Origin of the sequence: Streptomyces sp. HD (assembly GCF_028369295.1) — a bacterium.
Classification (GTDB): domain Bacteria; phylum Actinomycetota; class Actinomycetes; order Streptomycetales; family Streptomycetaceae; genus Streptomyces.
In genome coordinates, this window is record NZ_JAQMYP010000016.1 from 115,343 (window position 1) to 170,242 (window position 54,900).

Genomic DNA, 54,900 nt, shown 5'->3' on the forward strand with positions numbered 1-54,900 from the left:
CACGAGGAGTCTGTTGTGTTGCGTCTGCAGGGCGAGATGATCCGCGGAGGTACCAGCAAGTGCTGGATCTTCGACCACCACGACGTGGTGGCGACCGGCGTGGACACCGACACCCTGCTGCTCGCCGCCTACAACGCCGCAGACCCCCGCCAGATCGACGGCGTCGGCGGTGCCTCCTCCACCACCTCGAAGGCGGCGATCGTGCGGACCTCGACGAAGCCGGGTGTCGACGTCGAGTACGCCTTCGCGCAGGTCGGCATCGGTGACGAGCGGGTGGAGTGGACCAGCAACTGTGGCAACTGCGCCACCGCTGTCGCCCTGTACGCCGTCCACAACGGCCTGGTGCCGGTCACGTCGGACTCCACTACGGTGCGGATGGTCAACGTCAACACCGGCGCCAGGCTCAGCGGCACCATCCCCACGCCGGGGTGTGCCGCCCCCGACGCGGGGACGGCCCGGGTGCCGGGCACCGCCGCGCCGGGCGTGCCGGTGCTGCTCGGCTTCGAGGACCCGGCTGGTACGTCGACGGGCCGTGCCCTGCCGACCGGTCACGCCCTGGACACCCTGACCGGGCCCGCCGGCACCGTCGAGGCATCCCTGGTCGACGCCGGCGCCCCGGCGGCCCTGTTCGAGGCCAAGGCGTTCGGACTCGACGGCACCGAGTCCCTCGCCGAGTTCGCCGCGGCGGTGCCCGCCCTGACCGTGCTGCGCCGACAGGCGGCCCTGGCCATGGGGCTGGCCCAGGAGAGCGACCCCGTCAGCCACGCCGTCCCGAAGGTCGGAGTGGTCGCCCGTCCTGTCGCCTACCGCACCACCGATGCCACCCTCGTCCAACAGGACGAGTACGACCTGGCCGTCCGCATGGTCTCCATGCACGCGCCCCACCCGGCGATCGGTCTCACCTCGGCTGTCGCCCTGGCCACCGCAGCCGCCATCCCCGGCACCCTCGCCCACCGCGTCGCCCGGCAGACCGCCGAAGGGACGCTGCGCCTGGGCACCCCGGCCGGTGTCATCACCGCCCGAGCCGTCCCCGCGGCGGAGGGCACGTCCCCCACGGTGCTGCTGCACCGCGCCGCCCGCCGCATCGCCCGAGCCGAACTCCTCGTTCCCGTCCTGGAAGGACGCCCCGCATGAGCCGCAACGACGCTGCCCCGGGTACCGTCAAATCTCCCCCGAGCCGCCTGCGCAGGCTGCTGTCCCTGCTCTACGTCCAGTGCCTGATCGGCGTCCTGGCCGGGGCCGCAGTCGGCTGGCTGTGGCCGTCGTTCGGAGCCGATCTCAAACCCCTGGGCGACGGGTTCATCTCGCTGGTCCGCATGATGATCGCGCCCGTCATCTTCTGTACCGTCGTCCACGGCATCGCCTCCATGGGCAACGCCCGCGCCGTCGGCCGGGTCAGTCTCAAGGCGCTGGTCTACTTCGAGGTCCTGACGACCGTCGCCATGGTGATCGGGCTGGTCGTCGTGAACGTCGTCCAGCCCGGCAGCGGGCTGCACGTCGATCCCTCGACCCTGTCGACCAAGGGGCTGCCGCCGGAGGCGACCGCGAGCCACGAGAGCCTCTCCGCGTTCCTGCTCGCCATAGTCCCGGACACCCTGCTCAGCGCGCTGACCGGCCACGAGATCCTGCCCGTGCTGCTGATCTCGGTGCTGTTCGGCTTCGGCCTGAACGCCGCCGGCGAGGCGGGGGCGGGGATTACCCAGGGCATCGAGAGGCTCTCCAAAGTCCTGTTCACGCTCATCCGCTGGATCATGCGGCTGGCCCCGATCGGTGCCTTCGGATCCATGGCCTTCACCATCGGCAACTACGGCCTGGACACCCTGCGCCACCTCTTCCTGCTGGTCGGCTCCTTCTGGCTCACCGCCCTGTTCTTCGTCCTGGTCGTCCTCGGCACGGTCATGCGCATCAACGGCCTGCGTCTGCTTCCCTTCCTCCGCTACATCAAGGAAGAGCTGCTGATCGTCCTGGGCACCTCGTCCAGCGAGCCGGTGCTGCCGCGCATGATGGCCAAGCTCCAGCACGCGGGCGCCTCGAAGCCGGTCGTCGGGATCACGCTGCCCGCCGGCTACTCGTTCAACCTCGACGGCACCGCCATCTACCTGACCATGGGCTCGGTATTCCTCGCTCAGGCCCTCGGCATCGACCTCAGTCTCACCCAGCAGCTGTCCATGCTCGCCGTCATGCTGCTCACCTCCAAGGGCGCGGCCGGTGTCACCGGCTCCGGCTTCATCGCCCTGGCGGCCACCCTCAGCGCCGTACCGCACGTGCCCGTCGCCGCCCTGGCCCTGATCTTCGGCATCGACCGCTTCATGTCCGAGGCCCGCGCCCTGACCAGCGTGGTCGGCAACGGCGTCGCCACACTCGCGGTGGCCAAGTGGGAGGGACAGCTGGACGAGGAGCGCGCCAAGGCCGTCCTCCGTGGCGAACTCCCGTACACCTCCGCTCCCGAGATCGACCACACCCCCGAGCCGCAGGGGGAACCGACGCCCGACGCGAAACCCGAGGCGGTCGAGGACGCCGACCTGAAGGCGGCGACCGGGGCGGACCGTGAGCCGGTGCCCGCCGCCGGCTGACATGCCCCTCACCGCCGGTCCGGAGCGTCGGCTCCGGACCGGCCCTTCTCAGGTTTCCTCTCGCCTGAGCGTTCAGGTCAACGGCGAGAACGTCGGTCAGGAGGGTCGATGCCGGAGTAGAGATGCCGCACAGGGTGCCGTAACGAACGCGATGTCCACCGCTGCCCCTTGCCGGTCGCAGGCAGGTGCAGGGACGCGATGCTGGTGGAAAGTTGATCGACCTGGTAGGGCGCGCGCATGCGCAGTCCGTATGTGTGGAGCAGGGCCTGGTACGCCTCGCAGGCCACCTTCGTGAACGAGTCGCCGTAGTGCCCGAGAGCCTCACGCACACGGGGGTTCACGGCGCTGGCGTAGAGACCGAGCATCACCCGGGAGCCAAATTCCGCGCCACGTACGGGAGTTCCCGGACGACCGCCTCCTCGCGGACTCCTGGGCTCACGCGCACCCAAGAGCCGCACTTCGAAGCGCCGATCTGGAGCGCTCAAGGGGAACCTGTGTAGTCGATTCGCTCGATTCCATCGCCTTCACACTTGAATCGAGCGCGACGACCAGGCATCGTGCTTGAAACGAGCGCAATGCTTGGCGTTCCAGTAGGAGAGGGAGGTGCCGCATGGACGACATCGACCGGGCCATCCTGCGGGAGCTGCAGGTCGACGGCCGGATCCCATACGCCGATCTGGGGCCGAAGGTGGGGTTGTCACCCTCGGCCGCGAGGCTCCGGCTGCAGCGGCTGATCGACACCAAGGCGGTCCAGGTCGTCGGAGTGACCGACCCGATGACCATGGGCCGGCAGACGATGGCACTCCTGGGCTTGCGCGTCGACGGCGATCCCCGGGCGGTCGCCGATGAGCTGTCCCGCCACGACGAAGTCGTGTACACGGTCCTGACGGCCGGCGGCTTCGACCTGTTCGCGGAGGTGGTGTGCCCTCAGCCGCCGGATCTTCTGGACTTCATCAACGACGTCGTGCGGCCCGTCGAGGGTGTCGCATCCGTGGAGAACTTCCCCTACTTCGCGATTCACACGCACCGCTTCCTGTGGCACGTCGACTGAGGCACCCGAGCGTCCGAGCCCTGTTCGCCCGCACCAGCAGAGGAACCCTGCATGCTGCCCGACGAGTACCGCACGATCGACTTCTTCACCAAGGACGCCCTTCCAGCACCCCGCACGGCGCCGGCCGAGGCCGAGCTCATCGCTGCCGAACACCTCGGCATCACTGCTCGCGCGCAGGCGCTGGGCAGCCAGCAGGACGCCAACTTCCTGCTGCACGCCGACGACGGGACGCCCGCGGCGATCCTGAAGATCGCCAACCCCGCCTTCGGCACGGTGGAGATCGAAGCCCAGGACGCGGCAGCCGACCTGATCGCCTCGGCCTGCCCGGAACTGCGCATCGCCACGGTCCTGCGCCGCCCTGACGGCTCCCCGCGACGCACGACGGTGGACACCGAGAACGGTCCGGCCGTCGCGCGCCTGCTGCGCCACCTGCCCGGCGGCACGCTCTCGGGACCACGGCACCTGTCACCCGGCACCGTGGCGGGCATGGGCACGATCGCCGGAAAGGTCAGCACCGCCCTGCGCGACTTCCGGCACCCGGGCCTCGACCGCGTGCTCCAGTGGGACCCGCAGTACGCCGATCGCGTCGTCGCCAAGCTCGCCGGGCACATCGACGAACCCGACCGGCGCACCGCCGTCCGGACCGCGACCGCCGAGGCCTGGGCGCATGTTCAGAAGCTCGCCGCCGCGCTGCCGTCGCAGGCCGTGCACCTGGACCTCACCGACGACAATCTGATCCGCCGTCCCGACAGCCGTCCGCCCGTGCCGGACGGGGTCATCGACTTCGGTGACGTGACCAAGAGCTGGGCGGTCGGCGAACTCGCCGTGTCACTGTCCTCGATGCTCCACCACGACGGTATCGAGCCTCACCACGTGCTGCCGGCCGTCCGCGCCTTCCACGCCGTTCGGCCGCTCTCCGCCGAGGAGGCCGAGGCGGTGTGGCCGCTCGTGGTGCTGCGCGCCGCCGTCCTGGTGGCCAGCGGGCGGCACCAGGCCGCCGTCGACGAGGACAACGTCTACGCCAAGGCCGCGCTCGACCGCGAATGGCGCATATTCGAACAGGCCACCTCGCTGCCCCTGCCGGTGATGATCCGCCTCATCAGGGACGCGACCGGCACGGCCGACGCGCCTGCCCGGACCGCGCAGGCCGACCCGCCGGTGCGGCCTCTCCTGCGGGACCTCGCCGCCGACCACATCACCCTCCTCGACCTGTCCACCGACGCCGATTCCATGGACCAAGGAGCCTGGACGGACGCCGCCACCGAGGCCCGGCTGGTGACCTTCGCGCTCGCGGACGGAGCGGCCGCCGTCGCCACCCGGTACGCCCGTGCGCGCCTGACCCGGACACCGGCGCTGTCGGCGGTGTCCACCGCCACCGTGCCCACCGGAGTCGACCTCTGGCTCGGCCGGGATGCCGTGGTGCAGGCGCCCGCCGCGGGGAAGGTCCTCGCTGCGGCGCCGGGCCATGTGGAACTCACCTACGGCACGCAGACGCTGTCGCTGTCCTTCCCCCGCGCTGTCCGGCCCGTGGTCACCACCGGTGCGACGGTGCAGGCGGGCGAGGACATCACCCACCTCGGCTCCGGTGCCTCGGTCAACGTCGCGCTGCGTGACGCCGACGGCCCCGCCGCCCCGCGCCTGGTCCGTCCCGAGTACGCCGCCGGCTGGCTCGCGCTCACCGCCGACCCCGCCCCGCTCCTCGGCCTGGCGGCCGGCTCCGACCGTACGCCCGAGAGGGACCTGCTCGACCGGCGGGACGCCGTGTTCGCCACCGTGCAGGAGCACTACTACGCCAACCCTCCGCGCATCGAACGTGGTTGGCGCCACCATCTGCTGTCCACCGACGGACGGTCGTACCTCGACATCGTCAACAACGTCACCCCACTGGGCCACGCCCACCCCCGCGTCGAGCAGGCGGTCTCCCGGCAGTTGCGGCGGCTCAACACCAACTCGCGCTTCCACTACGCCTCCGTGGTGGAGTTCACCGAGCGCCTCGCCGGCCTTCTCCCCGACCCTCTGGACACGGTGTTCCTCGTCAACTCCGGTTCGGAAGCGGTGGACCTGGGCCTGCGCCTGGCCATCGGGGCCTCCGGCCGGCCCGAGGTCGTCGCGCTGCGCGAGGCGTACCACGGCTGGACGTACGCCTCCGACGCGGTCTCCACCTCACTCCAGGACAACCCGAACGCCCTGGCCACCCGCCCGAGCTGGGTGCACACCGTGGACTCGCCCAACTCCTACCGCGGCCGCCACCGCGGGCCGGATGCCGTGCGCTACGCACCCGAGGCCGTCGCGGTGATCGACGAACTGGCCGCTGCCGGCCGCCCGGCGGGAGCGTTCATCGGCGAGACCTTCTACGGCAACGCCGGAGGAGTCGCCCTTCCCGACGGCTATCTCGCCCAGGTGTACGCGGCGGTACGGCGGCACGGCGGCCTGGCCGTCGCCGACGAGGTCCAGGTCGGATACGGCCGCCTGGGACACTGGTTCTGGGGCTTCGAGCAGCAGCAGGTCGTCCCCGACATCGTCTGTGTCGCCAAGGCCATGGGCAACGGACACCCCCTCGGCGCCGTCATCACGTCCAGGGCGGTCGCGGACCGGTACCGCGACCAGGGCTACTTCTTCTCCTCCACCGGCGGCAGCCCCGTCTCCAGCATCGTGGGCCTCACCGTCCTGGACACCCTGCGCGACGAAGACCTCCAGGGCAACGCCGCGCGCGTCGGCGGCCATCTGAAGAGCCGGCTGGAGGCACTGGCCGACCGCTACGGCATCATCGGCGCCGTCCACGGCTCGGGCCTCTACCTCGGCCTCGAACTCGTCCGGGACCGCGCCGGCCTGGAACCCGCCACCGAAGAGACCGCCGAACTCTGCGACCGCATGCTCGACCTCGGCGTGATCGTCCAGCCCACCGGGGACCACCTCAACATCCTCAAGATCAAGCCACCGCTGTGCATCGACACCACCGCAGCCGACTTCTTCGCCGACACGCTCGACCTGGCCCTCACCCAACTCGGCCACTCCCGATGACGCCACACATCCGGAAGGCTCGGGGGCCCGGCGGCTTGTACTTGGCTTGGCGTCTGACGTCGTAGGTCACTCGGCCTGCTGAGATCCCCGGTTGGCGGGGGTACGTGGCGCGGCAGTTCTTCAGCTTCGAGATGTCGCGTAACGCTTCGGTGGCACGGGTGGACCGTGACGCGTAGTCCTGCGGGCCCCGGCCAGGGCGTTCGAAGAGGGCGACGGACAGCTCTGGCCCGATCGTCAGGCGCGGGGCGCGTGGGCCAAGCCGACGGCGACGGCGCTGTCGCTGATCGGTCCGGAGTGCGTGCTTCCCGGGCGGACAGTCCGAAATCGACGGGCGGCTTTTCGCCGACCGCGCTGCGGCGCCGTTCGGTGTCGTGAAAGGCCGTGATCCAAGTGGTGGTGTCCGGACGGGCGTGGGGGTCATGGCCGCCCCGGTGACCGGTCCCAGGACGATCCGCTCAGCAGCAGTCGCTTAGGCTGGTTTCCTTGCCGCCGGTAAGGAGGCGCAGGCTGCGGCAGCATGTGCTCGCCGTCCGTCCGAGGGAGGCGTTCGCGTGGCAGTTGCCGGAGGGCGGTCGACGAAGCGGCTCCAGCGGGGAACCCTTTCCCAGGGGCTCATCGTGGCGACTGCGCTGCGGATCCTCGACGAGGACGGGCCGGACGCGCTGACCTTCCAGCGCCTCGGCAAGGAACTGTCCTCCTCCGCGACCGCGGTCTACCGGCACTTCGCGAGTCGCGACCACATCATGGTCGCCGTCGCGGAGGAGCTCGACAGGATCTCCCTCGACGGGTACGAGCCGCACGAGTCGTGGACCGAGTCGCTGCGGGACCTGGCGATCCGGGCCTGGAACACCGCCCTGGACCACCCTGCGGCCGCCGCGCTCTGCATGGGGAGAGTCACCCGAGGCGTGCACGAGTTGCGCGCCGTCGACGCCGTCCTGGAAGCGTTCCACCGCGGCGGCTGGCGCGGCCGGGAGGCCGTCCTGCATTACCAGGTGTTCTCGAACTTCATCCTCTCCATGGCGAGCAACAACGCCTGGCGACTCGTCAACCAGCGGTTCGGCGCCGAGGTGAACTGGGTGCAGGAATACCAGCCGGCGGATCCTGACGCGTACCCCTACGCCGAGGCGGCGAAGGAGCACCTGCGCAGCATCGACATGACCGACGTCTTCCACCGGCAGACGGACATCCTCCTCGCGGCCCTCGACGCGGAGGCGGCGACGCTCCCGCGCGACTGACACGCGTCAGTCTTCGCGGTCACCGTCCAGCGGCGTTCTCGCGGCCGAAATCGGCGGCAGGGCTGGCGCGCACAAAGATAGTTAACGCTATTGACTACGTCGTTCACTTGGCTGCATCCTCTCCACCAAGTGCTCCACGGCTCGCCGCCAAGCGACGTCCACCGAGCGCCGCGCGCACCGCCTCCACCCCCGAACTGCTCGCGCTCGTCCCGCCCGGTTCCCTGAGACCTGCGCAGAGCGCGACATCCCTCTCCAGGAGCACCCATGCGCCAGACCCGTACCCGCGCGGTCCCTGTGACCGCTGCCGTCGCCCTGACGGCCGTACTCGCCGGCTGTACCACCACGGGATCGACGGCCGGAGATCCGAGCGGCGGCGATGCCGCCACGGTGACGAAGATCCGGACGACGATCGACGTGCCGGCCGGCTTCGACCCGGCCAAGGCTCTGTCGCTGCCGGACTACCAGCTCGCCCGGAACAGTTACGACACCCTCGTGCGCAAGGACGACGGCGGGCTCGTCGGCGGGCTCGCCACCAAGTGGAAGAACACGCCGACCTCGGCCACGTTCACCCTGCGCCCCGACGCGACCTGCGCCGACGGAACGCCGATCACGCCGACGGTCGTCAAGGGCTCCCTCGACCGCTACATCGACCCGAAGACGGCGGCGCCCGATCTGCCCACGGTCTTCGGCCCCGGCAACAAGGCGAAGGTGACCGCCGACGACGCGGCGCGGACGGTGAAGATCACTCTCGCCAGGCCGTGGGGCGACATGGTCACCGGCCTGTCGGTCGCGAGCACGGGCATCGTCTGCCCGGCGGGACTCAAGGACCTCAAGGCCCTTGCCGCCGGTAAGGCCAAGGGCTCCCAGTCCGGCCCGTACCTTCTTGAGAAGTCCCAGTCCGGTGTCTCGTACTCCTACAGGCTTCGCCCGGAGTACAAGGCATGGCCGGCCTGGCGCACGAAGATTTCCGGCAAGGTCGCCACGACGCTGGAGTACCTGGTCTCGCCCGACCCGACGGCGACCGGCAACCTCGTGACCAGCGGCCAGCTCGACATCGGCAAGATCGACGCCTCCGGCATCCCGCGCTTCGACGGCGTGGGCGGCACCAGCGTGAGCATCAGCCGGTTCTCCGACTTCTACCTGCTCTTCAACGAACGTCCCGGCACGGTCTTCGCGGACGCCGCCACCCGCCGGGCAGTCGCCCAGGCCGTCGACCGCGCCGCTTTCACCAAGGTCGTCTCGAAGGACACGGGTGAGCCGTCGACGATGTTCGTGCAGAAGGGCATCCCCTGCAACGACCCTGGCACCTCCTTCCTCGTACCGACGGACAAGGCCGCGGCGGCCTCCGTGCTCAAGGGCAAGAAGATCCGCCTCGTCGGCCCCCAGGTCGTCGGACCGGCCGGCGCCGGAAACCAGTACATCCAGGAGGCGCTGCGGGCCGCGGGCGCGGACGTCACCCTCGCCAACGTCGACGTCGGGGCCTGGGTCGGGACCGTGTTCGGCAAGCCCGACGCCTGGGACCTCACGGTCTTCGCCGACCTCAACTTCCTCGGCAGCCTTGCCAACCCGCTCGCCCACTTCGTGGGCCCGACCGTCCCCGAAGGCGGCGGCAACCTCGGCGCGGTGAAGAACCCCGCGTTGAACAAGGCCTTCGCCCAGGGCGCCGAGGCGACGACCGACAAGGCCCGCTGCGCCGCCTACCAGAAGGCCGCCAAGGCCCTGATCTCGCAGGTGGACGGGGTGCCGCTGGTCAACGACCCGTTCATCTACGCACTGCGCAGGGGGTTCAGCGCACAGATGCTGGGCGGCTCGCTCGACGACCCGATCCTGCGCATCACCGGCTGACGGACGGGCCGCCCGCACGCGCGGCGCAGACCCACGCGGCCGGGGCCCGACCGTCCGGCAGGGAGACCCCCGCGCTCGCACGGCACGGAGATCCCCCCGCGCTCGTACGGCACAGAGAATCCCCGCCCTGCTCCGGCGCCCCGCACCGAGACCCTCGCACCTTTCCGACAGGAGTCCCCTGGTGATCGACCCATTCAGCACCGCCCAGCAGATCGCCGACCTCGTGCGAACGAAAGAGGTCAGCCCGGTGGAGGTGGCCGAGACCTACCTCGACCGCATCGAGCGGATCAATCCCGCCGTCAACGCCGTCGTCTGGCTCGACGCCGACGCCGTGCGCGCGGCGGCCGTCCGGGCCGAGCGGGCGGTGCTGCGCGGCGACCCGCTCGGCCCGCTGCACGGCGTCCCCGTCCCCATCAAGGACCTCAACTCCGTCGCGGGACAACCCAACACGATGTCCTCACTGGCGATCCGGGACACCCCGCGGACGGTCACGGACCCCGACGTCCAGCTCCTCCTCGACGCCGGCGCGATCCCCCTCGGCCGGACGAACTCACCGGAGTTCGGCGCCCTGACCGTCTCCGAGAACGCCCGGCACGGAAAGACGCGCAACCCGTGGAACCCGGCGCACACCTCCGGCGGGTCGAGCGGCGGCGCGTCGGCGGCCGTCGCGGCCGGGCTCGCCCCGGTGGCACACGCCTCCGACGGCGGCGGATCGATCCGGGTCCCGGCGTCCGTCACCGGCCTCGTGGGCCTCAAACCGAGCCGGGGACGCGTGCCCGCGCTCGTCCGGGGCTGGGAACACTCGACGACCGAAGGCGCGATCACCCGCACCGTGCGCGACGCGGCCCTCATGCTCGACGTCATGGGCCGAGCCGACCGGCTCGCCTGGTACAGCGCGCCCGAACCGTCCCGCCCGTACATCGAGGAGGCCGGTGCCGATCCCGGGCGGCTGCGGATCGGCCTGCTCCTCGACGCGCCGACCGGGCTGCCGGTCGACAAGGAGTGCCGCACGGCGGCGCTGACGGCCGCGCAGGCATTGCGCGACCTGGGGCACGAGGTCGTCGAGGTCAGTCCGAGGATGTTCTCGTACGAGGCGATCATGGGCTTCACCTGGACGATCATCAGTGCGTCCACCTACGCCATAGAGGTCGACGATCCCGACGCGGTGGACCCCTACATCCGGCGCCGCCGAGAGACCGCCCTGGAGGTCACCGCGGGCGACTACGCCCGTACGGCGGCGCGCCTGCAGGCCGAGTCGCGCGAGGTGGTCGCCCAGTGGGGCCGGGACTTCGACGTCCTCCTCACCCCGACCACCGCGGTCGTGGCGCCACCGGTCGGCCCCGTGTACGACGAGGCGAACTCCGACCCGGACGGCCCGCGGGACACCGAGACCCGGATGGTCTCGTTCACCGCGTTCGTCAACATCGCCGGGCTGCCCGCCATCTCGCTGCCCGTCCACACGACCGCGGACGGACTGCCGGTCGGTGCGCAACTCGTCGGCGCACCCTACGACGAGGCGACGCTGCTGCGACTGTCGGCCCAGCTCGAACCGCGGTTCCGCTGGTACGAGCGGCACCCCGACGACGCGGCGCTCGCGGCGGCGGCGCTGTGAGCGCCGGGTCCGCGGTCCCGACCGGGCCGCTGCCGACCGCATCCGTCCGGCGCCTCCCGCGGCTGCGGCTGGGCGGTGGCTGGGCCGGGTTCGCCGTCCGCCGGGCGGGCGGCCTGCTGATGTCCATGCTGCTGCTCGTCCTCGTGACGTTCCTCATCGTGCCCCTGCTGCCCGGGGACCCGGCCCGCGCGATCGCGGGCACCAACTCGTCCCCGGCCACGCTCGCGGCGATACGCGAACGATTGGGCCTCGACGAGCCGATCGCGACGCGGTTCGTCCACTACCTCGGCGACATCGCGTCCGGACGGCTCGGCACCTCGTTCCGGTTCGACACCCCGGTCTCAGACATCGTCGCGACCCGGCTGCCGTACACCGTCCAGCTCGTCATCCCGGCCGTCCTGCTCTCCCTGGTCATCGCCGTCCCGCTGGGCATGACCGTCGGCGTCCTCACCCGTGACGGACGCCGCCGCCGGCTCGGTGTCGGCTTCGGCACGGTCGCCGGGCTCCTCGCGTCGGCGCCGGTCTACGTCGTCGCGACCCTCCTCATCGTCCTGTTCTCGATCAGCCTCGGGCTGCTGCCGTCCGGCGGCGCCGCGACACCGAGCGCGCTCGTCATGCCGATCGCCGCGCTCTGCATCGGCCCGGCCTTCGCGATCGCCCGGGTCGTCCGGCAGGAGACGGCCTCGGTGCTCGCCCAGGACTACATGAGGACCGCTCGCGGCCACCGCCTGGGACCCGTGCGTCTCCACCTCCGCCACGCGCTGCCCAACCTGGTGACGAGTGTCCTCACATTGAGCGGTCTCGTCCTCACCTCCCTGCTCGGCGGGACGATCATCCTGGAGAACGTCTTCACCTATCCCGGGCTCGGCACCGAGGTCGTCCAGGCGATCATCTACAAGGACTATCCGGTGATCCAGGGCATCATCCTCGTCGTCGGCATGCTCGCCCTGCTCGTCAATCTCCTCGTCGACGTCGTCCTCGGGATCGTCGACCCCCGCACTCTTGAGGGAGGTCGTCGTGGCCACTGATACGACCGTCCGCCGATGGCTCCGCAACCCGTCGCTGCTGGCCGGCGCCGTGATCCTCGGACTGCTCCTCGTCGTGGCCCTCGTGGCCCCGCCGCTGCTGAGCGGTTCCGCCGAGACCCTCACCGGCAACGCCCGGCTGGGGCCTGGTGCCGGGCATCTCCTCGGCACCGACGCCTTCGGCCGTGACGTCCTGGCCCGGGCTCTCGTCGCGACCCGGCTCACCCTGCTCATGGCCGCCGCCGCCACCGCTGCCTCGTTCGTGGCCGGCGTCGCGATCGGCGCGCTGGTCCATCTGGCCCCCGGGTGGCTGCGCGAGACCTGTCTGCGGCTCATCGACTCGGCGGTGGCCTTCCCCTCGCTCGTGCTCGCCCTCGTCATCGCGGCGGTGCTCGGACCGGGCACGGTGTCCGCGATCGTCGCGATCGCCGTCGCCGGCGTCCCCGGGTTCGCACGGCTGACGGCGAATCTCGCCGCGACCGTCGCGGACAAGGACTACGTGCTCACCGCGCGCCTGCTCGGCGTTCCCGGCCTGCGCATCCTGGGCCGGCACGTCCTGCCGAACATCAGCGGGCCGTTGCTGGTGCTCCTCAGTTCGAGCTTCACCCTGTCCCTGCTCGACATCAGCAGTCTGTCGTTCGTCGGCCTCGGTGTGCAGAACCCGCAGTACGACTGGGGCCGGCTGCTCAACGAGGCGCTGCCGTCGATCTTCGCCCAGCCGTCGGTCGTCCTCGCTCCGTCGATCATGCTCATCGTCACCGGTGTGGGCGCCATGCTCCTCGGAGACGGCGTGGCCTCGCTCGTCGACCCGCGGACCCGCGGCACAGCGCCCGCACCGACCGGGACGGCGGACGCGGCGGGACCGGCCGACCGGGCGCAGGCGCCTCGGGCGCCTCAGGCATCGGGCGATGCAGGGGCAGCGGTCGGCACGGAGCCGGACGGCCTGCTGAGCGTCGCCGGGCTGACCGTGCGGGCCGGTGACCGGACACTCGTCGACGACGTGTCGTTCACCATCGGGGCCGGCCAGATCGTCGGCCTCGTCGGGGAGTCGGGCTCGGGCAAGTCCACCATCGCCATGGCGGTCGCGGGTCTGCTCCCCGAGGGCGTGCGGGCGAACGCGTCGCGCCTTGCCCTCGGCGACCTCGATCTGCTCGGAACACCGCCGCAGCGACGCCTCGCGACCGAGATCGGCATCGTCTACCAGGACCCGATCGGCACTTTCAACCCGGCGCTGAGGCTCGGCACCCAGCTCACCGAGGTGGCCCGGGTACATCTGCGGACGCCCCGACGTCGAGCCGCGCAGGACATGGTCCGCGCCCTGGCCGACATCCACGTCACCGAGCCGGACCGGCGGCTGCGCCAGCACCCGCACGAGCTGAGCGGCGGCATGCTCCAGCGCGCCTCGATCGCCTCCGCGATGACGACGAACCCGCGGCTGCTCATCGCCGACGAACCAACGACGGCCCTCGACGTCACCGTCCAGGCGGAGGTGCTGCGGCAGTTCCGGCGCATCAACCGCGAGCACGGCACGGCGATGCTGTTCATCTCGCACGACATCGGCGTGGTCGGCGTGCTCTGTGACACCGTCCTGGTGCTCCACGGCGGCCGGGTCGTCGACCGGACGACGGGCGCCGACCTGCGCCGGGGGACGGTCACCCACCCGTACACCCGCGCGTTGCTCGCGGCGACGCCCGCCGCGGTCGAGGCCGGTGGAACCCTCAGCGCGGTCCGGTGGACGGCCGACGCGCATGCGGCGCAGCCGAACGGGGCGCCGCCGGACGACCTTTCCGACAAGGCCGCGGACCGCCCCCCGGCCGCTGAAAGGAGCCGCTGATGTCTGCCACCGAAACCACACCGGACCCGCAGGCGGCCACCCCGCTGCTGCGCGTGGAGGATCTCACCGTCGAGCTAGGCCACGGCGTCGCGGCCCGCAGGGTGCTCAAGGGAGTCTCGTTCGACATTCCCCGGGGCAGCACCCTCGCACTCGTCGGAGAGTCCGGGTCGGGCAAGACGACGCTGGCACGGACACTCGTCGGCGTCCACAGGCCGTCGAGCGGCCGGATCCTCGTGGACGGCGCCCCGCTGCGCACCTCGCGCGGACGGGCGGGAGCCGCGACGGTCCAGATGATTCCGCAGGACCCGTACTCCTCGTTCGACCCACGGCGCACCGTCGCCCAGTCGCTCGCCGAGGCACTCGATCCGATCCGGGCCAGGGCCAGACCGGTCCGGACCCGGATCGCCGAGCTGCTCAGCCAGGTGAGCCTCGACCCGGACACCATGGACCGCTACCCGCACGAGTTCTCCGGCGGCCAACGGCAGCGGCTGGCGATCGCACGAGCCCTCGCACCACGTCCCCGGTTCGTCATCGCCGACGAGATCACCTCGGCCCTCGACCTGACGACCCAGGCCGAGATCCTCAACCTGCTCGCCGATCTGCGCCGCCGGCTCTCGCTGACGATGCTGTTCATCTCGCACGACCTGGCCGTCGTCCGGCACGTCAGCGACTCGGTCGCGGTCCTGCTGCACGGGGACCTCGTCGAACTCGGCCCGACCCGAGCCACCTTCGCCGAGCCGAACCACCCGTACACCGCTCAACTCCTCGCGTCCGTCCCGGGCGACCCGAGGTTCCGCCTCGACGACGAGCCCGCCACGGCGTGAACCCCGCTGACCGGGCCCTCGTGCGGACGAACTCCCGCACGACATGGGGCTACCGTCCCGCGCCGCGCCGACAACCTGCTGGGAGGGATACCTCCTTCCCGACGGACTCGCACACCGCTATGTGGGCCTGACTCGATCGAGTGCGGCGACCCGGCTCGATCGAGTGCGGCGAAATGAATGCGGGGAAGTCACGCTCCTTTGACGCTCTGAGGGCTCCCGGCACACGCCCGAAGGACCGTGAAACGCCCACTGACCTGGCGTTTCCCTCGCTCCCGCTTCATGCGACGTGATTCCGATGGCGTATCCAGTGGAGATTCCGCGCTCGGGTACCTCGGCGGTTTTCTTGGCGGAGTTCGGCGGACACGGACAGGGGTAATCCCGATCGAAAGGTTCGACTTACTTTCCTTGCGGACTCCTGATCTGCGGGTGACCAGGGGGCGGCCTCGGCCATTTCACACAAGGGCGTCATACCGATCGACACGCCGGGATCCGCGACGATAGCCTCGACGCCGTGGTCAACGCAGAGGAGCGGCCTGACCACGGGGCGTCCCCACATCCTGTGCCCTTGCGGCGCAACCGGGACTACACCTTGTGGTGGAGTGGTACGGCGCTGTCCAACCTCGGCACCAGTGTCTCCACGCTTGCCTTCCCGCTGCTGATCCTCGCCACCGCCGGTTCGGCCGCGGCCGCCGGGATCGTGGGGACGTGCGCCGGCGCCGGGGTGCTGGTGGGCCTGCTGCCCGCCGGCGTCCTCGCCGACCGCCGGTCACGCAGAGCCATGCTGATCGGGGCCTCCCTCGTCCAAGTCGCCACCATGGGAACGGTCTTCTGGCTGGTGGCAGCCGGACATCCCTGGCTGCCCGCCATCGCGGCCCTCGCCCTGGTGCAGGGGCTCGCCTCGGCCGCCTTCCGGGGGGCGGCTGCCCCAGTGGTGCGGCGGGTCGTCCCGGTCTCGCAACTCAAAGCGGCTTACGCCGGCGCCGAAGCGCGCGACTACGGCGCCCAGTTGGCCGGTGCGCCCCTGGGCGGGCTGCTGTTCTCGCTGGCCCGCTGGGCGCCGTTCCTCACGGACGCCCTCTCCTTTGCCGCCGTGACCATCGCCTCCGCCCTGCTGCGCACCGAGCTGGGCCCCGATCGCGGCTCCGGGCTCCCCGCAGCCGGCCGATCGGGGGCGCGCTCCTCAGCCCTGCACGACCTGGGAGTCGGGCTGGCGCACATCCGGGACCGCGCCTTCCTCCGGTATGCCCTGCTGTGGCTGGCGCTGATGAATCTGATGCTGGGGGGCGTCGGATTCATGTTCGTCGTCACGCTGCGGCAGCACGGTGCGTCGTCGACGCAGATCGGCGCCGCCGAGGCGCTCGCCACGGCCTGTGCTCTGGGTGGGGCGTTGGCCGCCGGCCGGGTGGTCCAACGAGTCCCGGGCCGTCGGCTCGTACTCGGTGTCTCGTGGATGATGCCGATCGGGGTCGCAGCGCTCGTGCCGCTGGCCGGGCGTCCCTGGCTCGCGGGGCTCTGCCTGGGGGCGAGCACGGTGCTCGTCACACCGCTGAACGTGGTGCTCACCAGCCACGTCATGGCAACGACCGAGGACGCGTTGACCGCACGTGTCGCCTCCGCGATGGGTCTGGCCTCGATGGGTCTGGGCTGGCTCGCCCCCGTGTTGTGCGGGGCAATGGCCGACGCGTTCGGTGTCGACGTCCCGCTGATCGCCGTCGCCGTGGGGCTGGCGGCGATGGCGGGCGCCAACCACTTTCTGCCGGCCGTACGCGAGCTGGGCGCGGATCCCGGCGACGACGAGGACGGCGGCGGTTCGCCCCGGACGTCCGGCCCACCGCACGACGCCGTTCCGGAGTGACGGTCGCCCGGTGCCGGGCTGCCGGTCACTCTCCGGCGGATGCCCCCAGGGCGACACAGCGGTAGGTGATGAGCACGCGGCCGCCGTGCTCGGCGTCGAGACAGTGGGCCACCTCGTGCAACAACCGTCGGCGGGAGGCCTTCGGCAGGGCCAGATGCCGGCTGTCGGTGGCCAGTAGCCGGCACCACTGCCGGGAGGTCAGCGTGGCCCGGCAGGGAACCACGGCCCTGCGCACCTGTGGGAAGCCGTGCGCGGCCAGTTCGCGGATGTACTCGTCGAGGTCGGACTCCGCGAGGTTCTGCCGGCCGCCCTCGCCGGTCGGCAGGCCCTGCGGCAGGACTGAGGTGTAGACGCCGACCAGGTCCTCCGTGACGGCCGGGGACAGGGCGCTGAAGTTCCAGGCGAGCAGGATCCGCCCGCCCGGCCGCAGACACCGCGCGGCCCGGTCCACCCGGTCGCCCGGCCGCAGCCAGTGCCACGCCTGGCCACACGCCACCACGTCGAACCGCCGGTCCGCCGGGTCCCAGTCCTCGAAGGTGGCCACGTCGACGGCCAGCCCCTTCGCCGTGGCCACGGCCGCCATGCGCGGATCGGGTTCCAGACCGGTGACCCGGTGGCCGAGCGCGTCGAGTGCGCTCGCGAGCTTTCCGGTGCCGCAGCCGACGTCGAGCGCCGTGTCCCGCGGGCCGTTGGCCCTCCCCCCGAGCGCTTGGCTCAGCGCTTCGAGGGGATAGCCGGGCCGCATCCGGTCGTAGTCGTGGGCGCGGGTTCCGAAGGAGGTGGGGGCCCACGGCATGGAGTGCGTCATGTCAGTGCCTCGATCAGGGTCACGAACGTGTGCGGGGGCAGGAACAGCGTGTATGTGCCCACCGCGGCCAGGCCGAAGGGCACCAGGCGCTTGGGCAGGATCGTGGTGAACGCGGCGTGCAGGAGCACGCCCGCCAGGGCGCCGGCCGGCCAGGTGACGGGAAAGACCAGCAGGAGGGGCAGTGCCGCCTCCACACCGATGACCGCCAGCGAGGGAAGCCGCCAGCGGCGGGCCACGACGGCGGGGTCCGCGGTGGCCAGGCGGCGGGTGAACCAGCCGGGGAAGTAGTAGTCGCGCGGCGCGTCGGGTGCCTCGGCCCGCACCACGGCCAGCTGCTCGAACGTCTTCTGCAGGGCGTCCCCGCTGGTGAACTGGCGGGAGACCGCTTTGAGCCAGGCACTGCTCCAGTACACCTGGAACATCAACACCACCACGGCCGCCTGCGGCCAGGACGGCGAGGTGCCGTGCGGCGTCGGCGGCGGCCGGACGAACGCGCCCGGTGAGGACGCGTCCAGCAGTGACTGGAGGCTCAGATAGGCATCGGCCCCGCTCGCCACGACGAACGGCAGGCACAGCATCCCGAGGAACAGGGTGTTGAACTTGCGGTCGAAGGTGAACTCGAACATGCACCATGCCGCCACCACCCCCGCGGCCAAGGGGACGAGGATGCCCGACAGCAGGCACAGCACCGCCACCGCGCGGGCGCCGTAGAAGATCCTGAACGCAGCCGGGCTCAGCAGCAGCCTCACCGCCATCTCGTCGTGCTCGTAACGCCAGCGCAGCAGGGACTTGGGGCGCAGATCGAAGAAGCGCGCCATGCCGAACACGTGGTCGGCGGTGATCTTCCACAGCAGGGCGGTCCCGAGGACCACGCGGAAGGCGCACAGGGGCGGGCCGGCCGTGGTGCCGTGCACCGGCAGCGCCGCCGCCAGCAGGTCATGCACGAAGCACCCGGCCGCTTCGGACCGCGATCCTGACGGACGTGAACGGCAGCAGCGCGACCCCCTCGCCCACCACCCGCCGCCCGTGCTCCTCCTCCAGGTAGCGCACCAGGTCGTCGAGCCCCTCGACGCTGTTGAGGAAGCCGTGCCGTGGTTCGTACGTCCACGGGCAGACCGGCTCCCCGTCGGCCGCGTCGTACAGGCGGACCCGATAGGCGTTGGTGTGGGAGAACATCGCCCACGAGCCGAACGAGCCCGGCGGCGTGCAGAAACCACGCCACACCAGCCAGACCAGGGCCCCGGCACCGAGCACCGCGGCAGCGATCGTGTCGACCATGTCTCCTCCGTATGAGGTCAGGCGGCCCAAGGTGCCGGGGATCACAGGAGCATGGACGGTGCCGGCCACCGGTCGATCAGGGACGGCGCCCACCAGTCGAGTTCGCCGAACCTGAGCACGAGCTGCTCGGCGCGCAGCGCACCGAGTACCTCGGGATCGGCCTCCTGCGGCCGCTGCTCCTCCAGGAGTGCCACCGCCTCCACGTACGCGGGCTCGGTCAGGTCGAACAGCTGGAGGACCCCGGTCCGGCGGTCGCGGATCTGGATGAAGCCGGGACCGCGTCGCCAGGCGCAGCGGCCGACGTAGAAACGTTCCCGCCACTGGGCCAGCCGCTCCACCGGTCCGCTGCCGTCCAGGGAGACGGGTGGCTGAAGGTGTGTCAGATGCCGTTCGGTGAGCGCCGGATCGGATCGCCGCCCTGTGCGCAGATGCCAGCGCACCAGCAGCCCGCGCGCGGTGGCGATCCGTACGAAGTCCAGCGCGCGCAGGTCCCGCGGCGCGGGGGAGCGCAGCCGGACCGGCTCGTCGAGGGTCACGCAGCGCACCCCGCGCTCGTAGAGGTCATGGACCTGCCCGCCGACCGGCGAGGTCAGGAGATCGTCAGGCATGTGGGCTCCTCGGCTTGTTCCAGTGCCAGCTCGTATCCGTACTCCTGCGACGAGGCGCGCCGGATGCGGCACAGCAACTGGTTCTCGTCCGTGGTCGCGAGCTGGACCGCCCGGTCCGCGTCGACGAAGACCAGCCCTTGACGCCGCCAGTCGGCGAGCAACTCCTCGACGCGGTCCTCGTCCCAGCCGTCGTCCACTTGCAAGGCCCGGCGGGCCAGCTCCCGTACGGACCGCGGATCGTGCAGCGCTCGGAAGATCTCCATCTCGGCCGGACGGGACAGGGTCAGGGACCGCCAGGCGAAGCCCGGCCGGGAGTTGGTCAGGCGGATGCGGTCACCGGAGTCGATGAAGGTCAGCCGCGAGCGGGGGTAGTTGTCCGTCCATTCGTCGAGGGCCGTCTGCAGGTGGTCGCCGAGCTTGTCGTCGATGCCCTGCACGGTGGTGCTGAACAAGTAGGCCAGTTCGGCCAGTTCGGACTCCGGCAGGTCGAAGGTGAGGAAATAGTGAGTCTGCGGATGCCGTTCGGAAAAGCCCAGTTCGGGACGGTTGAAGTAGGGACTGAACCGCTCCAGCGCTATGCGGTTGGCTCCGGTGGGGTGATGCAGGTGGTGCAGGGCCGGGAGCTGTTCGATCACCGGGAGATAGTCCTCGGGGGTCTCGCCCGGGAACCCGTACAGGTAGTTCCACGCCACGGACAGGCCGTTGCTCTCGGCGTCGCGCAGGAAGCGGACGTTGAGGGTGCCGCTCACCCCTTTGTCCATGATCTTCAGGACCCGGGAGCTGAGGCTCTCGATGCCCGGCTGAACACTGACCACACCTGCCTCGCGCAGCCGCACGATCTGCCGCATGTTCATGTTCGACTTGATCTCGTACTGGATGCGCAGGTCGTACGGCGCCTCGGCCAGCTTCGCCAGCACGGAGTCGAGGTAGGACATCTCCAGGATGTTGTCGACGGCGTAGAAGTCGAGGACGTGGTGGCGTTCGGCGAGGGTGAGGATCTCGGTCAGGTACGTCTGCGGGCTCTTGCTGCGGAAGGCCATCGCCGAGCCGTTCAGCCCGCAGAAGGTGCAGTGGTGTTTCTCGCCCCACCAGCAGCCGCGGGCTCCTTCGACCACCAGCACCGGCTCGTACCAGGACTGCACGCGCGAGCGCCGCAGCCGTTCGAAGTAGGCGTCGAAGTCCGGCATGGGGATCTCGGCCGGCGCGAGCAGTTGCGCGGTCTGCGGGGTGCTCACGCTCGCGCCGTCCCGGCGCAGGCACAGCCCCGGGATGTGCGGGATCTCCTCCGGCCGGTCGTCCCGCAGGGCTGCGAGCAGCCCGGGGAAGGACCGTTCGGCCTCGCCGCGTACGACGTAGTCCAAGTACGGGAAGTTGCGGTGCAGCGCCTCGCCCTGCGGGCCGTCGCAGTTGGCCCCGCCCATCACGGTGACCGTGTCCGGGGCGAGTTCCTTGATGCGGCGCAGGAGGGCGAGCGAGGCCACGTTCTGCTGGAACGTCGAGGTCGCCCCCACGACGTCCGCGCCGTCGGCGACGATCCGTCGGGCCAAGGCGTCGACGAACTCGGGAACCGTCCGGTGCAGCCGCAGGCAGACATCCATTCGGGTTTTGTCGACCCGTTCCCCCATCGTCCGCGTGAACTCGGCCACGCGCCACGAGGGGTCGTCATAGAGAGCCGAGGAGAACACCCAGTCCCCGCAGCCCAGGAAGTAACTCTGCAGGGAGAAGTAGTCGTAGTCCGAGGCGCCGTAACCGCCTTGCTGGTCCATCCAGTCGGCGAAGTCGATGTTGGCGTAACGCGTATTTGTCTCGACATCCGGAAGGGCGTCCCGGATCCGCTGCGAGAGAATTCCGAGAGCGAGGGACGGGGTGGCCAGTGTGGCCCATGGCATGGTGACCAGGGTGACCTTCATGCGTCCAGTCCATTTCTGCTTTCCGGCGGTTATGGCTGTGTTGCGGGTCGACCCCCGGTGCGACGGGAAAAGCGGCCGCACCGGGGGAGTGGTAATCTTCGGCATTCTTCCGGTGGCGGCTCAGAAGCCGATACCGACGGTGACGACGATCTGCGAGTGATTGTTCGCCTGCGGGTCGTTGACGACTACGGTCTTCTGCATGGTTTCCCCTCCCTTCTGAGATCTGTGGGTTCGGCGGGCGGATTCTTCCGAATCTCCGCCGGGCTCGCGGAACTGCTGTCCGGGACGAAAGAAGAGGGGATGTGTTACCGAAGAGCCAGTCGCCCGCGGAAGTTCTCCGGGACCGGCGCGAACCGCAGGGCCATCGTGATCTTCTCCGGCCGTTCCGCATCCAGCCGGTAGCGGGTGCACAGCAGGTGGCACAGGGCCATCAACTGAACCGTGCCGAGGTTCGCGCCGATGCATTTCTTCGGCGCCCAGCCGAACGGCACGTAACAGGTGCGGTCCGTCGGACCGTGCGGCGCGCCCGGGAGGAAGCGGTCCGGGTCGAACACGTCGGGCTGCTTCCAGACCCGCTCGTCGCGATGGATCAGGTGCGGGCTCAGCAGATACCACTGTCCCGGCTCCAACCGGGTCCCGCCAAGGTCGAACGCGTACTTGGAGCGTCGCACCAGCAGTAACGGCGGGCTCCACATCCGCAGCACCTCTTTCACGAACCGGTGGGTCACCGGGGCCGCACTGGTGGGGGCCGTGCGAAACGCCACCGGATCCACGGCGCACAGTTCGTCCGCGAGCCGACGCTGCCATTCGCTGTACCGGACGAACGCGTACAGCAGACTCGCGGCGGCGGTGCCGGGCGGGCCCCCGATGGCGGTGAGGACGGTGGTCACCACGTCCAGCGCGCGGTCCATGCCGAGTTCCGGCAGCAGGTCCACGAAGGGGTCGGCGAGGTCCTGCTCGCGCCCGCGCCGACCGCTGGCGCGCTGGCGCAGGACCCGGCGCACCACCAGCCCCGAACGCACCTGGGCGGAGACGGAGCGCAGGCGGTGCCAGACGCTGCCCGCCTCGGGCGAGACCAGTCGCAACAGCTTCATCTCAAGGTCCCGGCGCACCAGATCCGCTTCGGCACACGTGAGGCCGTCGAGAGCGACGGGCAGCAGCGACCGCAGCGTCACGTCCTGCATCAGCATGGTCAGGTCGACGTCCTCACCCACCCGCGCGTCCATGACCCGTTCCATGCGCTCGATCAGCCGGCCGTGGTGCTCGGCCGTCGCGAGGGCGTGCAACTGGGTCATCCACGCGGAACGGATCCGGCTCCACCGCATCTCGGGGCTGGGACGCCGGCGCACCATGTCGACGAGGCGGTCGTGCATGACGAACCGGTGCCAGTTCGTGGCGCTGACCCGGCGCGCCGCCTCCGGCTCGAACACACCGAGCCGTTGGTCGTCGACCCAGAAGATCCCGTTCTCCCGCGCGCTGCGCGTCCGTATGGAACTCAGGAAGTCCTCGGGGTGTTGGGGCGTGGTCATCGTGAACGTTCCCCTCGTGGGGCGCGGGGAGCCGACCGCTTGGCGCCTCCCCGCGCAGGGCCGGTCAGATGTGGTGGTACACGTACCAGAAGTGCCCGTACGAACGTCGGACGTTGAGGACCGACTTCGTCTTGAGGTACAGCGCGCGCATGCGGATTCACCTCCCTTCGGGGCCGTCGAGAAGGCTCAGCGTCGCGGTGAACCGCGGCGGAGCCAGCGCCGGACCCACCTGGGGCCCGCCGCCGTCGTGGGTGACCGACACGCGCCAGTCACGGGTCAGGAGACCGACGAGGTCCTCCAGCAGCCGTACGGTGACGGTCGCGCCCGCGCAGGTATGCGGTCCGTGCCCGAACGGCAGGTAGGCCGCGTCGGGCACACTCCCCGCCCAGCGCTCCGGGACGAACTCGTCGGGCCGCTCCCAGTACCCGGGGTGCCGGTGCACCAGATAGCTGCACACCACGAGCCGGTCCCGGGGCGTCACCCGCGTCCCGCCCAGCTCCTGCACCCGGCTCGGCGTGCGGGCGAACAGCCAGGCCACCGGCCACAGCCGCAGTGCCTCGCGCACGATCCAGCTCGGCTCCGCCGCGGCCTGCTCCGGGTGCGTGCCCAGCAGGTGGACCGACCAGCCCAGCGCGAATCCGATCGATCCGACCACGGCGAACAGAAAGGACAGGTAGACCTCGACGAGATCCCCCGGATCCGCCGCCGGCCCGCCCCCGTCGACGACGACGTCGACGAGGTCACGCGGCCCGGCGGGGCCGCCGAGCTGCCGCAGTCGCTTCTGCCGCGCGCACACTTCCGTGTGCAGTGCCCGCAGCGCACGACGGCGGAAGAGCAGCCGGGACGGGGCCGAGTGGTGCCGCCGCGCACCCGCCAGCACCGCGCGGGCGACGATCGCCTCCACGGTCGTGTGCAGGTGGGCCGGCGCGTCCGGATGCAGCAGCACCTCGCGCAGATGCAGCAGCACGAGCAGGTTCCCGGCGTCCGGCCACTCGCTGCGCGGTGCGAGCTGCTCGGCTACCAGCCCCGGCAATTCCTCCCGCCGCGCGTCAAGGTGACGACGCATCAGGTCCCGGGCCGCACGGCCGATGGCGACCTGCGCGGAACGCGGACCGAAGACGCCGTTCCGGTTGTGATAGAAGTCGGACGTCTCCGCCACGGCGGCGTGCCGGTTGCCCATCACCGCCCGGACCGCGTCTGGATCGGCCACGCACACCGAGCCTGTGGCCGTGCGCCACACGTCGCGTACGCCGTCGAACTCCGCTTTCAGCAGCGTCAACGGGTCACTGCGGCGGTTGCGCGAGACCCCGGCGCCAGGAGTGCGGGCGCCGGCTTCGCCGTTCACGGGATGTGTCGGCGACGACTCCATGGTGCCCTCCGTAAGTGGTGGTACGGCACAGCCTGCTGAGCGGGTAACGCCCTGTCGCCCGCCGTGCCGCTGAGCGGAACAGCGTGGTGCGGCCGGCGGGCGCCCTGGTGGACGTCTGTGTCTGGCGCAGCGGCCCGCATCCCGTCAGCCGTCACGGCGGCCGAGCTCCGCCGTGATGGCCGATGCCGCGCGGCGGGCCGTGTCGGCGAGGCGCTCCAGACGGTGGTCCGGGTCGGTCAGCACGCTCAGCGCGGCCACCGGGACGCCGTCCGCCGCGTACACGGGTACGGCGGCGCAGCACACTCCCTCCAGCACCTCCTCCCGGTCGTAGGCGGCTCCGCACTCCCGGATGAGCCCGGCTTCGGCCGGCCAGTTCCGAGGCAATGGACCAAGAGGCAGGCCGGGTTGGGCCCAGGCGACCAGGACCTTGCCGGCCGCCGTGTACCACGGCCAGGTCTGCCGGTCATCGGGCGGCCGCAGGCTGTCCGCGACGGTCGTCCGGTCCAGGACCAGCGTCTGCCCCTGGTGCAGTACGGCGAGGGCGACCGTCATACCGGTGGCGGCCGCCAGCCGCCGCAGCGGCCGCTGAGCGACCGATCGCAGCCCCGGGTACGGCTGCCAGCCGTGGCCCAGCCGGAACATGCCCGGTCCGATGCGGTAGCGGCCCGCACTGCGTTCGACGGCTCCCAGCTCCACGAGTTGGTCGAGCAGCCGATATGCGGTCGTCTTGGGCAGACCGCACGCGGAGGCCAGCGTGGTCACGCCCGCACCCCCGTCCTGCTGTACGGCGTTCAGCAATGCGAAGGCGCCTTCCAGGACGCTGCGTCCGCCCGTCGCGGACAGCGGTCCGGCCAGGCCGGGCAATGGGACGGTGTTCAGCGGTCCGGTCCGTGGAAGTGGCGAGGCCGTCGCAGTCGCCGTGTTCGATCGATGCACGTGTCAACCCCCGTGTTTCACGTGTGAACCCGGTGTAGTGATCTGTGTCGCTCGTGGTCGTGCGTGCGCCGCGCCGCCATACCGGTGCGTGCGCCGCCCGAGTCAGGGTGGGGGGCGTCGTGGGGCCGAGATTTTGCCGAAAGGTTGTCGCCCTGCCCACAGATGTGAGGAGATTGTGGAGGCGACCTGAACGGGGGGGCTGCCATGACCCTGCGGCTGTGTCTGTCGGGACCGGTGGAAGTGCTGGTGCGGGATGCACCGGTGGACCTGGGGCCACCCCAACGCCGGGCGGTACTGGCCGCGTTGGCCGTGGATGCGGGCCGGCCCGTACCGCTCGCCGTGCTCATCGACCGGACCTGGGGCGCCGACCCGCCGGAAGGTGCGCGCCGCGCTCTGTATGCGCATATCGCCCGCATCCGGCGGCTGGCGGAACGCCTGGACGACGACGGCGAGGGACGATTACCGGTGCTTCGCCGCTCCGGCGGCTACCAGCTGGACCTTGACCCCGACAGGGTCGATCTGCACCGCTTCCATCGCTTGGCCGCGCTGGCTCGCGACAGCGCACAGCCCGACCCGATGCGCGCCACGCTGCTGCGCGAGGCGCTTGCCCTGTGGCGTGGCGAGCCCCTCGCCGGGCTGCCCGGGACATGGCCCGTCCGGATGCGCGAGGCATGGCGACGGCAGCGCGTGGACGCCGCCGTACGGCTGGCAGGCATCGAGATCCACAGCGGCGACCCGGCAGCCGTCGTGGACCAGTTGGCCGACCTGCTGGGGGAGTACCCGCTGACGGAACCCCTCGCGGAGGCCCTCATGCGGGCCCTGCACGCAGCGGGCGACAGCGGCGAGGCGCTGCGCTGCTACGCGCAGACCAGGCAGCGGCTGGTGGAGGAGCTGGGCACCGAACCCGGCCGCCGCCTGTGGGACTTGCACCAGGAGATCCTCCGGGAGAGCCCCCTCCGGCACGTGCACAACCACGAGGCGGTTCCCGCCCCCGCGGCCGCACCGCCGAACCCGTCGGCGACACGATCGACGCGGACCGACCCGACCCCACATCGCGCGGGGCGGGAAGCACCGGTGTCCCTTGCCGCCGTGCCGGCCCCCTCACGCGACCGTGCTCCCGATACCGCACCTGCTCAACTCCCGTTGGGAGTACCGGGCTTCACCGGTCGTACCGACGAACTCGCCCGTCTGGACGCGTTACTGGCGGACGCCGGCCGCCATCCGGCGGCGGTCGTCGTGTCCGCGATATCCGGTATGGGTGGAGTGGGTAAGACCGCACTGGCGGTGCACTGGGCGCGACAGGTGCGATCGGCGTTTCCCGACGGACAGCTGTATGTGAACCTGCGCGGCTTCGACCCCGGAGGTGCGCCCCTTGCCCCGGACCGGGCCGTGCGCGGATTCCTCGACGCGCTGGGGGTGCTCGTCGCCCGGGTGCCGGAGTCACTGGAGGCGCAGGTGGGTCTGTATCGCAGCCTGCTGTGCGGCCGGCGGGTCCTGGTGGTTCTCGACAACGCCCGCGACGCCGATCAGGTGCGGCCGCTGTTGCCCGGCGCGCCCGGATGTCTGGCACTGGTGACCAGCCGCAGCCCACTGACGGGACTTGCCGTCGGTGAGGGAGCGCACCTGCTCGCGCTCGACCTGCTCACCGCCGAGGAGTGCCGCGATCTGCTCGCCGCCCGCCTGGGCGCCGCGCGGGTGGCGGCCGAGGCCGCCGCGGTCGACGAGATCGTCGTGCGCTGTGCCGGGTTGCCACTCGCGCTCGCGGTCGCCGCCGCCCGCGCTGCCGCCCGTCCCGCTGTGCCGCTGGCCGGCTTCGCGGACGAACTGCGAACCGCCGAACGGATCCTGGATCCGCTGGACACCGGTGATCCGGTCACTGCCGTACGGACCGTCTTCCACTGGTCGTATCGGACACTCAGCCCGCAAGCGGCGCGCCTGTTCCGGTTCCTGGGCCTGCACCCCGGGCCCGACGCCGACCTGACGGCCCTGGCCGCACTCGCCGGCGTGGGGGTGGGGCAGGTACGGGAGACCGCCGGCGAACTGACCGCGGCTCACCTGCTGAACGAGCACGCGCCTCAGCGGTACGCCTGCCACGACCTGCTGCGGGCCTACGCCGTCGAGCTGGTCGCCGATCACGACGACGAACCCACGGTGCGGGCCGCGACCCGCCGCGTTCTGGACCACTACCTGCACACGGCGTACGCGGCCGACGCCTTACTGACCCGGCGACGCCACCCGATGGCCCTCGCACCTCCCGAACCCGGCGCCCTGCCCCGCCAACTGGCCGACTATGACGAGGCGTTGGCGTGGCTGATCGCCGAACGGTCCGTCCTGCTGTCGGCAGTGGAACGCCCACCGGCAGGCTTCGACGGCTACACCTGGCAGTTCGCCGCGACCTTGACCACGTTCCTGGAACGCCAGGGCAACTGGCAGGCCCTCACCGACGTCCACACCGTCGCCCTGCGCGCGGCCATGAACCACGAAGACCTGGCCGGACAGGCGGCCGGCCACCGAGGCCTGGGGCTCGCCCGCTTCCAGCTGCGGGACCCGCAGGGCGCCCGCCACCACTTCACCCGTGCCCTCGACCTCTTCCGGCAGCTGGACAACCACGCCGGGCAGGCGCGCACCCGCCAGAACCTGGCCAAGATGGCCTGGGCGCACGGAGCACCCCGCGAGGCACTGCACCACTCGCGCCGCTCGCTGGAACACTTCCGGCTCGCCCACGATCGCGGCGGTCAGGCGGTCGCCCTCAACGACATGGGCTGGTATCTGGCCGAACTCGGCGAGCTGCGGCAGGCGCTCGCATACTGCCGACAGGCACTGCCTCTCGTCCAGGCGACGGGCGACCTGAGCGGCCAGGCTCACACCTGGGACAGCCTCGGCTACATCCACCGGCACCTGGGCCGCCACGCCACAGCCGTGGAGTGCTACGACCGGGCCCTTGCTCTCTTCCGTAAGACGGGCGACCGCCGCAGCGAGGCCATCGGCCTCACCTACCTCGGCGACACCCACGAGGCGGCGGGCGCGCCCGGCCCCGCTCTCGACGCCTGGAGACGTGCCCTGGACCTGTTCGACGAACTCGGCCTCCCCGAGGCCGACACTCTGCGCACCAACCTCCGCATGCGGGCACCGGCGGATCCTGTGCCCCTGGGCTGCCAGGACGTCGTATGAACACGGCGAATGGCCCCGCGTCCGCCTGTCGACACCGTTCTCCTTTGTCGCACCTTGTGTGCAGGGTAGTGCGAAATGCGCGTACCGTGCTAAACTTCCAAGTAGTTGCAGTTGTGGTTCCCGAAAACTTTAAGCGTCTCGGTGTTTGTGCGCCGTCGGACATTTTCTGTATCTCCGGTGATTATCCGGACGGGGTTCATTGTGGCAACGCAAGGGCTCGCACGGTGCGGGCCCCTGGGCACTGCCCCGAAGGAGATATGACATGGCTACTGGCACCGTCAAGTGGTTCAATGCGGAAAAGGGATTCGGCTTTATCGAGCAGGACGGGGGCGGCCCCGACGTCTTCGCCCACTACTCGAACATCGCCGCCCAGGGCTTCCGTGAGCTCCAGGAAGGCCAGAAGGTGAACTTCGACATCACGCAGGGGCAGAAGGGCCCGCAGGCGGAGAACATTACTCCTGCCTGACGTCGAAGCGCATGAGTCAGCTGGGGCCCCACCTTCAAGGTGGGGCCCCAGCTTGCTGCTTTCTTGCATTCCGATGACTAATTCCAGTCTCCATTTTCGGCTCGTTCTTGCAATTCATCCGGCTCGTTTCTGTCGGGAATTCCTCGATGCGCGCCCCGTCGAGGAAGGTTCTCCATGAGCCGTTCAGGTCACACGAATGACCGTTTCCGGCCGCAGCAGCGTCGCGCCGGTATCGGTACGGACGTCAACGGGCGCTCCCGCTTCACGCCGAAGGGGGAGTTCGCGCTGCCGGTCACCGTCACCCCGGCCCTCCCCGCGGCTGCGACCTTCGGTGAGCTGGACATGCCCGCCGAGTTGCTGACCATGCTGACCAGTCTCGGCCTCACCGAGCCGTTCCCGATCCAGGCCGCCACGCTGCCGAACTCCCTCGCAGGGCGCGACGTCCTGGGCCGCGGGCGCACCGGGTCGGGCAAGACGCTCGCCTTCGGCCTGGCGCTCCTTGTGCGTACGGCCGGGCAGCGTGCCGAGTCGCGGAAGCCGCTGGCCCTGATCCTCGTTCCGACACGCGAGCTGGCCCAGCAGGTCACCGACGCGCTCGCCCCGTACGCCCGGTTGCTGAAGCTGCGGCTGGCCACTGTGGTCGGCGGCATGTCGATCGGCAGGCAGGCCGGCGCACTGCGTGCCGGGGCCGAGGTGGTCGTCGCGACCCCGGGCCGTCTCGCGGATCTCATCGAGCGCAAGGACTGTCGCCTGGACCGGGTGAACATCACCGTCCTGGACGAGGCCGACCAGATGGCCGACATGGGCTTCATGCCCCAGGTCACCGAACTGCTGGACCAGGTACACCCCGACGGCCAGCGCATGCTGTTCTCGGCCACGCTGGACCACAACATCGACCTCCTGGTCCGTCGTTACCTCCATGACCCGGTGGTCCACTCGGTCGACCCGTCGGCGGGCGCGGTCACCACGATGGAGCATCACGTGCTGCAGGTGCACGGGGCCGACAAGTACGCCACCGCCACCGAGATCGCCGCCCGCGACGGACGCGTGCTCATGTTCCTGGACACCAAGCATGCTGTCGACCAGTTCACCAAGCACCTGCTGAGCAGCGGAGTGAAGGCAGCGGCGCTGCACGGCGGCAAGTCGCAGCCCCAGCGCACCAGGATCCTGGCCCAGTTCAAGGAGGGCCATGTCACGGTCCTGGTGGCCACCAATGTCGCGGCCCGCGGAATCCACGTCGACGACCTCGACCTGGTGGTCAACGTCGATCCGCCCGGCGACCACAAGGACTACCTGCACCGTGGCGGCCGCACCGCCCGTGCCGGCGAGTCCGGCAGTGTCGTCACGCTGGTCCTGCCCAACCAGCGCCGGGACATGGCCCGTCTCTTGTCCGACGCGGGCATCAGGCCGCAGATCACGCAGGTCCGCTCCGGCGAGGCCGAGCTGAGCCGCATCACCGGCGCCCAGGCTCCCTCCGGTGTCCCCGTCGGTGGCAGCGGACCGGTCGCCGAACGCCCGAAGCGCGGCGGTGCCCCCTTCCGGGGCCTGGGCACCCGTCCGGGGCGGGCCGGTCGCGGCGGTGGCGAGTCTCGCCGGTCTGCTGAGGCCCGTGAGATGGCCGAGGCGCGCAAAGCCGCCCGGGTCCGTCGTGGTGCATAGGCCGCGCCAGGCTGACAACGCCTCTTGCAGGCATGCAAGGACCGCTGGAACCTGGGCCTGGTCGGGCCTGGTCGGGCCTGGTCGGGCCTGGTCGGGCCTGGTCGGGCCTGGTCGGGCCTGGGGGTGGATGGGCGTGTGAAGGTTAGCCGGTGATTCGGCTCGATTGCGTGGTGAGCAGCCGGGTTCTCCCGGGCGTCCGCCCAGGAGTCGGTGACCATGAGGGACACCGGTGTCCTCGCTCCGGACGCCACGAGTGCGGCCGACCCCGGTCGCTGCGCACCTCCGTGGCCTGACCCTTGTGCCGGCCACTCGTTCTCAACGGAGGTTGGCGAGCTCGTAAATCCGTTGCCGGAGCATCACCACCTTCGGTCGAATGCCTCCATGACTGCTCATGACGGCCGTGCGGACCATGTGGAGCAGAACCGACGCTATTGGGACGACGAGGCGGCTGCGTGGCACGGGCCGCTCGCCCGCGATCACTGGTCACAGACAGAACCGCGTTGGGGCTTGTGGGCCACCCCTGAGTCGGAGGTCTCCGTACTTCCCGGCGGCATAGGCGGGATGCGCACCATTGAGCTGGGCTGCGGTACCGCCTACGTTTCCGCTTGGCTGGCCCGAGCAGGGGCCCACCCGACCGGGATCGACCTGTCGGAGAAGCAGCTCGCCACTGCCCGAGCGATGCAGGCGGAGTTCGGCATCGAATTTCCCCTCGTCCTGGGCAGGGCCGAGACGGTGCCCTACGACGACAACACGTTCGACTTGGCGATCAGCGAGTACGGCGCCTCGTTGTGGTGCGACCCCTATCAGTGGATCCCGGAGGCGGCCCGGCTTCTCGTTCCTGGAGGCCATCTGGTGTTCATGCGCTACTCACCGCTGTTCGCACTGTGCGTACGGCCCGAGGGGCCGGCACCAGGGTCGGCATCCACCACCCTGTCTCGCGCACAATTTGGCCTGACCCGGCTGGACTGGGGGAATCACGTGCAGTTCATCCTGCCGCATGGCGAGATGCTTCGTCTGCTTCGGTCCTCCGGCTTCGTCGTCGAAGACCTGATTGAGGTCCAGGCACCCCAGCCCGCACACCGGGACTACGCAGAACTCCCCGCTGACTGGGCCCAGCAATGGCCCAGCGAGGAGATTTGGAAAGCTCGGCTGGCAGGCTGACAGGCCGTCGAGGTCACGGCGCCGGACAGGCCGGGCGTTCAACTTCCCTCGCCCGGAAGCGAAAGGGCTCAGTGCTGTGGCGCTCGTGGGCCGGCCATGGGCTGGGCACAGGGGTCCGCAACCGGGATGATGAACGAGTCGGCTACGTCGATCGCCAAAGGGGAGTGGCAGTTGATGAGAGCGTGCGTTGTCGGGGCCGGCCCCGGGGGAATCGTCACTGCCAAGGTATTGCTGGAGAACGGCTTCGACGTCACGGTCTTCGACAAGTATCGGCAAGTGGGCGGGATTTGGTCATCAGGGGGTTGCTACGACGGGCTGGCCAACCAGTCCGCGCTCCGCATCTTCGAATTCGCGGACCTGCCCAACCGCCTGCATTTCGCCGGCGCCGTGGACACGCAACGCTACCTGGAGAACTATGCCGAGACCTTCGGTGTGCTGGACCGCGTCCGACCCGGCACCGAGGTGATCTCCATCCGGCCGGTGGACGGTCCTGGGCGGGTGGGCGCCTCCGGCTGGGTGATCGACTCTCGGCCCGCCGGGGACAAGGCGGCGGAGGTTCATCGTGAGACTTTCGACTACGTCGTTGTCGCCACCGGGGCTCATCACCATGCCCACCTGCCCGGGCTGCCAGGGCGTGAACTGTTCCGCGGGACCGTGCTGCACTCCAACGAGGTGCGGGCCGGGACATTCACCGACCGGCGCGTGGTCGTCGTAGGCGGCGGCAAGTCCGCGTTGGACCTGATCACCCGCGCCGCACGCGAGGCGGCCTCGGCCACCCTCGTGCAGCGCAAGGTGAACTGGATGGTCCCCGAGCGGTTGCTGCTCGGTCTGGTCGGCTACAAGTGGATCCTGTTCACCCGGCTCGGTGAGGCGCTCCTGCCCCGCTATCACGATCCGGCCTGCATCCGTCCGATCGACCGTATCGACGAGCGGGTCAAGCGAGCCCTGTGGTGGCTCATCACCCGCGACATGCTGTTGTCCACCGGGCTGTACCGGCTGCCAAGGGAGCTTCGGCCCGCGCACGCGCTCCCCTTCCACCTGGCCCACGCGGGCGTGATGCCACGTGGCTACGTGCAGGCCGTCCGCCGCGGCCTGATCACCCCCAAGGTCAGTGCTGTCGAGGCGTACACCGACAAGGGGCTGCGACTGGCGACCGGCGAGGAAGTGGCCGCGGACGTCATTGTGTTCGCCACGGGGCACCACAAGGTCTTCCCGTTCCTGGATTCGAGAGTGCCGGTGCACGATTCCGCCGGCCGACTGCGGCTCTACCGAGGCATCGTGTCCCCCGACGCCGACCGACTGGGGTTCGTCGGTTTCCGGCAGGTCTTCAACAACATCATGGGCATGGAACTCACCGCCCACTGGCTGACCTGCCATTTCCGGGCGACGCTGCGCACCACCCCGAACGAGCAGGAGATGCGGGAAGCCATCGACGCCCGCCTGGCCTGGCAGGAACAGGTCCTGCCAGGCTCCGGCGGTTACGACTTCGGCCCCTACGACATCCACTGCGCGGACGAACTCCTGCACGACATGGGGTTGCCGTCCCGCCGCGCCGGCAACCTACTGGCCGAATACCTGCTTCCCGGTGGACTCGCCCACCGCTACGCGGGCCTGACTCGAATGAGCCCGGCGAAATGAGTGCGGGGCGTGAGTGGCCCTGATGGCGTGATCGGCGGCTGCATCTGACGTGATTCCGATGTCGTCCCGAAGTGGGAGCGAAAGCGGTTCGGCCGCCGTGATCAATCCCCACACGCAACGGCTGCAGGGACTTTGGCCAAGGCTCGGGCCAGCATGGAGCCGCGTAGTGTGTGCTGCGAGCGTATGGCCTGCGAAATGGCATCGGGACACCTGCAGCAGCGGCTCTCCGCGACCGTAGTCGCCCTTTGGATCGCGACGGTGTCGCGACCCCTCCGGTGACCGTGCGGACGGAGCGTCTGCGGCCGGCTTGGTCTCAGCCGTTGTCGGGCACCATCGAGACCACGACCTTGCCGGCCTTGGTACGGCCCTGCTCGACGTGCGCCATCGCTTCGAGCGTCTGGTCGAAGGGGAAGGTGCTGTCGATGACCGGGCGGAGCTTCCCGCTGTCGTAGAGGGCGCCGAGCTTGCGCAGCTGGGAGCCGTTGGCCTGCATGAAGAAGAACTGGTAGCGCACGCTCAGCGCCTTGGCCTGCTTGCGGATCTTGCGGCTGAGGGTGTTCATGACCAGGCCCAGGAAGAAGGGGGCACCGAGCTGCTTGGCGAAACCGGCGTCGGGCGGGCCGACGACACTGATGGCCAGGCCGCCGGGCTTCAGCACGGTCAGCGACTTCTCGAGGTTCGCCCCGCCCAGGGAGTCCAGCACCAGGTCGTAGCCGGAGAGCACCTTGGAGAAGTCTTCCTTGGTGTAGTCGACGACGACGTCGGCGCCAAGGCTCCTGACCAACTCCTCGGACCTGGTGTTCGCGGTCGTCGCCACCGTGGCGCCGAGGTGCTTGGCGAGCTGGATGACCGTCGACCCGAGGCCGCCGGCTCCGGCGTGGACGAGCACCTTCTGCCCCGGCTTCACGTGCGCGCGCTCGACGAGGATCTGCCAGGCGGTCAGGGCCACCAGCGGCACCGCGGCTGCCTCCGCCAGGGAGAGTGAGGCCGGCTTGGGGGCGACATCGTCCGCGTCGATCGCGATGAACTCCGCGAAGCCTCCGACCCGCAGGTCGCGCGGGCGGGCGTAGACCTCGTCGCCGACCTTGAAGCCGTGTACGGCGGAGCCGACCTGTGTCACGACGCCCGCCACGTCGTGGCCGAGCACGAACGGGCGCTTGTACTTCAGGATCTGCTTGAACTCCCCGTTGCGGACCATCTTGTCCAGCGGGTTGATGCTGGCGGCGCTCACTCTGACCAGGACGTCACGGTCTCCGACGGTGGGCTCGGGTACATCTGCGGCGCGTGCGCCGTCCTTGCCGTACTTCTCGACGACGAACGCCTTCATGTCGGCCGCCTTTCTGTGTGGGCGTCTCGGTGGTCGGTGTGATTCTTCGGGCAGGTCCCCCTGCCCGCCCGTTTCTCGTGTGCGGCCGGGTTGATGTGCTGGCCATGACGCTAGTACCTGAGTATAGAAAAGTAAACTCAGTGGAGTTAGAGTCACCCCATGGACGCAACAACCGAAGCTCTGCAGGACGCCGGCATGGACCCCCGTCTCGACCGGGACACGTCGAACTGCTCGATCGCCCGGACCCTAGAGGTCGTGGGCGAGAAGTGGACGATCCTGATCCTGCGCGAGATCTGGTACGGCTCGTCCCGCTTCAACGAGTTCGAACGCGTCCTCGGCTGTCCCCGCAACCTCCTTTCGGCGCGACTCCGAATGCTCGTGGAGGAAGGGATCCTTGCCACCGAGACCTACAAGGAGCCGGGCTCGCGAAGGCGGCCGAAGTACGTGATCACCCCCAAGGGCATGGATCTGGTCCCGGCCGTGATGGGGCTCCTGCAGTGGGGCGACCGCTACCGCGCCGACCCACAGGGCCCGGCCATGCTGTCCCGGCACCGTGGATGCGGCGCGCACGTCGACGCCCAGATCCGCTGCGACCGGGGCCACGCCGTACAGCCGGAAGACATCGAGAGCACCCCCGGCCCCGCTTTTCGTCTGAGGCCCGCCGAGTGAACTGAGGACGGTGGTGCCAGGAACTCGTGATGGGCTCAGCCTGCCGGGGTGCGCTCGCTCCGTCTGGCCCGGGCCTGGTGGAGGCGGTCCTTCGTGCGGTTTGCCGCAGCGGGACATCGAGCACCAGCGGCGGTTGTGGACGGGGGAGCGGTCCACGAAGCGCAGTTCAGGAACAGGCACTTACCCGGCCGCCGAGCGCTTCACAGTCCGCCTCGGGGAAGATCGGTACAGCCGTTGACTCCGAGATGATCAGGTCCGGTCGATGCGAGCGCGCTGACTCGGTTCTCATACTCGCGGCGGGCCCCCGCCACCCCCTGGTCGAGCGCGGCCCGCTCGTCGGGCTACAGGTCGGCGACGCGGAAACTCCACCGGGACGAGCCGCCCCGGAGTCCTAGCTCGACAGGACCGGGGGACTGGCCAGATCTCCGACGGGATCGTCGGCCAGCGCAATTGCCGCAACCACCCGCTTGCCCGCCGGCTCGCGGTGGACCTCGAAGCTCTGGCAGACGGCGGTGACGATCTCCAGCGCGAGCAGTCCCACCCGTTGCGGGTCCGCTGCCAGGATCACGGGCAGCCTCGGTTCGGTGTCCCACATGCTGATCTCGGCGATGTCCCCGCTGAGCTCGAGCGTCAGCAGGAACGGGCCGGGCGCATGCTTCCGGGCGTTGGTCACCAGCTCGCTGACCACCAGCTGCACCATGTCCATCGCCCGGCCGAGCACCCGCAGGCCCTGCTCGTCCCGCAGATCCGTCAGGAAGCACCGGGCCAGTAGGCGGGCCTCAGTGATCTCCTCGCAGGCTTCGAACGCTGCCGAGACCTTGCTGGTCTACCGGACAGTGCCCAGTCTTCCCCCTCCACAGCCTGCTTCATAAGCCGCCTCGCACTCAGCGCACCGGTCCAAGGCCACCCGAATACCCCCACAACCCCATCGCAGACCTGGTCCAAACCGGCGATCCCGCGGTTACTCATCGTCGTCGCTTACTCACGCTCCCCGGAACGGGGTGCCTTCCCGACCGCTCCCGCTGCCCTGCGAAACGGACCGGCAGTCGTTCGGCGGGCGCATCTGGCGGACCCCTCGTAGGTTGGAGATGAAAGCGGTCGCGCTCGTAAAGATCGGCAGGGCACGCGCGTGGCGACAGCGGAGATCGATTTCGAGGAGCTGTTCGACGCCGCGCCGAATCCGTACCTCGTGTTGGACGTCGACCTGGTGATCCGCCATGCCAACCGGTCCTACCTCCAGGTCACCGGCAGGGCCCGCGAGGAGCTGGTCGGGCAGTACGTTTTGGAGGCCTTTCCGGACACGCCCGCCGCGCCGGACGTGGCGCGTGACTTCGCTGCTTCGCTACAGCGCGTTCTGGCATCCAGGGAGCCCGATTCGGTGGCTCCGCAGCGCTTCGACATCCCCGTCGCCGACCGCCCGGGTGAATTCGAGGAGCGGTGGTGGTCAGGGATGTCCAGCCCTGTCCTGGGGCCGGACGGCTCGGTGAAATGGATCATTGCGCGGGCGGAGGACGTCACTGAGTTCATGCGCTCTCCGGGCGTGGGTGAGTTCATCCAGCCGCTGGGCACGCAGGCGGCAGGGATCGCGGCCCAGATGTACGCCCGGTCACGTGATCTCGAACGGCTGAATGAGCAGCTGCGCCAGGCGCATACCCGCGAACGCGAAGTCGTCCTCACGCTGCAGGAGGTCATGCTCCGCTCGCCCGACCTGGACAGACACCGTGACATCGCCGTCCGCTACCTGCCCGCACTTGGATCACTCAACATGTGCGGCGACTGGTACGACGTGGTCGATCTGCCGCCCGACCGCTACTCCATCGCCATCGGAGACGTCGTTGGCCACGGCCTGCAGGCTGCCGCTGTCATGGGCATGCTGCGCAGCGCTCTGAGCGCCGCCATCCGGGCCGTTCCCAGCCCCGCGCAAGCCCTGGAGGTGCTGGGCCTGTATGCCCGGGCGGTCGACGGCGCACTGGCCACCACCGTCGCAAAAGTGCTCATCGACCCGCGTAGCCGACTGATCATCTACAGCAACGCCGGCCACCCACCCCCGGTACTGCTCCATGCAGACGGCAGTTGCGAGCTACTGGACCAGGCAACCGATCCACCGCTGGGTGCTCGACCAGATCATGTTCCCCGCCCTCAGGCCGGACTGCCCTACACCCGAGGGGACACCCTCGTGCTCTACACCGACGGGCTTATCGAACGCCGTGACGAAGACATCGATACGGGCCTGGCCCGGTTGGCCGACGCCCTGGCCGAACACAGCACCCTGCCAGTGGAAGAACTCGCCGACGCACTGCTGTTCCACCTGGGCGTCAATGGCGGCAGCCGGGACGACATCGCCCTCGTCGTCGTTCGCCTGTGACCGTTTCCTGCCAGAGCCTGCTGCGGCAGCAGGAAGGCCGCAACACGCAGCCATCCGCCTGTGTGATCGACGCGCAGAGCGTCAAGACCTCCACCTCCGTCCCGCCGGGACGCAGGGCATCGACGCGGCCAAGAAGATCGTGGGACGCAAGCGCAGCATCATCACCGACACCCTCGGCCTGCTGCTGGCGGTCCTGGTCACGGCGGCCGGCGTCCAGGACTCCACCGCCGGCCGCACACTCCTTGCGCAGACCTCGGCTGACCACTCCAGCCCGCGCAAGGTCGGGGTCGACGGCGGCTACCGCAAGCACTTCGTCGAGCACGCCGCCTCCCTTGGCATCGACATGGAAATCACCACCCGCACCCCCGGGACCAGGCGATTCACCCCGATCCCGAAACGCTGGGCGGTGGAACGGACCTACGGCTGGCTGATGCTCCACCGCCGCCTGGCCCGCGACTACGAAAACATCCCTGCCCGCTCCGAAGCCATGATCCACCTGGCCATGACCGACCTGATGGCCCGGCGCCTCACCGGCGAAGCCACCGTCTCCTGGCGCGACCCGACATCATCGGACCAAACTGCGCATCACGGGATGAAACACAGGGAGAAAACGACCTCTTACAACGGCTGACACAATGAGGTGGATCGGCACTGATCGCCGTGTCCGGTGCGGGAGTTGACCGTTCGGTCCGGTGTGGGGAAGTCGCCGTGGATCGTGTCGGATGAGCTGTGGGATCGTCTTGAACCGCTGTTGCCGAAGCGTGAGCGGCGCTTCCGGCATCCCGGACGCAAGCCGCTGCCCGACCGGGAAGTGCTGTGCGGGATCCTCTACGTCCTGCACACCGGGATCCAGTGGGAGTACCTGCCACAGGATCTCGGCTTCGGCTCAGGCGTGACCTGCCGGCGACGCTTACGGGACTGGAACGAGGCCGGCGTCTGGCAGCGACTGCACGAGGTCCTGCTCGCCGAACTGAATGCGGAGGCGAAGCTGGACTGGTCCCGCTGCGTGGTCGACTCTTCCCACGTCAGGGCCCTGAAAGGGGGAGCCACACGGGCCCGTCGCCGGTCGACCGGGGCCGAGCCGGCTCGAAACACCACCTCATCACCGACGGGCACGGCACCCCGCTCGCAGTCCTGCTGACCAGTGGCAACCGCAACGACGTCACCCAGCTCCTGCCGCTGCTCGACGCCATCCCGCCGGTCCGCGGTCGCGTCGGCCGGCCCCGCCGCAGGCCAGACTCCCTGTTCGCCGACCGCGGCTACGACCACGACATCTACCGGGACCAGGTCCGCCAACGCGGCATCGTGCCCGCGATCGCCCGGCGCGGAACACGACACGGCACCGGACTGGGCACCTACCGCTGGATGATCGAGCGCAGTTTTGCGTGGCTACACGGCTTCCGGCGACTGTGGATCCGCTGGGAACGGCGAGCCGACATCCACGAAGCCTTCCTCAGGCTCGCCTGCTGCCTGATCACTCAACGGCAGCTCCACTCATTGTGTTGCGTTGTTAGCCGATGAGGGCCTGGGTGATCTGCCGGGTGGTCTGCGCCGCGACCCGGGGGTTGACGGCGGCGTAGGTGGTGAAGGCGTTCAGACCGGTGGCCAGAGCCCAGCCACGCCCCCGCATCCAGGTGGCATCGTCCACGCCGAGGGCATCGCGGAAGGCGGCTCGGCTGTCGGCCGTCATCAGGGTGAAGGCGATCATCAGGTCGCAGGCCGGGTCACCGGTGCCGAGCCCGCCGAAGTCGATGACGGCGCTGAGGTGGCCATCGACGGTCAGCAGGTTGCCGGTGTGGAAGTCGCCGTGAAACCACACCGGAGGGCGGTCCCACCCGGGGGCGCTCAGCGCCGCGTCCCACAGTCCGGTCATCGCTGCGGCGTCGAACATGCCATCGACCTTGGCGATGGCGAGCCGCGTCGCGTGGTCCCGGTCGGACAACGGCCGGCCGGTGAGGTCTTCCCGGATGTTCTCGGCTGGGGTGTCCTCAGGCGCGAACCGCTGCAGGGCGGTCAAGAACTGGGCCAGTTCAATGGCGGCCCTGGAGGAGTCGGCCAGCGCCTCGGCGGTCGCCACCTCTCCGTCCAGCCAGCGGGACACCGCCCAGGGCCATGGATAACCGAAGTCCGGGTCACCCACCCCTACCGGGACCGGGATGGCGAGGGGCAGGTGCGGGGCGAGTCGAGGCAGCCACTGGAATTCCTTCCCGGCTTGCCCGATGGCTCCGGCATGGCGGGGCAGCCGGACGGACAGCTCCTCGCCCAGCCGGTAGATCACATGGTCGGAGCCAGCCGGGTTGAGCGGCTTCAAGGGCAGTCCCGCCCACTGCGGGAACTGAGTATCGACCAGACGCCTGACCAGTGCCCCATCGATCTGGGGGCGGGTGTCCGCAACTCTCACGGTTACCAAGAGCAGCTCCTGTGGCCAGCCCGGTCCCTGCGACGGGCAGTCGGAGCCATCCCAGTGGTTCGCGGCTCCGCCTGTCGACCGAATTTCGCAACACACGGAAGCGCAGCGGAACATGACCGCCACCCAGCATCACAGTCGCTGGGTGGCGACCCGCCTCATTGTGTTAGCTGCTTTAAGGCTTCCGCAAATATCTTGAGCAAGCGCAAGGAACAGGACATCACGGTCCGCCGGTGACGATCCCCGCCCGCCGCGCAGGGACACGGCGCACTCCTTAACGCCAACGTCCTCACACATCAAACGAAATGATTGGCACGTCAGCATGTTCAGCAGAATCGGGATCCCGGAACTCCTCCTTCTCCTCCTAGCAGTAATGCTCCTGTTCGGCGCCAAGCGCCTTCCCGATATGGCCCGTTCGTTTGGCCAGTCACTGCGCATCATCAGGAGCGAGGCGAAGGCCATGATGCGCGCCGAATCACATGTCGCCGGGGCGGAGCCGACCCACTCGGTTCAGCGATCGGACCTCACGCCGCTTTTACGCACCGCTCCGTCAGAGCCTGACTGGCGGACAGCACCAGCGGCTCCAGCCTGGTATCGCTTCCATTCCCACAGCGCAGCACAGCACGGCACAGCCCGAAGTGACCAGTCCCGTCAGACAATGCCCAAGATCTGAAACGGAACTCGACTCACGAGGCAGCCCAAGACCTCAAGACGGGACAGCTCGAGTGGGAGGCACCCCCTTGCTGGTACCGGCGCGCTCTGTCACTTCCTGTGAGACATAGGGCGAGACCATCGAGCGCACCGTGAGCTGGCTGGGCGCCTTCCGCCGCCTGCAGCGGCGCTATGAACACAAGTCCGAACACTTTCTCGCCTTTGCCGGCATCGCCGCAGCCCTTATCTGCTACCGGCGACTCGCGGGGTGGCGACCGAGATCAGCGCCGCTCCGGCAGGATGCCGGTCCGTCGACGAAGCAGGGCTCAGCCGCTTGGCCCGGCGGGTCAGAAGGATGCCAGCCAGGCCGCCATGTCATTGGGGTGGCCGAAGCGGAGGGTGTCGAGAGGGGCGAAGCGGGGATCGCGGACACGGCGCTCGACTTCGCGGCGGCGCGCCCCGTGTTGGGACCAGGCCCACCAGGCCGGGTGTTCCCGGTTCAACCAGTCCGTCCAGGTTTCCCTGTTGCCGCCGAAGAGGACCTCGCGTGTGACGGTGCGCCGGATGGACCGGCGCAGTACGCGGGGCATGATGACGCGTTTGGAATAGTCCAGCCAAATCACGGTGTCGGCCCGGTCCCACAGCAGGTCGCGGACTTCCGGATAGCCGAGAGAGTCGATGATCCAGCGAGGCTCGGCGGTGAGCCTTGATACGTCTTCGACCAACCTATTGTTGACGGCCCAGTTGGGGCCGTTGAAGTACAGCGCGTCCATCTCGTGGTAGGTCACGCCCAGACGGCTGCTCAAGGTTCGGGCGAGCGTGGATTTACCCGCACCGGTGACACCCACCACCAAGATCCGTTCCACGGGTGCACCCTATCCCGGCGCCCTGGGAGGAACCCTCCTGCGCTCCTCACCTGCCACCATCGACTCACCAAATGCAACGACGTCTCAAAGGGGAGTCAAGACCGGACGAAGTCCCGTCGACCGGGGCAGGACGGGCAGCAAGCATCACCTGATCATCGACATCCACCGGCATTCCGCTCGCCGCCACCCTCACTGGCGGCAACCGCAACGGCGTCACGCAGCTCATCACCCTGCTGCAGGCGGTACCGCCCGTGCACGGCAAGCGCGGCGGCCCCGGCGCCTCCCGGATGTGGTGCTGGGCGACCGCGGCTACGACCACGACAAGTTCCGATGCCCTTCCTCGACACCGCACCGCCCTTGCCCGCCTACGAGAACACCCCCGCGGCCCAGACCCGTCAGGCGTTCCTCGGCAGGCACTTTCCGGTGCCCAACAGCGCGGAGAAGATCGCGGACGCGATGAGCGGAGGTCGCCGAAAACCGGCTCGCTGCGGGTGCTGCGGCGCACAGGAAGGGGCGCCTAGTACTCCAGTGCGGTTTCGTGATCTACCCAGCGCCTTCGTCGGCGGATCGTCGTCGGTAGTGGCTGCGTCGGGCTGTTGCCTGGTGGCGTCTGCGCCAGTTGGACCAGTGCAGAAGTCCACCCGTAGGCACGGCCGACGGGTGCAAGGCGGTACCGAAGAGGCGGCGGATCTCCGGGACGGTCAACGCGATGGGGCCGTTGCTGCGGACGGGATGGTGCGGATCGGTGGGCCGCTGCGGTGCCGCGTCGGCGGCGAGAGCGGCCAGGAAGGCCAGGGCGAGCATGGCGAGCGTGATGTGCCGGTGCCATGAGGTCCAGTGCCTGACCTGGTAGTGGTCGAGGCCCACCTGGCCCTTGGCGGCCTGGAAGCATTCCTCCACGCTCCAGCGGATGCCTGCGACGCGGACCAGGTCGGACAGGGGTACTGCGGTGGGTGACCAGCACAGGTAGGAGGCGAGTTCGCCGGTGGACCGGTTGCGTCGGATGAGCAGCTGGCGGTGGCTGCCGGTGCCGAGATGGATCCAGGCCCAGTCGTAGTACCGCGGCCCCTTTGCACCGTTGCCGGCACTGTGCCGCTGCCAGGCAGTGGCAGGCATGCGGCCGGCGACGATGTCCGCGCGGCCGGCAGTGCGGCCGTGGTTGATCTTCACCCGCATCGAGCAGGCGACGGCCATCACGTAGCCGATGCCGCGTGCCTCAAGGGCGGCGCGGAGCTGGGGGTCCTGCCCGTAGGCTTCGTCGCCGGTCACCCAGGATGCGGTGATCCCGGCCTCCAGCGCGGCGGCGATCATCTCCCCGGCCAGTTGGGGCTTGGTGGCGAACTGGATGTCCTTGGGGATCCCGGCCCTGTGACGGCGTTCAGGATCAGAGCACCAAGAGTGCTCGGGCAGGTAGAGCCGGCGGTCGATCAAGGCCCGACCTCGGCTGGTGGCCAGCGCGAGGAACACGCCGACCTGGGAGTTTTCGATGCGGCCTGCGGTGCCGGTGTACTGCCGTTGCACGCCCGCCGAGGCCCGGCCCTTCTTCACGAAGCCCGTCTCGTCGACGAGTGGATCGTGTTCCCCCGCCGCTACCTCTCCATCGAGAGCATGGACAGCCTCTATCCGGACAGCACCGCCTGCCTGCCCGGCACCGCCGAATGATCAGCACCGTGGGAGTACTCGATCTGCTGCTCACGGGCCTGTACCCGACCATCACGTGGATGGCGTTCGTGATCGCAGGCATGGCGCTGGCCCGCCTCGACCTGTCCGCCCCCGCCGTCCAGCTGCGCCTTGCCGCGCTCGGCGCCGCCCTCACCGCAGGCGCCTACGGCCTGGCCATGCTGCTGTCGGGCACGAGCGCGGTGTTCAGCTTCGGGGGAGGCGGAGGACCGTCCAGCGGCTCCGGGGCGGGGTCCATGGGCAGCGGCTCCGGGGCGGGCTCCATGGGCAGCGGCTCCGGCGGGCCCGTGCAGTCGGCCTCGGACCTGCTGGGTGCCGTGTCGCACACCGGCACCACCTTCGACACCATCGGCTGTCTGGGGGTCGCGATTCTCGTGATCGTGGGCGCGACGGTGGCGATGGACCGCCTGCCGCGACTGCGCCGCCTGGTGAAGCCGGTCATCGCCGTGGGCACGATGTCCCTGACGGCCTACGTCGGCCACTTCCTCGCGCAGTCCGCGTGGCCCGCTTCCGGCGCCGGCACCACGAAGTCCTGGGTGCCCGTGCTCATGTACATCCTGGGGGCGATCGTGTTCGCCGCGATCTGGTCCCGCTTCTTCCGCCGCGGCCCCCTGGAGTATCTGCTCAACGCCGCCACCAAGCCCGCCAAGTACATCCGGTGAGGTTCGGTCGGGATGGCTCGGCTTCCCCCATCCCGGCCTGGGGGCATGGCCTGGGCGGGTCAGGACACGGCGGCCGCCGGTGTGGCTGAGAGCACTCATGGAGGAAGACCGACACTGCCCGGCGCATCCACGACGACCTCCTCGTCACACGCGACGAGCCGTACGTCACGGTGTCGGTCCGCGCCTGTCACTGACCGGCACACCCGCGACATCCGCCGGTACCGGGCGATGCTGTGTGCGTTCGCAGTTTGTTTATCGAGTCTTACGTGCTCGTTCGAATATATCCAAGCCTCTTGGCGATGAAGTACCCAAGACCGAAGGTGCCGCCGAATACGCTCACAGCGGCCATTGCCGTCGCCTTGAGGCTCGCACTGCTGAGAGCGAGCACCAGCTCACACATCAGTGTCACGCATGTCGACGTGAAAAAGATGACCCCGATGGCAAACCTGCGGATTTCGACGTCTTCCGATTTCCCTTGAGGAGTTTCACTTGCCGGAGGCGTCTGACCGGTTCCATTTACAGGTGGCGTCCGGTTTTTCACTCTATTTACTCTCTGGTTGCGGGTGGCGCGATGCTCGCCACCTTCGTTCCGACGCCCCCCGAACCGCATGCTGAGCGTCGATGCGGATACGGCTCGGGCTTCTCCTGAGTGGCAGGCCACGGGCCCATGTCGGTGATCTCGGCGTCCGTAATGGCGTACCGCGTGCGCGCGGGACCGCTGCCGACCTCGATCCCGTCGACTTCGACGAGGCAGTTCTTCAGCAGCCCGGACATCGTCGAGCAGGCCTGGCCGTAGTGCAGTGGCCGGTCGTGACCGACCTTTCGGTCAAAGGCCCGGTCGAGGTTGTAACCGTGGCTGGGGCCCGGACTCCAGGAGCCCTGGGAGTGTGTGACTGATGGACATGCGCAGCACTATACACACGGCGTATAAACTGCGCGTATACGCCGAGTGTTGAGCTCGCACGAGAGCTCGGCGCCGGCAGCCAGAGGTGCTGGCGGAGGGCCGGGGGGTAAGGGCACACCCGACCCCCGCCCGAAGGGGTGGGCCCCTCGTGTTGGAACCGTGACAAAAGGCCCCCCACCTGCACAGGTGTACTCCACGCCATGATCTTGGCACTGTGCGTATACATGTCGCGTATACATGATGTGTAGAGTGCCGTGCATGTCCATCGGTAACACTCTTCTGGGGCTCCTGGAGTCCGGTCCGCGGCACGGATACGACCTGAAGCGGGCCTTCGACGAGAAGTTCGGTCACGACCGGCCGCTGCACTACGGCCAGGTATACGCGACGATGTCCCGGCTGCTGAAGAACGGCCTCGTCGAAATCGACGGCGTCGAGGCGGGCGGTGGGCCTGAGCGCAAGCGGTACGCGATAACGGACGCCGGGATCACCGACGTCGAGCGCTGGCTCGCGACGCCGGAGAAGCCCGAGCCGTACCTGCAGTCGTTGCTGTACAGCAAGGTCGTCCTCGCGCTGCTGACGCACCGGGACGCGTCCGGCATCCTCGACACGCAGCGCTCCGAGCACCTGCGCATGATGCGGATCCTGACCGACCGCAAGCGCAAGGGCGACCTGGCCGACCAGCTGATCTGCGACCACGCCCTGTTCCACCTCGAAGCGGATCTGCGCTGGCTGGAGCTGACCGCGGCACGTCTGGACAAGCTTGCCGAGGCGGTGACCGCATGACCCGTGTTCCTCCTCCCGGTTCTCTGCTCGCCGCCCAGGACCTGCGCAAGGCGTACGGGCCGACCACCGCGCTGGACGGGGCCGAGTTCTCCATCCACCCCGGTGAGGTCGTCGCCGTGATGGGCCCCTCCGGGTCCGGCAAGTCGACGCTGCTGCACTGCCTCGCCGGGATCGTGACGCCCGACTCCGGGTCCATCACCTACGACGGGCGTGAGCTGGCCACCATGAACGACGCCCGGCGCAGTGCGCTGCGCCGCTCCGAGTTCGGCTTCGTCTTCCAGTTCGGTCAGCTGGTGCCCGAGCTGACCTGTGTGGAGAACGTGGCGCTGCCGCTGCGGCTGAACGGCACCTCCCGCAAGGAGGCCGAGCAGACCGCTCTCCGGTGGATGGAGCGTCTGGAGGTCGACGACCTCCGCAAGAAGCGGCCCGGCGAGGTCTCCGGCGGTCAGGGCCAGCGCGTCGCCGTCGCCCGCGCGCTGGTCACCAACCCGCGCGTGCTGTTCGCCGACGAGCCGACCGGCGCGCTCGACTCCCTCAACGGCGAGCGCGTGATGGAGCTGCTGACGGACGCCGCGCGCTCCACCAACGCCGCCGTCGTCCTCGTCACGCACGAGGCCCGGGTCGCCGCCTACTCCGACCGCGAGGTCGTCGTACGCGACGGCAGGTCCCGGGACATGGAGAGCGCCATATGAGTGCACGGCAGTGGTCCAGGGATCTGGCCATGGGGGCACGGTTCGCCTTCACCGGCGGGCGGGAGGGGTGGGTGCGGATGCTCCTCACCGCCGTCGGCGTGGGGCTCGGCGTGGCAGTGCTGCTGCTCGCCACCGCGATCCCGAACGCGCTGGCCGTCCGGCAGGACCGCGAGACGGCGCGCACCGACCTGACTTACCAGTACCACGAGTCGCCGTTGAAGAAGGCGGACGACACGGTGGTGGTCGGCGAGGCCGGGACGGCCTTCCGGGACAAGGAGGTGCGCGGACGGGAGTTGCAGCCCGAGGGCCCCAGAGCGCCCCTGCCGCCAGGGGTGTCGAAGTTTCCCGGGGTGGGCGAGATGGTGGTCTCTCCCGCTTTGAAGCGGCTGCTGCAGTCTGGCGAAGGGAGACTGCTGCGCGAGCGGCTGCCGGAGCGGATCGTCGGCACCATCGGCGAACCCGGACTGATCGGGGCCCAGGAACTCGCCTTCTACCGCGGCGCCGACCACCTCGTGGTCAAGGAGGGCAGCGGCCTGGTCGAACGCATCGACCGATTCGGCGCAGGGTACAAGCCCTCGGAGCCGAAGGACCCCGTCCTCGTCCTGCTCGCGCTCGTCGTGCCCCTGGTGCTGCTGTTGCCGGTCGGCGTGTTCATCGCCGCGGCCGTGCGGTTCGGCGGCGAACGCCGTGACCGGCGACTGGCGGCCCTGCGGCTGGTGGGTTCGGACAGCGGGATGACCCGGAGGATCGCCGCCGGCGAGGCCCTCGCCGGCTCCGTGGCGGGCTTGGCCTTCGGCACGGTCTTCTTCCTGATCGTCCGGGAGTTCTCCGGGTCCGTCGACCTGTTCGACGTGAGCGTGTTCCCCGGCTATCTGATCCCCTCCCCCCTGCTCGCCCTGCTCGTCGCGGTCGCGGTTCCGGCGGCCGCCGTGCTGGTCACGCTGTTCGCGCTGCGAGGCGTGGTGATCGAGCCGCTCGGTGTGGTGCGCACCGCGAAGCCCCCACGGCGCCGGCTGTGGTGGCGGCTGCTGCTGCCCGTGGGCGGGCTCGGGCTGCTCTACCCGATGATCGGCAAGGACCGGTACGGCAGAGACTTCAACCAGTACCAGGTCACCGGTGGTGTCCTGCTGCTGCTCGTCGGGGTGACCGCGCTGCTGCCGTGGGTCGTGGATACGGTCGTCGCGCGGCTCGGCTCCGGCGGGGTCGCCTGGCAACTGGCCATCCGTCGACTTCAGCTGAGCACCGGAGCGGCCGCCCGCATGGTCAACGGCATCGCGGTCGCGGTGGCGGGCGCCATCGCCCTGCAGATGCTGTTCTCCGGGGTGCAGGGCCAGTACACCAAGCACACCGCCGACGACCCCACCCGGGCCCAGATGCTCGCGGACCTGACGGAGGGGGTTCCGCTCGCCCGGGCGGCGGCCGAATTCAAGGCGACCAGGGGTGTCGCGAAGGTCTACGCCTACGACGAGGGCCGTGTCCGGCGCACCGAAGCCGGCAATTCCGTCTCGGTCACCGTCGCCGACTGCGCGTCCCTGCGCGAGGTGGCTTCCCTCCCCTCCTGCAAGGACGGTGACGCCTTCGCCGTCCGGGGTGGCGCCGACGGGGTCAATGAGCTGGGGGCGGCCGCCCTTTCCAAGGCCGGCACAAAGCTGTGGCTCCACGCGAGCATCGACTCCCCTGCTGCCCCCAGGCCGACGTCCTGGACCGTGCCGACGGGCGTGAAGCAGGCACGGGCCATCGCGGACCCGACCGGGTACAAGCGTGGCGGCCTGCTGCTGACGCCGGGCGCCCTGCCCTCGGGCGGCGCACAGGGGCTGAACGGGGAGATCTACCTCGTGCTCGACCAGGGGCTGGCGGCCGCGCCGGATTACGCGCGGAACACGGCCCGCCGTCTCGGCATGCCCACCGACCCTGTGATGTTGGTGTCCAGCAAGCGCGACGACACCTACGCCTCCATCCGCACCTTCCTGTTCGTCGGCGCCGCCTGCGTACTGGCGCTGATCGGCGCGAGTCTGCTGGTCGCGCAGCTGGAGCAGCTGCGCGAACGCCGCAAACTGCTGTCGTCGCTCATCGCCTTCGGCACCCGGCGCCGCACCCTGTGCCTGTCCGTGCTGTGGCAGACCGCGATCCCGATCGGCCTCGGCCTGGCGCTGGCCACAGCACTCGGGATGACACTGGGCACGGCACTGCTGAAGATGACGGACAAACCGGTAAGCGTGGACTGGGCGAGCGTACTGTCGATGACCGGCACCGCCACCGCCGTCGTCCTGTTGGTGACCGTGCTCAGCCTGCCGCCACTGGTACGGCTGATGCGCCCGGACGGCCTGCGCACCGAGTAGCCATACGCCCCGAAGGCCCCCTCCACCAGAACTGCCGGCCAGTGTGCTGGATCGTTCGGACGGAGGGGGCCTCGGGTTGCTCGTCGTACATGTAGCTGTGCCGGGCCGCACATCCTGGGTGTCGCATGCGGGCCAGGGGTGTTCAACCGGTCCTCCAGCTCGCTGACGGGTTTGCCGTCGACGGCTCCTGCAGCCAGGCAGGGCGCCGGCGAGGGATGTTTGGGCTGGATGTTTGGGCTGCGTCGGCGTTCTGGAGGTACGCCACGGTGCGGGCGACCCGCTGGCGTCCCCAAGTGGAGCGTACGGAGCCCGAGCGGGTCTGGTGAGCTTGAGCAAGCCGACGGTCCGACACGAGGTCCTGGTCGGTGAGTCCACGCTGAGGCGAATCTGACGGGCAAGGCGACCGCGATCGCCCGACGCATCCGATAACACGCATCGCTGCCGCAGCCGGTGCTCACCCACGCCGTGCTGCCAGCCGCGCTCGCTCGCCTGCAGCCCGGCGCCGACTCCGACGCCGACCGTCCGGCGTTCGTGAGCCGACTCGCTGCCGCCTACCCGGAGGCCACCGGCCTCGCCGCGTTCTTCACCCGACACACCGGGCGGGCGTCACGGCGCCGGCCGCCAGGAACGGCTCGTTGAGCACCGAAGACTGCCTGCACTGAAGCCCTGGTGTCGGCCCCCGCCGGGGCCGGGGGGCGTGCCGTCCGGGGGGTGCGGGAGGTGGTGACGGCTGGCCGAGGGGCGGATTCGGCTCGCGAAGTGGCGCAGGGGCAGATGGTGTGCCGGCGCGGGCTGCCACGGTCCGGTACGGGTCGCTCGTCTGCCCGCGGTGCGCGGGCGGGGGAGGAGGGCGGTGTCGGGTGGTGTGAGCTTGGAGGGCTTCTCGAAACCGAGGGTGGTTTCGAGAAGCCCTCTCAGCCCTGGGCGGTTGTGTCAGCCGAGGCGCCACTGCTGGTTGCTGCCCCCGTTGCAGTCCCACAGTCCGACCAGTGCGCCGCCGGCGGTGGAGGCACCGGTCACATCCAGGCACAGGCCTGACTGGACGCTGGTGACGGTGCCGTTGGAGTTGAGGTTCCATTGCTGGTTGGTGCCGCCGTTGCAGTCCCATATCGCGACTTTGGCGCCGGCCGTGGTGCCGGTCGCGTCGAGGCACTTCGCACCGCCGTAGACGGTGAGCTGCTTGGTCGACGTGCTGGTCCAGGTCTGGTTGGTGCCGCCGTTGCAGTCCCAGATCTGCGTCTGGGTGCCGTTGGTCTGCGAAGAGCCGGGCACGTCCAGGCACTTGCCGGACCCGGTGGCGTGGACCGGACCTGTGGTGGTCCCGCCAGTACCGTCGGAGCCATCGAGTCCGAAGAAGGCGATGGCCCGGGCCGCCATACCGCTGGCGGGCAGGACATGCTTGGCGCCCTGGATGCTGATCGCCTCGACCGGTGCCTGCGTGGTGGCGGAGCCGTAGCGGGTGCGGGTCCAGCCGGACTGCGGGGAGTCGGTGAAGACCGGAGTCTGGCTCACTCCGAGCACATTGGTCCACTGCTTGATCTCTTCACCGAAGTTCACGTAGTTCAGTGCTTCGTCCTCGGTACCGTGCCACAGCTGCATCCGCGGCCGGGCGCCGGTGTACCCCGGGTAGGCGCCCCGGACGAGGTCGCCCCACGCCTGCGGGGTCTTGGTGATCCGGCCGGTGGCGCAGTCACTGTTCCAGCCGGAGCCGTCAGTGGTGGCGAAGCAGCCGAACGGCACGCCCATGAACGCCGTACCGGCCTTGAACAGGTCGGGGTAGTCGCCGAGCAGGACATTGGTCGTCATCGCGCCGGACGAGGCGCCGGTGACGTAGACCCGGCCGGCGTCGGCGTTCATGTTCTGCACGGTGTATCGGACCATCGAGGCGATGCTCGTGGGGTCACTGCCCCCGTCATGCTTGAGCGCCTGGGGCGAGGAGACGTCGAAGCACTGCCCGCTGACGTTCGCGTCCGGATAGACGACGATGAACCCGTACTGGTCGGCCAGGCGGGCGAACTCCGTGTTGGTGTAGAAGGTGGGCGCCGTGCCGGTGCAGTAGTGCACTGCCACCAGCACTGCCGGGCGTGCCGGAGCGTTGTCGGGCCTGTAGACGTACATCCGCAGGTTTCCGGGGTTGCTGCCGAAGTTGGTCACCTCGGTCAGTGCCGCGGCCGACGCGGTGGTGGCCGAGGTGCCGGTCAGTACGAGCGCCGCGATCAGCGGCGAGATCGCCATCAGCAGGGCTACCAGTACATCTCTGACGCTTCTCTTTTTGGACTTCCGGGACATGAGGATGTCCTTTCTGGAATCCGGCGCGGCCGGGGGAATGACCGAATGGTGAAGCGCTTCGACACTCCCATTGGCCTCGATGTGGTGTCAACGGTGACGGAAACAAGGTTGATTTGCCTATACGTCTCTTGCTTCACCAGAGAATGCTCATTAGCTTGAGGTCATTAGTTGAAGCGCTTCGACACTCGGCGAGAGGCACTGGCCATGTGATCCGACGGTGTCGCACAGCAGCAGGAACTCGACACGGGCACCGGCCATGAGGGCGAGCCGGGCCTCACAGAGCCCCCCAAGCCACATAAGCGCAAGCCAACGACCACGTGGCCGCCCAAGCGACCGTCACTTCCGAAGCTGAGAGCGCGAGTTCGATCCTCGTCACGCGCCCGGTCGGTGACTGGGGCAGCCCAGGAAGTCCGGCTCGGGGTCCTTCCGGGTCATGGCCGTCGACGCCAAGGGGAACAGCGGCACCCAGCTGCTGACCAACTCCTGCCGCACCACGAGGCGCTTGAAAAAAAGTTCCCGGCTCGCGGCAACCCTGTGCGGGGCCTGTGGCGACAAGGGAGCGGATCCGGCCAGTTCCGATGGCCGGGCTCCGGATTTCCTCCGGTGAACAGCATGCAAGGAGAACCTCACCCCCATGGACAACCCCACGAACGGCGGGCGCCGCGGGCGTCATCGCCGTCGCTGGACCGCCACCGGTCTGCTGGTCGGCGTGCCCGCCATCGTCGTGCCGTATTTCCTGTTCGCGCAGGAGGACTCGCAGGCCGCGACGGTCGACGGCGATGCCTACTACCGGCTGGTTTCCGTGCGCAGCGGCAAGGTGCTGGACGTCAACGGCTTCTCCACCGCCGACGGCACCCGTATCCAGCAGTGGACCGACCAGAACACCACCAACCAGCAGTGGAAGCTGAAGCCCGCCGGGGGCGGCTATTACGAGCTCGTGAACCGCAACAGCGGCAAAGTGCTGGGCATAGCGGGCAGTTCGACCGCTCAGGGGGCCGCCGCCGAGCAGCAGACCGACAGCTCCTCCACCTCCCAGGAGTGGAAGATCAGCGAGGTGAGCGGTGCCGACGCCGTCACCCTCACCTCCCGCAGGAGCGGCCAGGTTCTGGACGTCTCCGGAGGCTCCGCGGCCGACGGCGCGGCAGTCGTCCAGTATCCGGGCCGGGGCAGCACCAACCAGCAGTGGAAGCTGGTGAAGACGGCCGAGACCCCGGCGTCCGGGACCGGCACCGCGCAGACCACGGCCGCGGCCGGACCGTATGTGTGGAAGAACGCCCAGGTGGTGGGCGGCGGTTACGTCACCGGGCTGGTGTTCAACCAGCGGGAGAAGGGTCTGCTGTACGCGCGCACCGACATGGGCGGCGCCTACCGCTGGGACACCGGGGCCGAGCAGTGGATCCCGCTGACCGACTGGATCGGCGAGAAGGACTGGAACCTGCTGGGCATCGACTCCATCGCCACCGACCCCGTCGACCCCAAGCGGCTCTACCTCATGGCGGGCACCTACACCAACGACTGGGGCGGCAACGGCGCGATCCTGCGCTCCACGGACCGGGGCCGCACCTTCAAGCGCACGAATCTGCCGTTCAAGGTGGGCGGCAACGAGGACGGCCGCGGGGCGGGCGAGCGGCTCGTGATCGACCCGGCCAACCACAGCAACCTGCTGCTGGGCAGCCGCAAGAACGGCCTGTGGCGCAGCACCGACTACGGCGTGACGTGGAAGCAGGTCTCCTCCTTCCCCGTCAAGGACGGGGCGGGCAGCGGCGCGGGCATCTCCTTCGTGACGTACGGCCCGGCCGGCAGCAGGACGATCTACGTCGGCGTCGGCGACAGGTCCACCTCCCTGTACCGCTCCACCGACGGCGGCAACACCTGGCAGGCCGTCTCAGGGCAGCCCACCGGCCAGCTGCCGCAGCACGGCGTGCTCTCCGGTGACGGATCGCTGTACCTGACGTACACCAACAACCTCGGACCCAACGGCGTGACGGGGGGTTCGGTGTGGAAGTACACGCCGGCCGGCGGGGCGTGGAAGAACGTCTCCCCGTCCCAGGGCAACTACGGGTTCTCCGGTCTGGCCGTCGACCCGCGCAAGCCGTCCACGGTGATGGTCACCACCCTCGGCCGCTGGTGGCCCGAGGACGAGGTCTACCGCAGCACCGACGGCGGCGCGAACTGGAAGGCACTGGCCGACAAGTCGGTGCGCAGCGCCTCCGCCGCTCCTTACGTCGGCACCCACACCGGGCACTGGATGACCGCCCTGGCCATCGATCCCTTCAACTCCGGGCACGTGCTGTACGGCACCGGCAACGGCATCATGCGCAGCAAGGACGCCAACGCCTCCGACAGCAGCGGCACCAGCCACTGGAGCAGCGGGGCCCGCGGGCTGGAGGAGACCGCGCTCATGGACGCGATCGCCCCGCCCGGCGGCGCCACCGTCATCACCTCCATGGGCGACCAGGGCGGTTTCCGGCACGACTCCCTGACCAAGGTGCCATCCGGGCGACTGAAGAACCCGATGATGAACAACAGCACCGACATCGACTTCGCCCAGTCCAAGCCCTCGATGATGGTCCGCGTCGGCACTGGCGGCGCACAGGACGGTGCCTACTCCACCGACGGCGGCAGCACCTGGAACGGCTTCAAGGCAGAGCCCGTGGGCAGCGCCCACAGCGGCCACATCGCGCTCGCCGCGGACGGCTCCAGCATCGTCTGGACCCAGTCCGGACAGGCTCCGTACCGCTCGACCGACAACGGCGCGAGCTGGTCGAGGGTCGGCGGCCTGGGCAACGACGCCGTGGTCGTCGCCGACCGCTCCTCGGCCAGGACCTTCTACTCCCTGTCCGGCGGCACGCTCTACGCCAGCACCGACGGCGGCGCGACCTTCACCGCCCGGGCCGGCAACCTGCCCTCCGGCCGGCTCACGGCCGTCCCCGGCGTCGCCGGTGACCTGTGGATCGCCGGTTCCAAGGGGCTGCTGCACTCCACCGACGGCGGCCGCACCTTCACCACGCTCAGCACGGTGCAGTCCGCCTCCGCCCTCGGCTTCGGCAAGGCCAAGCCGGGCACCGGCTACCAGGCCCTGTACCTGATCGGCACCGTCAAGAACGTCACCGGCGTCTTCCGCTCCACCGACAAGGGCGCCACCTGGCTCCGCGTCAACGACAAGGCCCACCAGTGGGGCGCCATCGGCGGCGTCGGCGTCATCACCGGCGACCCCGACACCTACGGTCGCGTCTACGTCGGCACCAACGGACGCGGCCTCCAGTACGGCGACCCGTCCTGACCCCAACGCCCGAACGGGGCTGCAGGCCGTTGCGCCTGCAGCCCCGCCACAGTTGAGGGACATCGTCCGAGACGCAGGCTGCGTCACCTCACCGGGAGGACGTGCACCACGGAGCGCTCCCACTCACCACCGCGTGCACGAGGGCATGCACGCGAGCCGGGTTGTCTCCTGTGGCCGAGCATCGCTGTTCCTCCTGGTGACGGTGCAATGCTGCGTGGAGGATGACACTCGTATCAGGCAGTCGGCGCGAAAGCGTCGCCTGAGCACCGCATTGCTCTTCCCGAAGGCCCGTCTCCGTCCCACCAGTACCGGTGGGCGAAAGGCATTGACCACCAACGACCTGGTGGCCTTCCCGATCGAATGAGAGACCGACGCGACCGTCCTGCCCATCGAACCCACCGCATGGCCGACAGGTGACTGCGGCGATGGGCTCGAAGTCCCGGTCCCGGTGGCGGAGGGCAGTCCCCGCAGCTTGGCCTGCTGTCGTGGGACTGCCCTCAATCGATCGGGCGTCTCCCTGCGCGGTGGCAGGGGCGGCGGGTTACGGCAGCGTGGTCCACTTCTGGTTGCTCTGG

37 protein-coding genes and 7 pseudogenes are annotated in these 54,900 nt (G+C 69.6%); 28 read left to right on the forward strand and 16 right to left on the reverse strand.

Translation table 11 applies throughout. The annotated features are described in order from the left end of the window. The first annotated feature begins 15 nt into the window (after nt 1-15). The 11 genes from POF73_RS17755 to POF73_RS17805 all read left to right on the forward strand — a co-directional run bounded on the left by POF73_RS17755 (nt 16) and on the right by POF73_RS17805 (nt 16,875). Nucleotides 16-1,134 (forward strand): PrpF domain-containing protein, encoded by a 1,119-nt coding sequence (locus POF73_RS17755; RefSeq protein ID WP_272116321.1) that lies wholly within the window; start codon nt 16-18, stop codon nt 1,132-1,134. Then, entirely contained in the window at nt 1,131-2,573 is a 1,443-nt protein-coding gene (gene dctA, locus POF73_RS17760) for a C4-dicarboxylate transporter DctA (protein WP_272116323.1), read from the forward strand. The genes POF73_RS17755 and dctA overlap by 4 nt, the downstream gene beginning before the upstream one ends. A 610-nt stretch (nt 2,574-3,183) precedes the next feature. Continuing rightward, nucleotides 3,184-3,624 (forward strand): Lrp/AsnC family transcriptional regulator, encoded by a 441-nt coding sequence (locus POF73_RS17765; RefSeq protein WP_272116325.1) that lies wholly within the window; start codon nt 3,184-3,186, stop codon nt 3,622-3,624. Nucleotides 3,625-3,675: 51 nt separating this feature from the next. Continuing rightward, the gene (locus POF73_RS17770) at nt 3,676-6,645 is read left to right on the forward strand and encodes an aminotransferase (RefSeq protein ID WP_272116327.1); all 2,970 of its coding nucleotides are present in this window, start codon (nt 3,676-3,678) and stop codon (nt 6,643-6,645) included. A 551-nt stretch (nt 6,646-7,196) separates the two neighbouring features. Beyond that, nucleotides 7,197-7,880 (forward strand): TetR/AcrR family transcriptional regulator, encoded by a 684-nt coding sequence (locus POF73_RS17775; RefSeq protein ID WP_272116329.1) that lies wholly within the window; start codon nt 7,197-7,199, stop codon nt 7,878-7,880. A 264-nt stretch (nt 7,881-8,144) separates the two neighbouring features. Further along, entirely contained in the window at nt 8,145-9,725 is a 1,581-nt protein-coding gene (locus tag POF73_RS17780) for an ABC transporter substrate-binding protein (protein WP_272116331.1), read from the forward strand. Nucleotides 9,726-9,906: 181 nt separating this feature from the next. Continuing rightward, on the forward strand, nt 9,907-11,337 hold the full coding sequence (locus tag POF73_RS17785; protein WP_272116333.1) for an amidase: 1,431 nt from the start codon (nt 9,907-9,909) through the stop codon (nt 11,335-11,337). Then, on the forward strand, nt 11,334-12,365 hold the full coding sequence (locus POF73_RS17790; RefSeq protein ID WP_272116334.1) for an ABC transporter permease: 1,032 nt from the start codon (nt 11,334-11,336) through the stop codon (nt 12,363-12,365). The genes POF73_RS17785 and POF73_RS17790 overlap by 4 nt, the downstream gene beginning before the upstream one ends. Beyond that, nucleotides 12,355-14,196, forward strand: coding sequence for a dipeptide/oligopeptide/nickel ABC transporter permease/ATP-binding protein (locus POF73_RS17795; RefSeq protein WP_272116337.1), 1,842 nt, complete (start codon nt 12,355-12,357; stop codon nt 14,194-14,196). Before POF73_RS17790 ends, POF73_RS17795 begins: the two co-directional genes overlap by 11 nt. Beyond that, nucleotides 14,196-15,020 (forward strand): ABC transporter ATP-binding protein, encoded by an 825-nt coding sequence (locus POF73_RS17800; protein WP_272116339.1) that lies wholly within the window; start codon nt 14,196-14,198, stop codon nt 15,018-15,020. Before POF73_RS17795 ends, POF73_RS17800 begins: the two co-directional genes overlap by 1 nt. A 565-nt stretch (nt 15,021-15,585) precedes the next feature. Then, nucleotides 15,586-16,875, forward strand: coding sequence for an MFS transporter (locus POF73_RS17805; RefSeq protein WP_272116341.1), 1,290 nt, complete (start codon nt 15,586-15,588; stop codon nt 16,873-16,875). 25 nt (nt 16,876-16,900) lie between these two features. Here POF73_RS17805 and POF73_RS17810 read toward each other — a convergent pair whose 3' ends face one another. From POF73_RS17810 to POF73_RS17845, 8 genes are all read right to left on the reverse strand, one after another. Then, on the reverse strand, nt 16,901-17,683 hold the full coding sequence (locus POF73_RS17810; protein WP_272116343.1) for a class I SAM-dependent methyltransferase: 783 nt from the start codon (nt 17,681-17,683) through the stop codon (nt 16,901-16,903). Next, entirely contained in the window at nt 17,680-18,627 is a 948-nt protein-coding gene (locus tag POF73_RS17815) for a hypothetical protein (RefSeq protein ID WP_272116345.1), read from the reverse strand. Before POF73_RS17815 ends, POF73_RS17810 begins: the two co-directional genes overlap by 4 nt. After that, the gene (locus tag POF73_RS17820; RefSeq protein ID WP_272116347.1) at nt 18,620-18,961 is read right to left on the reverse strand and encodes a hypothetical protein; all 342 of its coding nucleotides are present in this window, start codon (nt 18,959-18,961) and stop codon (nt 18,620-18,622) included. Before POF73_RS17820 ends, POF73_RS17815 begins: the two co-directional genes overlap by 8 nt. A gap of 41 nt (nt 18,962-19,002) precedes the next feature. Further along, nucleotides 19,003-19,569 carry a DUF5825 family protein gene (locus tag POF73_RS17825; RefSeq protein ID WP_272116349.1) on the reverse strand — a complete coding sequence of 189 codons (567 nt, stop codon included), beginning with the start codon at nt 19,567-19,569 and terminating at the stop codon, nt 19,003-19,005. Further along, nucleotides 19,551-21,479 carry a RiPP maturation radical SAM C-methyltransferase gene (locus POF73_RS17830; protein ID WP_272116351.1) on the reverse strand — a complete coding sequence of 643 codons (1,929 nt, stop codon included), beginning with the start codon at nt 21,477-21,479 and terminating at the stop codon, nt 19,551-19,553. Before POF73_RS17830 ends, POF73_RS17825 begins: the two co-directional genes overlap by 19 nt. Nucleotides 21,480-21,784: 305 nt before the next feature. Then, nucleotides 21,785-23,008 carry a cytochrome P450 gene (locus tag POF73_RS17835; RefSeq protein ID WP_272116355.1) on the reverse strand — a complete coding sequence of 408 codons (1,224 nt, stop codon included), beginning with the start codon at nt 23,006-23,008 and terminating at the stop codon, nt 21,785-21,787. A 157-nt stretch (nt 23,009-23,165) separates the two neighbouring features. Further along, nucleotides 23,166-24,377: a cytochrome P450 gene (locus POF73_RS17840; RefSeq protein WP_272116357.1), complete on the reverse strand. Its 1,212-nt coding sequence runs from the start codon at nt 24,375-24,377 to the stop codon at nt 23,166-23,168. A 144-nt stretch (nt 24,378-24,521) separates the two neighbouring features. After that, nucleotides 24,522-25,241: an IclR family transcriptional regulator gene (locus POF73_RS17845; RefSeq protein WP_272116359.1), complete on the reverse strand. Its 720-nt coding sequence runs from the start codon at nt 25,239-25,241 to the stop codon at nt 24,522-24,524. Nucleotides 25,242-25,517: 276 nt separating this feature from the next. Here POF73_RS17845 and POF73_RS17850 point away from each other — a divergent pair, with 276 nt between their 5' ends. The 5 genes from POF73_RS17850 to POF73_RS17870 all read left to right on the forward strand — a co-directional run bounded on the left by POF73_RS17850 (nt 25,518) and on the right by POF73_RS17870 (nt 33,408). Next, nucleotides 25,518-28,484: an AfsR/SARP family transcriptional regulator gene (locus POF73_RS17850; RefSeq protein WP_272116361.1), complete on the forward strand. Its 2,967-nt coding sequence runs from the start codon at nt 25,518-25,520 to the stop codon at nt 28,482-28,484. Nucleotides 28,485-28,746: 262 nt separating this feature from the next. Continuing rightward, nucleotides 28,747-28,950 carry a cold-shock protein gene (locus POF73_RS17855; RefSeq protein ID WP_126388790.1) on the forward strand — a complete coding sequence of 68 codons (204 nt, stop codon included), beginning with the start codon at nt 28,747-28,749 and terminating at the stop codon, nt 28,948-28,950. Nucleotides 28,951-29,124: 174 nt separating this feature from the next. Further along, a complete protein-coding gene (locus POF73_RS17860; protein WP_272116365.1) occupies nt 29,125-30,609 on the forward strand; it encodes a DEAD/DEAH box helicase in 1,485 nt (494 codons plus the stop codon). Between the two features lie 381 nt (nt 30,610-30,990). Next, a complete protein-coding gene (locus POF73_RS17865) occupies nt 30,991-31,770 on the forward strand; it encodes a class I SAM-dependent methyltransferase (protein ID WP_272116368.1) in 780 nt (259 codons plus the stop codon). Nucleotides 31,771-31,944: 174 nt separating this feature from the next. Next, nucleotides 31,945-33,408: a flavin-containing monooxygenase gene (locus POF73_RS17870; protein WP_272116370.1), complete on the forward strand. Its 1,464-nt coding sequence runs from the start codon at nt 31,945-31,947 to the stop codon at nt 33,406-33,408. Between the two features lie 313 nt (nt 33,409-33,721). Here the strand turns inward: POF73_RS17870 and POF73_RS17875 are convergent, their stop codons facing one another. Continuing rightward, nucleotides 33,722-34,735 carry an NADP-dependent oxidoreductase gene (locus tag POF73_RS17875; RefSeq protein WP_272116377.1) on the reverse strand — a complete coding sequence of 338 codons (1,014 nt, stop codon included), beginning with the start codon at nt 34,733-34,735 and terminating at the stop codon, nt 33,722-33,724. Nucleotides 34,736-34,930: 195 nt separating this feature from the next. Here POF73_RS17875 and POF73_RS17880 point away from each other — a divergent pair, with 195 nt between their 5' ends. Beyond that, on the forward strand, nt 34,931-35,404 hold the full coding sequence (locus tag POF73_RS17880; RefSeq protein ID WP_272116401.1) for a winged helix-turn-helix transcriptional regulator: 474 nt from the start codon (nt 34,931-34,933) through the stop codon (nt 35,402-35,404). 129 nt (nt 35,405-35,533) lie between these two features. On the opposite strand, the pseudogene POF73_RS46030 reads toward POF73_RS17880, so the two are convergent. Beyond that, a pseudogene (locus POF73_RS46030) lies at nt 35,534-35,584 on the reverse strand (hypothetical protein); the annotation flags it as partial. A 211-nt stretch (nt 35,585-35,795) separates the two neighbouring features. Next, the gene (locus POF73_RS17885) at nt 35,796-36,110 is read right to left on the reverse strand and encodes an ATP-binding protein (protein ID WP_334313609.1); all 315 of its coding nucleotides are present in this window, start codon (nt 36,108-36,110) and stop codon (nt 35,796-35,798) included. Between the two features lie 423 nt (nt 36,111-36,533). On the opposite strand from POF73_RS17885, the gene POF73_RS17890 reads away from it, so the two are divergent. From POF73_RS17890 to POF73_RS17900, 3 genes and pseudogenes are all read left to right on the forward strand, one after another. Continuing rightward, nucleotides 36,534-37,769: a PP2C family protein-serine/threonine phosphatase gene (locus POF73_RS17890; protein WP_272116380.1), complete on the forward strand. Its 1,236-nt coding sequence runs from the start codon at nt 36,534-36,536 to the stop codon at nt 37,767-37,769. Between the two features lie 17 nt (nt 37,770-37,786). Next, nucleotides 37,787-38,400: pseudogene (locus POF73_RS17895) on the forward strand (transposase); the annotation flags it as partial. A gap of 63 nt (nt 38,401-38,463) precedes the next feature. After that, nucleotides 38,464-39,290, forward strand: a protein-coding gene (locus tag POF73_RS17900; RefSeq protein WP_272116405.1) for an IS5 family transposase whose coding sequence is annotated in 2 segments (ribosomal slippage) — nt 38,464-38,787 and nt 38,790-39,290 — 825 coding nt in all. Because the reading frame shifts where the segments join, the coding sequence is not laid out codon by codon here. On the opposite strand, the gene POF73_RS17905 is transcribed toward POF73_RS17900, so the two are convergent. Beyond that, nucleotides 39,280-40,179: an aminoglycoside phosphotransferase family protein gene (locus POF73_RS17905; protein WP_272116382.1), complete on the reverse strand. Its 900-nt coding sequence runs from the start codon at nt 40,177-40,179 to the stop codon at nt 39,280-39,282. The genes POF73_RS17900 and POF73_RS17905 overlap by 11 nt on opposite strands. 370 nt (nt 40,180-40,549) lie before the next feature. On the opposite strand from POF73_RS17905, the gene POF73_RS46245 reads away from it, so the two are divergent. Next, the gene (locus tag POF73_RS46245; RefSeq protein ID WP_443049536.1) at nt 40,550-40,849 is read left to right on the forward strand and encodes a twin-arginine translocase TatA/TatE family subunit; all 300 of its coding nucleotides are present in this window, start codon (nt 40,550-40,552) and stop codon (nt 40,847-40,849) included. 325 nt (nt 40,850-41,174) lie between these two features. Here POF73_RS46245 and POF73_RS17920 read toward each other — a convergent pair whose 3' ends face one another. Further along, nucleotides 41,175-41,693 carry an adenylate kinase gene (locus POF73_RS17920; protein ID WP_272116384.1) on the reverse strand — a complete coding sequence of 173 codons (519 nt, stop codon included), beginning with the start codon at nt 41,691-41,693 and terminating at the stop codon, nt 41,175-41,177. An 88-nt stretch (nt 41,694-41,781) separates the two neighbouring features. On the opposite strand from POF73_RS17920, the pseudogene POF73_RS17925 reads away from it, so the two are divergent. Further along, nucleotides 41,782-42,024, forward strand: a pseudogene (locus POF73_RS17925) (transposase); the annotation flags it as partial. A gap of 212 nt (nt 42,025-42,236) precedes the next feature. Here POF73_RS17925 and POF73_RS17930 read toward each other — a convergent pair. After that, a pseudogene (locus tag POF73_RS17930) lies at nt 42,237-43,262 on the reverse strand (IS701 family transposase); the annotation flags it as partial. A gap of 86 nt (nt 43,263-43,348) precedes the next feature. On the opposite strand from POF73_RS17930, the pseudogene POF73_RS17935 reads away from it, so the two are divergent. Next, nucleotides 43,349-44,035: pseudogene (locus tag POF73_RS17935) on the forward strand (DUF418 domain-containing protein); the annotation flags it as partial. A gap of 95 nt (nt 44,036-44,130) precedes the next feature. Continuing rightward, nucleotides 44,131-44,214: pseudogene (locus POF73_RS17940) on the forward strand (GNAT family N-acetyltransferase); the annotation flags it as partial. Between the two features lie 448 nt (nt 44,215-44,662). Here POF73_RS17940 and POF73_RS17945 read toward each other — a convergent pair. Then, a pseudogene (locus POF73_RS17945) lies at nt 44,663-44,939 on the reverse strand (PadR family transcriptional regulator); the annotation flags it as partial. A gap of 258 nt (nt 44,940-45,197) precedes the next feature. On the opposite strand from POF73_RS17945, the gene POF73_RS17950 reads away from it, so the two are divergent. The 3 genes from POF73_RS17950 to POF73_RS17960 are packed head-to-tail and all read left to right on the forward strand — an operon-like array spanning nt 45,198 to nt 48,753. Further along, complete coding sequence (locus POF73_RS17950; protein ID WP_272116388.1) at nt 45,198-45,722, forward strand: PadR family transcriptional regulator; 525 nt, start codon at nt 45,198-45,200, stop codon at nt 45,720-45,722. After that, nucleotides 45,719-46,414 carry an ABC transporter ATP-binding protein gene (locus tag POF73_RS17955; protein WP_272116390.1) on the forward strand — a complete coding sequence of 232 codons (696 nt, stop codon included), beginning with the start codon at nt 45,719-45,721 and terminating at the stop codon, nt 46,412-46,414. The genes POF73_RS17950 and POF73_RS17955 overlap by 4 nt, the downstream gene beginning before the upstream one ends. After that, entirely contained in the window at nt 46,411-48,753 is a 2,343-nt protein-coding gene (locus tag POF73_RS17960; RefSeq protein WP_272116392.1) for an ABC transporter permease, read from the forward strand. The genes POF73_RS17955 and POF73_RS17960 overlap by 4 nt, the downstream gene beginning before the upstream one ends. A gap of 933 nt (nt 48,754-49,686) precedes the next feature. Here POF73_RS17960 and POF73_RS17965 read toward each other — a convergent pair. Continuing rightward, a complete protein-coding gene (locus POF73_RS17965) occupies nt 49,687-51,042 on the reverse strand; it encodes an extracellular catalytic domain type 1 short-chain-length polyhydroxyalkanoate depolymerase (protein WP_272116394.1) in 1,356 nt (451 codons plus the stop codon). A 634-nt stretch (nt 51,043-51,676) separates the two neighbouring features. Here POF73_RS17965 and POF73_RS17970 point away from each other — a divergent pair. After that, entirely contained in the window at nt 51,677-54,325 is a 2,649-nt protein-coding gene (locus tag POF73_RS17970; protein WP_272116396.1) for an RICIN domain-containing protein, read from the forward strand. Nucleotides 54,326-54,900: the final 575 nt, after the last annotated feature.

What these genes read in the sequence shown, in the direction of transcription:
- POF73_RS17970 (WP_272116396.1), top strand. Translation starts at nt 51,677, where the DNA reads ATGGACAACCCCACGAACGGCGGGCGCCGCGGGCGTCATCGCCGTCGC.
- POF73_RS17855 (WP_126388790.1), top strand. Translation starts at nt 28,747, where the DNA reads ATGGCTACTGGCACCGTCAAGTGGTTCAATGCGGAAAAGGGATTCGGC.
- POF73_RS17850 (WP_272116361.1), top strand. Translation starts at nt 25,518, where the DNA reads ATGACCCTGCGGCTGTGTCTGTCGGGACCGGTGGAAGTGCTGGTGCGG.
- POF73_RS17825 (WP_272116349.1), bottom strand. Translation starts at nt 19,569, where the DNA reads ATGCCTGACGATCTCCTGACCTCGCCGGTCGGCGGGCAGGTCCATGAC.
- POF73_RS17800 (WP_272116339.1), top strand. Translation starts at nt 14,196, where the DNA reads ATGTCTGCCACCGAAACCACACCGGACCCGCAGGCGGCCACCCCGCTG.
- POF73_RS17955 (WP_272116390.1), top strand. Translation starts at nt 45,719, where the DNA reads ATGACCCGTGTTCCTCCTCCCGGTTCTCTGCTCGCCGCCCAGGACCTG.
- POF73_RS17885 (WP_334313609.1), bottom strand. Translation starts at nt 36,110, where the DNA reads ATGGACATGGTGCAGCTGGTGGTCAGCGAGCTGGTGACCAACGCCCGG.
- POF73_RS17835 (WP_272116355.1), bottom strand. Translation starts at nt 23,008, where the DNA reads ATGACCACGCCCCAACACCCCGAGGACTTCCTGAGTTCCATACGGACG.
- POF73_RS17810 (WP_272116343.1), bottom strand. Translation starts at nt 17,683, where the DNA reads ATGACGCACTCCATGCCGTGGGCCCCCACCTCCTTCGGAACCCGCGCC.
- POF73_RS17780 (WP_272116331.1), top strand. Translation starts at nt 8,145, where the DNA reads ATGCGCCAGACCCGTACCCGCGCGGTCCCTGTGACCGCTGCCGTCGCC.
- POF73_RS17950 (WP_272116388.1), top strand. Translation starts at nt 45,198, where the DNA reads ATGTCCATCGGTAACACTCTTCTGGGGCTCCTGGAGTCCGGTCCGCGG.
- dctA (WP_272116323.1), top strand. Translation starts at nt 1,131, where the DNA reads ATGAGCCGCAACGACGCTGCCCCGGGTACCGTCAAATCTCCCCCGAGC.
- POF73_RS17770 (WP_272116327.1), top strand. Translation starts at nt 3,676, where the DNA reads ATGCTGCCCGACGAGTACCGCACGATCGACTTCTTCACCAAGGACGCC.
- POF73_RS17865 (WP_272116368.1), top strand. Translation starts at nt 30,991, where the DNA reads ATGACTGCTCATGACGGCCGTGCGGACCATGTGGAGCAGAACCGACGC.
- POF73_RS17880 (WP_272116401.1), top strand. Translation starts at nt 34,931, where the DNA reads ATGGACCCCCGTCTCGACCGGGACACGTCGAACTGCTCGATCGCCCGG.
- POF73_RS17875 (WP_272116377.1), bottom strand. Translation starts at nt 34,735, where the DNA reads ATGAAGGCGTTCGTCGTCGAGAAGTACGGCAAGGACGGCGCACGCGCC.
- POF73_RS17840 (WP_272116357.1), bottom strand. Translation starts at nt 24,377, where the DNA reads ATGGAGTCGTCGCCGACACATCCCGTGAACGGCGAAGCCGGCGCCCGC.
- POF73_RS46245 (WP_443049536.1), top strand. Translation starts at nt 40,550, where the DNA reads ATGCTCCTGTTCGGCGCCAAGCGCCTTCCCGATATGGCCCGTTCGTTT.
- POF73_RS17870 (WP_272116370.1), top strand. Translation starts at nt 31,945, where the DNA reads ATGAGAGCGTGCGTTGTCGGGGCCGGCCCCGGGGGAATCGTCACTGCC.
- POF73_RS17820 (WP_272116347.1), bottom strand. Translation starts at nt 18,961, where the DNA reads ATGGTCGACACGATCGCTGCCGCGGTGCTCGGTGCCGGGGCCCTGGTC.
- POF73_RS17960 (WP_272116392.1), top strand. Translation starts at nt 46,411, where the DNA reads ATGAGTGCACGGCAGTGGTCCAGGGATCTGGCCATGGGGGCACGGTTC.
- POF73_RS17765 (WP_272116325.1), top strand. Translation starts at nt 3,184, where the DNA reads ATGGACGACATCGACCGGGCCATCCTGCGGGAGCTGCAGGTCGACGGC.
- POF73_RS17965 (WP_272116394.1), bottom strand. Translation starts at nt 51,042, where the DNA reads ATGTCCCGGAAGTCCAAAAAGAGAAGCGTCAGAGATGTACTGGTAGCC.
- POF73_RS17860 (WP_272116365.1), top strand. Translation starts at nt 29,125, where the DNA reads ATGAGCCGTTCAGGTCACACGAATGACCGTTTCCGGCCGCAGCAGCGT.
- POF73_RS17830 (WP_272116351.1), bottom strand. Translation starts at nt 21,479, where the DNA reads ATGAAGGTCACCCTGGTCACCATGCCATGGGCCACACTGGCCACCCCG.